Annotated in this window: 53 protein-coding genes (1 of these 53 only partly in view); 32 read left to right on the top strand and 21 right to left on the bottom strand. The window is 72.8% G+C overall.

Annotated elements, in window-relative coordinates; all coding sequences use genetic code 11:
* Nucleotides 1–183: 183 nt before the first annotated feature.
* The 8 genes from ACZ51S_RS23170 to ACZ51S_RS23135 all read left to right on the top strand — a co-directional run bounded on the left by ACZ51S_RS23170 (nt 184) and on the right by ACZ51S_RS23135 (nt 6,710).
* A complete protein-coding gene (locus ACZ51S_RS23170) occupies nt 184–684 on the top strand; it encodes an HAD-IA family hydrolase (RefSeq protein ID WP_468478469.1) in 501 nt (166 codons plus the stop codon).
* A gap of 43 nt (nt 685–727) precedes the next feature.
* On the top strand, nt 728–1,951 hold the full coding sequence (locus ACZ51S_RS23165) for an MFS transporter (protein ID WP_468961857.1): 1,224 nt from the start codon (nt 728–730) through the stop codon (nt 1,949–1,951).
* Nucleotides 1,923–3,071, top strand: a complete 1,149-nt coding sequence (locus ACZ51S_RS23160; RefSeq protein ID WP_468803860.1) for an acetoin utilization protein AcuC — start codon at nt 1,923–1,925, stop codon at nt 3,069–3,071. Before ACZ51S_RS23165 ends, ACZ51S_RS23160 begins: the two co-directional genes overlap by 29 nt.
* Before the next feature lie 91 nt (nt 3,072–3,162).
* On the top strand, nt 3,163–3,993 hold the full coding sequence (locus tag ACZ51S_RS23155; RefSeq protein WP_468803856.1) for a phosphatase: 831 nt from the start codon (nt 3,163–3,165) through the stop codon (nt 3,991–3,993).
* A 115-nt stretch (nt 3,994–4,108) separates the two neighbouring features.
* On the top strand, nt 4,109–4,318 hold the full coding sequence (locus ACZ51S_RS23150) for a helix-turn-helix domain-containing protein (protein ID WP_162688852.1): 210 nt from the start codon (nt 4,109–4,111) through the stop codon (nt 4,316–4,318).
* A gap of 143 nt (nt 4,319–4,461) precedes the next feature.
* The gene (locus tag ACZ51S_RS23145; RefSeq protein ID WP_003948845.1) at nt 4,462–4,560 is read left to right on the top strand and encodes a 30S ribosomal protein bS22; all 99 of its coding nucleotides are present in this window, start codon (nt 4,462–4,464) and stop codon (nt 4,558–4,560) included.
* Between the two features lie 96 nt (nt 4,561–4,656).
* Complete coding sequence (locus ACZ51S_RS23140; protein WP_468478472.1) at nt 4,657–5,709, top strand: NAD-dependent epimerase/dehydratase family protein; 1,053 nt, start codon at nt 4,657–4,659, stop codon at nt 5,707–5,709.
* A complete protein-coding gene (locus ACZ51S_RS23135; protein WP_468961855.1) occupies nt 5,709–6,710 on the top strand; it encodes a lysophospholipid acyltransferase family protein in 1,002 nt (333 codons plus the stop codon). The genes ACZ51S_RS23140 and ACZ51S_RS23135 overlap by 1 nt, the downstream gene beginning before the upstream one ends.
* A 75-nt stretch (nt 6,711–6,785) precedes the next feature.
* Here ACZ51S_RS23135 and ACZ51S_RS23130 read toward each other — a convergent pair whose 3' ends face one another.
* From ACZ51S_RS23130 to ACZ51S_RS23120, 3 genes are all read right to left on the bottom strand, one after another.
* Nucleotides 6,786–7,994, bottom strand: a complete 1,209-nt coding sequence (locus tag ACZ51S_RS23130; RefSeq protein ID WP_468478474.1) for a DUF5667 domain-containing protein — start codon at nt 7,992–7,994, stop codon at nt 6,786–6,788.
* Nucleotides 7,995–8,224: 230 nt separating this feature from the next.
* Entirely contained in the window at nt 8,225–9,028 is an 804-nt protein-coding gene (locus tag ACZ51S_RS23125; protein ID WP_388939539.1) for an ECF subfamily RNA polymerase sigma factor, BldN family, read from the bottom strand.
* A gap of 338 nt (nt 9,029–9,366) precedes the next feature.
* Nucleotides 9,367–10,371 carry an HAD family hydrolase gene (locus ACZ51S_RS23120; RefSeq protein WP_468961853.1) on the bottom strand — a complete coding sequence of 335 codons (1,005 nt, stop codon included), beginning with the start codon at nt 10,369–10,371 and terminating at the stop codon, nt 9,367–9,369.
* Nucleotides 10,372–10,470: 99 nt separating this feature from the next.
* Here ACZ51S_RS23120 and ACZ51S_RS23115 point away from each other — a divergent pair, with 99 nt between their 5' ends.
* From ACZ51S_RS23115 to ACZ51S_RS23075, 9 genes are all read left to right on the top strand, one after another.
* Complete coding sequence (locus ACZ51S_RS23115; protein ID WP_468961851.1) at nt 10,471–10,749, top strand: glutaredoxin family protein; 279 nt, start codon at nt 10,471–10,473, stop codon at nt 10,747–10,749.
* Nucleotides 10,750–11,022: 273 nt separating this feature from the next.
* A complete protein-coding gene (locus ACZ51S_RS23110) occupies nt 11,023–11,850 on the top strand; it encodes a redox-sensing transcriptional repressor Rex (protein WP_388939534.1) in 828 nt (275 codons plus the stop codon).
* Nucleotides 11,847–13,553: a glutamyl-tRNA reductase gene (locus ACZ51S_RS23105; RefSeq protein ID WP_468889025.1), complete on the top strand. Its 1,707-nt coding sequence runs from the start codon at nt 11,847–11,849 to the stop codon at nt 13,551–13,553. The genes ACZ51S_RS23110 and ACZ51S_RS23105 overlap by 4 nt, the downstream gene beginning before the upstream one ends.
* Nucleotides 13,550–14,518, top strand: coding sequence for a hydroxymethylbilane synthase (hemC, locus tag ACZ51S_RS23100; protein WP_468961849.1), 969 nt, complete (start codon nt 13,550–13,552; stop codon nt 14,516–14,518). Before ACZ51S_RS23105 ends, hemC begins: the two co-directional genes overlap by 4 nt.
* Nucleotides 14,515–16,200 carry a bifunctional uroporphyrinogen-III C-methyltransferase/uroporphyrinogen-III synthase gene (locus tag ACZ51S_RS23095; RefSeq protein ID WP_388939528.1) on the top strand — a complete coding sequence of 562 codons (1,686 nt, stop codon included), beginning with the start codon at nt 14,515–14,517 and terminating at the stop codon, nt 16,198–16,200. The genes hemC and ACZ51S_RS23095 overlap by 4 nt, the downstream gene beginning before the upstream one ends.
* 143 nt (nt 16,201–16,343) lie before the next feature.
* Nucleotides 16,344–16,739, top strand: a complete 396-nt coding sequence (locus ACZ51S_RS23090; protein ID WP_468478480.1) for a hypothetical protein — start codon at nt 16,344–16,346, stop codon at nt 16,737–16,739.
* Nucleotides 16,740–16,816: 77 nt separating this feature from the next.
* On the top strand, nt 16,817–17,818 hold the full coding sequence (gene hemB, locus ACZ51S_RS23085) for a porphobilinogen synthase (protein ID WP_468961847.1): 1,002 nt from the start codon (nt 16,817–16,819) through the stop codon (nt 17,816–17,818).
* Nucleotides 17,819–17,899: 81 nt separating this feature from the next.
* A complete protein-coding gene (locus tag ACZ51S_RS23080) occupies nt 17,900–18,490 on the top strand; it encodes a TetR/AcrR family transcriptional regulator (RefSeq protein WP_468478481.1) in 591 nt (196 codons plus the stop codon).
* Between the two features lie 87 nt (nt 18,491–18,577).
* Complete coding sequence (locus ACZ51S_RS23075; RefSeq protein WP_388939524.1) at nt 18,578–18,850, top strand: DUF1876 domain-containing protein; 273 nt, start codon at nt 18,578–18,580, stop codon at nt 18,848–18,850.
* 92 nt (nt 18,851–18,942) lie between these two features.
* Here the strand turns inward: ACZ51S_RS23075 and ACZ51S_RS23070 are convergent, their stop codons facing one another.
* Together ACZ51S_RS23070 and ACZ51S_RS23065 are read right to left on the bottom strand one after the other, a co-directional pair.
* Complete coding sequence (locus ACZ51S_RS23070) at nt 18,943–19,692, bottom strand: ABC transporter permease (RefSeq protein ID WP_468478482.1); 750 nt, start codon at nt 19,690–19,692, stop codon at nt 18,943–18,945.
* The gene (locus ACZ51S_RS23065) at nt 19,689–20,615 is read right to left on the bottom strand and encodes an ATP-binding cassette domain-containing protein (protein ID WP_468478483.1); all 927 of its coding nucleotides are present in this window, start codon (nt 20,613–20,615) and stop codon (nt 19,689–19,691) included. The genes ACZ51S_RS23070 and ACZ51S_RS23065 overlap by 4 nt, the downstream gene beginning before the upstream one ends.
* A 99-nt stretch (nt 20,616–20,714) precedes the next feature.
* On the opposite strand from ACZ51S_RS23065, the gene ACZ51S_RS23060 reads away from it, so the two are divergent.
* Both ACZ51S_RS23060 and ACZ51S_RS23055 read left to right on the top strand, forming a co-directional pair.
* Nucleotides 20,715–21,491 carry a TetR/AcrR family transcriptional regulator gene (locus ACZ51S_RS23060; RefSeq protein WP_468478484.1) on the top strand — a complete coding sequence of 259 codons (777 nt, stop codon included), beginning with the start codon at nt 20,715–20,717 and terminating at the stop codon, nt 21,489–21,491.
* Between the two features lie 48 nt (nt 21,492–21,539).
* Entirely contained in the window at nt 21,540–21,812 is a 273-nt protein-coding gene (locus ACZ51S_RS23055) for a DUF1876 domain-containing protein (protein ID WP_468478521.1), read from the top strand.
* A 16-nt stretch (nt 21,813–21,828) separates the two neighbouring features.
* Here the strand turns inward: ACZ51S_RS23055 and ACZ51S_RS23050 are convergent, their stop codons facing one another.
* Nucleotides 21,829–22,068, bottom strand: a complete 240-nt coding sequence (locus ACZ51S_RS23050) for a DUF397 domain-containing protein (protein ID WP_468478485.1) — start codon at nt 22,066–22,068, stop codon at nt 21,829–21,831.
* Complete coding sequence (locus ACZ51S_RS23045; protein WP_468478486.1) at nt 22,065–22,889, bottom strand: helix-turn-helix domain-containing protein; 825 nt, start codon at nt 22,887–22,889, stop codon at nt 22,065–22,067. Before ACZ51S_RS23045 ends, ACZ51S_RS23050 begins: the two co-directional genes overlap by 4 nt.
* Before the next feature lie 115 nt (nt 22,890–23,004).
* Here ACZ51S_RS23045 and ACZ51S_RS23040 point away from each other — a divergent pair, with 115 nt between their 5' ends.
* From ACZ51S_RS23040 to ACZ51S_RS23020, 5 genes are all read left to right on the top strand, one after another.
* Nucleotides 23,005–23,400, top strand: a complete 396-nt coding sequence (locus tag ACZ51S_RS23040) for an ATP-binding protein (RefSeq protein WP_468478487.1) — start codon at nt 23,005–23,007, stop codon at nt 23,398–23,400.
* Nucleotides 23,401–23,437: 37 nt separating this feature from the next.
* Nucleotides 23,438–23,815 (top strand): hypothetical protein, encoded by a 378-nt coding sequence (locus ACZ51S_RS23035; protein WP_468961843.1) that lies wholly within the window; start codon nt 23,438–23,440, stop codon nt 23,813–23,815.
* Nucleotides 23,812–26,193, top strand: a complete 2,382-nt coding sequence (locus tag ACZ51S_RS23030) for an ATP-binding protein (RefSeq protein ID WP_468961841.1) — start codon at nt 23,812–23,814, stop codon at nt 26,191–26,193. Before ACZ51S_RS23035 ends, ACZ51S_RS23030 begins: the two co-directional genes overlap by 4 nt.
* 64 nt (nt 26,194–26,257) lie before the next feature.
* On the top strand, nt 26,258–26,494 hold the full coding sequence (locus ACZ51S_RS23025) for a type II toxin-antitoxin system Phd/YefM family antitoxin (RefSeq protein ID WP_468889048.1): 237 nt from the start codon (nt 26,258–26,260) through the stop codon (nt 26,492–26,494).
* Nucleotides 26,495–26,525: 31 nt separating this feature from the next.
* A complete protein-coding gene (locus tag ACZ51S_RS23020) occupies nt 26,526–26,630 on the top strand; it encodes a type II toxin-antitoxin system YoeB family toxin (RefSeq protein ID WP_468478491.1) in 105 nt (34 codons plus the stop codon).
* An 84-nt stretch (nt 26,631–26,714) separates the two neighbouring features.
* On the opposite strand, the gene ACZ51S_RS23015 is transcribed toward ACZ51S_RS23020, so the two are convergent.
* Nucleotides 26,715–27,512 carry a VOC family protein gene (locus ACZ51S_RS23015; protein WP_468478522.1) on the bottom strand — a complete coding sequence of 266 codons (798 nt, stop codon included), beginning with the start codon at nt 27,510–27,512 and terminating at the stop codon, nt 26,715–26,717.
* Nucleotides 27,513–27,664: 152 nt separating this feature from the next.
* Here ACZ51S_RS23015 and ACZ51S_RS23010 point away from each other — a divergent pair, with 152 nt between their 5' ends.
* Entirely contained in the window at nt 27,665–27,895 is a 231-nt protein-coding gene (locus tag ACZ51S_RS23010) for a FitA-like ribbon-helix-helix domain-containing protein (protein ID WP_468478492.1), read from the top strand.
* On the top strand, nt 27,892–28,290 hold the full coding sequence (locus ACZ51S_RS23005) for a type II toxin-antitoxin system VapC family toxin (RefSeq protein ID WP_468478493.1): 399 nt from the start codon (nt 27,892–27,894) through the stop codon (nt 28,288–28,290). Before ACZ51S_RS23010 ends, ACZ51S_RS23005 begins: the two co-directional genes overlap by 4 nt.
* 163 nt (nt 28,291–28,453) lie before the next feature.
* Here the strand turns inward: ACZ51S_RS23005 and ACZ51S_RS23000 are convergent, their stop codons facing one another.
* Nucleotides 28,454–28,801 carry a DUF6247 family protein gene (locus ACZ51S_RS23000; RefSeq protein ID WP_468478494.1) on the bottom strand — a complete coding sequence of 116 codons (348 nt, stop codon included), beginning with the start codon at nt 28,799–28,801 and terminating at the stop codon, nt 28,454–28,456.
* Nucleotides 28,802–28,914: 113 nt separating this feature from the next.
* Nucleotides 28,915–30,675 carry an arginine--tRNA ligase gene (gene argS, locus ACZ51S_RS22995; RefSeq protein ID WP_468478495.1) on the bottom strand — a complete coding sequence of 587 codons (1,761 nt, stop codon included), beginning with the start codon at nt 30,673–30,675 and terminating at the stop codon, nt 28,915–28,917.
* 191 nt (nt 30,676–30,866) lie between these two features.
* Between argS and lysS the strand changes: the two genes are divergently transcribed.
* Nucleotides 30,867–32,603 carry a lysine--tRNA ligase gene (gene lysS / locus ACZ51S_RS22990; protein WP_388939504.1) on the top strand — a complete coding sequence of 579 codons (1,737 nt, stop codon included), beginning with the start codon at nt 30,867–30,869 and terminating at the stop codon, nt 32,601–32,603.
* 91 nt (nt 32,604–32,694) lie between these two features.
* On the opposite strand, the gene ACZ51S_RS22985 is transcribed toward lysS, so the two are convergent.
* The 3 genes from ACZ51S_RS22985 to ACZ51S_RS22975 all read right to left on the bottom strand — a co-directional run bounded on the left by ACZ51S_RS22985 (nt 32,695) and on the right by ACZ51S_RS22975 (nt 36,011).
* Nucleotides 32,695–34,080: a DUF2637 domain-containing protein gene (locus ACZ51S_RS22985; RefSeq protein WP_468961839.1), complete on the bottom strand. Its 1,386-nt coding sequence runs from the start codon at nt 34,078–34,080 to the stop codon at nt 32,695–32,697.
* 92 nt (nt 34,081–34,172) lie between these two features.
* Complete coding sequence (locus ACZ51S_RS22980) at nt 34,173–34,979, bottom strand: DUF3558 family protein (protein ID WP_468478498.1); 807 nt, start codon at nt 34,977–34,979, stop codon at nt 34,173–34,175.
* A 135-nt stretch (nt 34,980–35,114) separates the two neighbouring features.
* Nucleotides 35,115–36,011 (bottom strand): DUF3558 domain-containing protein, encoded by an 897-nt coding sequence (locus ACZ51S_RS22975; protein ID WP_468478523.1) that lies wholly within the window; start codon nt 36,009–36,011, stop codon nt 35,115–35,117.
* A gap of 186 nt (nt 36,012–36,197) precedes the next feature.
* Here ACZ51S_RS22975 and ACZ51S_RS22970 point away from each other — a divergent pair, with 186 nt between their 5' ends.
* Entirely contained in the window at nt 36,198–37,391 is a 1,194-nt protein-coding gene (locus ACZ51S_RS22970) for an RtcB family protein (RefSeq protein WP_468478499.1), read from the top strand.
* Between the two features lie 139 nt (nt 37,392–37,530).
* Here the strand turns inward: ACZ51S_RS22970 and ACZ51S_RS22965 are convergent, their stop codons facing one another.
* The 3 genes from ACZ51S_RS22965 to ACZ51S_RS22955 all read right to left on the bottom strand — a co-directional run bounded on the left by ACZ51S_RS22965 (nt 37,531) and on the right by ACZ51S_RS22955 (nt 39,818).
* Nucleotides 37,531–38,319: a hypothetical protein gene (locus ACZ51S_RS22965; protein ID WP_468478500.1), complete on the bottom strand. Its 789-nt coding sequence runs from the start codon at nt 38,317–38,319 to the stop codon at nt 37,531–37,533.
* 259 nt (nt 38,320–38,578) lie between these two features.
* Nucleotides 38,579–39,346 (bottom strand): SDR family NAD(P)-dependent oxidoreductase, encoded by a 768-nt coding sequence (locus tag ACZ51S_RS22960; RefSeq protein WP_468961837.1) that lies wholly within the window; start codon nt 39,344–39,346, stop codon nt 38,579–38,581.
* A 139-nt stretch (nt 39,347–39,485) separates the two neighbouring features.
* Nucleotides 39,486–39,818: a YnfA family protein gene (locus ACZ51S_RS22955; protein ID WP_467894678.1), complete on the bottom strand. Its 333-nt coding sequence runs from the start codon at nt 39,816–39,818 to the stop codon at nt 39,486–39,488.
* 152 nt (nt 39,819–39,970) lie between these two features.
* On the opposite strand from ACZ51S_RS22955, the gene ACZ51S_RS22950 reads away from it, so the two are divergent.
* Nucleotides 39,971–40,444 carry a hypothetical protein gene (locus ACZ51S_RS22950; RefSeq protein WP_468803849.1) on the top strand — a complete coding sequence of 158 codons (474 nt, stop codon included), beginning with the start codon at nt 39,971–39,973 and terminating at the stop codon, nt 40,442–40,444.
* Between the two features lie 43 nt (nt 40,445–40,487).
* Here ACZ51S_RS22950 and ACZ51S_RS22945 read toward each other — a convergent pair whose 3' ends face one another.
* Genes ACZ51S_RS22945 through ACZ51S_RS22935 form a run of 3 tightly spaced genes read right to left on the bottom strand, consistent with a single transcriptional unit; the run spans nt 40,488 to nt 43,302 of the window.
* Nucleotides 40,488–42,053 carry an FAD-dependent monooxygenase gene (locus ACZ51S_RS22945; protein WP_468803848.1) on the bottom strand — a complete coding sequence of 522 codons (1,566 nt, stop codon included), beginning with the start codon at nt 42,051–42,053 and terminating at the stop codon, nt 40,488–40,490.
* 40 nt (nt 42,054–42,093) lie between these two features.
* Entirely contained in the window at nt 42,094–42,831 is a 738-nt protein-coding gene (locus ACZ51S_RS22940; protein ID WP_388939489.1) for a Mut7-C RNAse domain-containing protein, read from the bottom strand.
* Between the two features lie 54 nt (nt 42,832–42,885).
* Complete coding sequence (locus tag ACZ51S_RS22935; protein WP_468478504.1) at nt 42,886–43,302, bottom strand: winged helix-turn-helix transcriptional regulator; 417 nt, start codon at nt 43,300–43,302, stop codon at nt 42,886–42,888.
* 232 nt (nt 43,303–43,534) lie between these two features.
* Between ACZ51S_RS22935 and ACZ51S_RS22930 the strand changes: the two genes are divergently transcribed.
* A complete protein-coding gene (locus tag ACZ51S_RS22930) occupies nt 43,535–44,434 on the top strand; it encodes an NADP-dependent oxidoreductase (protein WP_468478524.1) in 900 nt (299 codons plus the stop codon).
* A 77-nt stretch (nt 44,435–44,511) separates the two neighbouring features.
* Here ACZ51S_RS22930 and ACZ51S_RS22925 read toward each other — a convergent pair whose 3' ends face one another.
* Nucleotides 44,512–45,081: a TetR/AcrR family transcriptional regulator gene (locus ACZ51S_RS22925; protein WP_468961834.1), complete on the bottom strand. Its 570-nt coding sequence runs from the start codon at nt 45,079–45,081 to the stop codon at nt 44,512–44,514.
* A 95-nt stretch (nt 45,082–45,176) separates the two neighbouring features.
* Here ACZ51S_RS22925 and ACZ51S_RS22920 point away from each other — a divergent pair, with 95 nt between their 5' ends.
* A complete protein-coding gene (locus ACZ51S_RS22920) occupies nt 45,177–45,779 on the top strand; it encodes a DUF2867 domain-containing protein (protein ID WP_468478506.1) in 603 nt (200 codons plus the stop codon).
* Between the two features lie 106 nt (nt 45,780–45,885).
* Here ACZ51S_RS22920 and ACZ51S_RS22915 read toward each other — a convergent pair whose 3' ends face one another.
* Nucleotides 45,886–46,323: a hypothetical protein gene (locus ACZ51S_RS22915; RefSeq protein ID WP_007264729.1), complete on the bottom strand. Its 438-nt coding sequence runs from the start codon at nt 46,321–46,323 to the stop codon at nt 45,886–45,888.
* Between the two features lie 334 nt (nt 46,324–46,657).
* Between ACZ51S_RS22915 and hemL the strand changes: the two genes are divergently transcribed.
* A protein-coding gene (hemL, locus tag ACZ51S_RS22910) for a glutamate-1-semialdehyde 2,1-aminomutase (RefSeq protein WP_468478507.1) crosses the window boundary here: on the top strand, nt 46,658–46,814 show its start. Its footprint extends 1,166 nt past the window's final position; the window shows 157 of its 1,323 coding nt (coding positions 1–157); its start codon is at nt 46,658–46,660; the stop codon falls past the right edge of the window.

The following is a 46,814-nucleotide window of genomic DNA, read 5'->3' as shown; positions in this document are numbered from 1 at the left end:
AGCCTTTCAGCGCCGATGGTACTGCAGGGGGGACCCTGTGGGAGAGTAGGACGCCGCCGAACAATCATTGTGGGAAAGCCCCGCACCTTCTGGTGTGGGGCTTTTCTGCGTTCAGGGCGCGTTCAGCCGTTTACCAGCACGCGGTTCCCGTCAACCTCGGCTGACTGCTCGTATGGTGGCCTGATGGGCTACGAGCTGGTCATCTTCGACAACGACGGCGTCCTCGTGGACAGTGAGCCGCTCTCCGATACGATCCCGCCCTCGCGCGAGCTACGGCCCGTGCCCGGGGTGACCGAGGTGCTGGCGGCGCTGTCCGCGCTCGGCATGCCCTACTGCGTGACCTCCTCCTCCGGGCACGAGCAGATCCGGGCCACCCACGACGCGACCGGCATGGGCGAGTGGTTCGAAGAGGAGTGGATCTTCAGTGCGGAGGACGTCGGGCAGGACAAGCCGGCTCCGGACCTGTTCCTCCACGCCGCCGACATGATGGGCGTCGCCCCCGCGCGATGCGTGGTGGTCGAGGCCGGCGTGGCCGGGGTGCGGGCCGCCCGGGCCGCCGGGATGGACGTGTTCGGCTTCACCTCCCTGGTCCCCGCCGAGGAACTCGCCGGTGCCACGGCCTGCTTCGGGGAGATGAAGGAGTTGTCCTCCCTGCTCGGGCTGGGCGACGGATTGGGTGCGTGATCTCTCTACCCACCGGTAGTGGCGGGGCCTACGCTGTGCCGCCATGACGGTTGACGCACGGCTCCGCCGTGGGCGCGGCGCGCTCGGGTTCAGCTTCTTCGTGCAGGGGGTCGCCTTCGCCCTCCTGGTGACCCGGATCCCGGCCATCCAGGACCGGTACGGGATATCCGACGGGCTGCTGCCCGCCTTCCTCGCCGCCGTGCCCGTCCTCGCCGGGGTCTCCAGCGTCGCCACCGAGCACCTGGTGAAGCGGGTCGCGCCGAGCGCGGTGTTGCGGTGGGCGCAGCCCGTCGTCCTGCTGGCCCTGCTCGGGGTCGGGGCCGGCCGCGGCATGTGGCAGGTGGCGGTGGCCCTGGGGGTGTTCGGGCTGGCGGTGGGCGCGCTGGACGCCTCGATGAACATGCTCGGGGTCAGCCTCCAACGGGAGTACGGGCGCAGCATCATGCTGGGCTTCCACGCCTCGTACAGCCTCGGCGGGATCCTGGGGGCGTCGGCGGCGTGGGCGGGGGCGCACTGGCAGCTTCCGCTGTTCGCCGGGTATCTGCCCGCGGTGGCGGTGCTGTTGCCGGCGGCGCTGCTGGCGAGCCGGTCGTACGTCGACGCGCGGGCCGGCGTCGGAAAGACGGAGCAGGGGTGGCCGGCGGGCGGGGGGAAGCTGCTGCTGCCGCTGTGCCTGGTGATGGCGTGCGCGTACATCGGCGACTCGACGGTGGCGAACTGGAGTGCGAAGTACCTCCAGGACGTGCTGGGCGGCTCGGAGCAGCTGGCGACGGTTCCCTACAACGTGTACATGGTGACGACGCTGGCCGGGCGGGCGGTGGGGGACCTCGGGGTGCGCCGGTTCGGGGCGGTGGCCGTGGTGCGGGCCGGGACGGTGGTGGCGGCCGGCGGGTTCGCGGTGGTGGCGGTGGCGCCGGGGGCCTGGGTGGGGATGCTGGGCTTCACCCTGCTGGGGACCGGGCTGTGCGTGATCGTGCCGCAGACCTTCGCGGCGGCGGGGCGGTTGTTCCCCGGTGCTTCCGACACGGCGGTGGCGCGGCTGAACATCTTCAACTACGTGGGCTTCCTGATCGGTTCGCCGCTGGTCGGCGGGATCGGGGACGCCTGGAGCTACCGGGGCGCGATGGTGGTGCCGATGGTGCTGGTGCTGGTGACCTTGTTCTACGCCCGCTCGTTCGGCGCGGACCCGGACCGATACGGTGTCGGGCATGAGCGGCGAGCCGGTGACCGGGCTGTTGATGTGGGACGAGGCGGTAACGGGGTATGACTTCGGCCCCGGCCATCCGATGGACCCGGTGCGCCTGGCGCTGACCATGGGACTGGTGCGGGCCTTCGGGCTGGACCGGGAGATGGAGGTGCGGGCGGCCCGGGCCGCGGGGGAGTCGACGCTGCGGCTGGTCCACCGGGAGGACTACGTGGCCGCGGTGCGGGCGGTGTCGGCGGATCCCGGGACGGCGGACGGCGCGTACGGGCTGGGGACTGTCGACGATCCCGCCTTCCCCGGGATCCACGAGGCGTCCGCGCTGATCGCCGGACAGTCGGTGGCGGCGGCGGAGGCGCTGTGGCGCGGGGAGGCCCGGCACGCGGTGAACTTCGCGGGCGGGCTGCACCACGCGATGCCGGGCGGGGCGGCCGGGTTCTGCGTGTACAACGACGCGGCCCTGGCCATCGCGCGGCTGCTGGAGCTGGGCGCGGAGCGGGTCGCGTACGTGGACGTGGACGTGCACCACGGGGACGGGGTGCAGGCGGCCTTCTGGGACGACCCCCGGGTGCTGACGGTGTCGCTGCACGAGCACCCGCGGACGCTGTTCCCGCAGACGGGCTGGCCCGAGGAGACGGGCGGTCCGGGCGCCGAGGGGAGCGCGGTGAACGTGGCGCTGGCGGCGGGGACCGGGGACGAGGGGTGGCTGCGGGCCTTCCACGCGACGGTGCCGGAGCTGCTGGCGGACTTCCGGCCGCAGGTGCTGGTGACCCAGCACGGGGCGGACACGCACTTCGAGGACCCGCTCGCGCACCTGGCGGTGTCGCTGGACGCGCAGCGCGCGGTGCAGGAGGCCTGTCACGCCCTGGCGCACGAGTACGCGGGCGGGCGGTGGCTGGCGCTGGGCGGCGGCGGGTACGCGGTGGTGGACGTCGTACCGCGGTCGTGGACGCACCTGGTGGGGATCGCGGCGCACCGGCCGGTGGATCCGCGGGCGGAGGTCCCGCAGTCGTGGCGGGACGAGGCGTACGCGCGGACGCGGCAGCCGGGGCCGGCCCGGATGACGGACGGGCGGACGCCGGGATGGCGGGACTGGGACGCCGGTTACGATCCGGCGGACCGTACGGATCAGGCCGTTCTGGCGACGCGGAAGGCGGTGTTCCCGTTGCGCGGGATGCTGGTGTGACGGGGGGTCAGCCGCTGGCACGGTTACGCCAACTGTGGGGCGGTTCGGCGGAATTGATGAACCGGCAGATCCGGTGCGGCAGCATCGGAGGGTGTTGAGCACCGGCGCGTTGCGTGCGCATCTGCTGGCCGCCCGGTTGGCCGGGCCCGTCGCCACGACGCGGGAGGAGAGTCTGCGCAGGTACCGGCTGTTCGCGGCGGGGGATCCGCGGGTGTTGCTGGGGCTGGAGCCGGAGCGGCGCTGGGGCGTGGGTGAGCTGCTGGGGCTGATGGCGGCCAAGTGCGGGGTCTCGGCGGACCCGTCGCACGTCAGGGGCCCGGACGTGATCGATCCGGAGCGGACGCTGGCGGCCCTGGAGGCCTTCGCGGAGCGTTTGGCGGTGGCGGCGGGGGCCCGGTCGCCGGTGCTGCTGGGGACGGGGCACCCGCACCGGCTCCTGCCCTTCTACGCCGCTTTGGCGGGGGCGCTGTCGGCGGCGGGATGTGTTGTCCTCACTCCGGCGCAGGGGGTGCATGTCGACATGGCGACCCGGTTCGGGGTACGCCCGCACCTCCTCGATTACGTACGGGGGGTCGCTCTGGTGCGGGAGCCCGGCGCGCGGGGGGCCGGGAGTGCCACCGGCGCACACTCCCATTCGCCGCTGCCGGTTCGGCTGGCGCTGGGTGCGCTGGCGGAGGCCGGGGGGCCGCTGCCGGGGCTGGTGGTGGGTGACCACGGGTGGGTCTGCGGCGCAGGTCAGCTCGGTGTGGAGGCGATCGGGCTGGGCGATACGGATGATCCGGCGCTGTTCGTCGGGGAGGCCGAGGGGCGGGTGGCGGTGGCCGTTCCGCTTGATGACGGGGTGCGGGCGGACTACTACGGGCCGGTGATCCGGCACGTGTTGCACCGCGCCGGGCTGTCGGGGCGTCAGGAGTGGCCGTAGCTCCTCTTCCCCACTCGTATCACCCGCCCCTACTCTGGGGAGTGAGCGTGCGACGACGAGGAGTAACCGGAGGGGAAGCCGGTGCCCGTCATGCGCGGAAGGTCAGGTGGGTGTCATGGCTGCTGGCGAGAGGCCTCTCAGCGAGGTTCAGTTCCTGACCGTGGCGGAGGTCGCCTCGGTGATGCGAGTGTCGAAGATGACCGTGTACCGGCTGGTGCACAACGGTCATCTGCCCGCGATCCGGGTGGGCCGGTCCTTCCGGGTCCCCGAGAACGCGGTCCACGAGTACCTCCGGGAGTCCTTCGTGGGGGTGGAGTCGGCCTGAGATTCGGCATCCCGTCGAGGCTCGGCCACACCTGCGGAGGGCTCGGATTACAAGCTCGGACCTCGGGCGGGTAGGCTAGGCCGACGTAGGTCGTGTGGGCCCAGACGCCCCGCACCAGTGAAGAGAAGTGAGCGAGGGTAGTCGTGGGCTCTGTTATCAAGAAGCGGCGCAAGCGGATGGCTAAGAAGAAGCACCGCAAGCTGCTCAAGCGCACCCGCGTCCAGCGCCGTAACAAGAAGTAAACGGCAGCTGTACGTGTTTTCCGCAGCCCCTCCACCATCCTGGTGGGGGGGCTGCGGTGCAGTCGGGGGTACTTCTTCGAGGGAGGCGCTGAGCTCGTGGGGAAGGTCGTGCTCGTCACCGGGGCAGCCCGGCAGCTGGGGGGCCGCTTCGTGCGCCGCGTCCAGCGCGACCCCGGAGTGGAACGGGTCATCGCGGTCGACGCGGTGAGCCCGCCGCACCGGCTCGGTTCGGCCGAGTTCGTGCGGACGGACATCAGGCAGTCGGCCATCGCCCGGGTGCTCGCGGAGCACGCCGTGGACACGGTGGTCCATCTCGCGGTCACCGGCGGCGCCGCCGCGGGCCTGCCGGGCGGGCGCAGCGCCGTCAAGGAAACGAACGTCATCGGGACCATGCAGCTCCTGGGGGCCTGCCAGAAGTCCCCGACGGTACGGCGGCTCGTGGTGAAGTCGAGCACCAGCGTGTACGGGGGCACGGCGCGGGACCCGGCCGTCTTCACGGAGACGACGCAGCCGAAGACGCTGCCGGCGGGGGGCTTCGCGAAGGACGCCGCCGAGGTCGAGGGCTACGTACGGGGCTTCGCGCGCCGGCGGCCGGACGTGGCGGTGTGCGTGCTGCGCTTCGCGAACATCCTGGGGCCGTTCGCGGACTCGGCGCTCGCGGAGTACTTCTCCATGCCGGTGATGCCCACGGTCCTGGGGTACGACCCGCGGCTGCAGTTCGTCCACGAGGACGACGTGATGGACGTGCTGCGGCTGGCGGCGGGGGAGCCGGAGCGGGGGACGCTGAACAGCGGGACGTTCAACATCGCGGGCGACGGGGTGCTGCTGCTGTCGCAGTGCGCGCGGCGGCTGGGGCGGCCGACGGTGCCCTTCCTGCTGCCCGCGGTGACGTGGGTGGGGCAGGCGCTGCGGGCGGTGGGGGCGACGGACTTCTCGCCGGAGCAGATCCGGCTGCTGACGTACGGGCGGGTCGTGGAGACCACGCAGATGCGGGAGACGCTGGGCTTCCGGCCCATGTACACGACCGCCGAGGCCTTCGCGGACTTCGCGCGGAGCCGGGGCGGCGGGCTGCTGCCGCCGGAGCGGGTGGGGCGGGCCGTGGGGCGGATCGCGGAGCTGTTGGACGTTGACGAGGGAGTGGAGCGATAGTGGCCGACGCCAAGGTCATCCCGTTCGACGAGGACCGGCCGCGCCGGCGGTCCGGCGCGGCCCGGAAGGTACGGGCGGTCCCGGACCGGCCGGAGGCGGTACAGCCGGTCGTGGAGCCCCTGGACGGGCCGGGGGCCGGGGCCGCGCGGGCGGGGAGTGACGGCGGCTGGGACCGGCGGATCGCGGGCGGGCTGGCGTTCCTGCGGCGGCGGATCACGGGCGAGTACGAGGTCGACGAGTTCGGCTACGACAAGGAGCTGACGGACCAGGTCCTGATGTCCTTGATGCGGCCGCTGTTCGACAAGTACTTCCGGGTGGAGGTCAAGGGCGTCGAGAACATCCCGAAGGATGGCGGCGCGCTGATCGTCGCCAACCACTCGGGGACGCTCCCGCTGGACGGGCTGATGCTCCAGGTCGCCGTCCACGACCACCATCCGGCCGAGCGGCACCTGCGGCTGCTGGCGGCGGACCTGGTGTTCATGCTGCCGGTGGTGAACGAGCTCGCACGGAAGGCCGGTCACACGCTGGCCTGCGCGGAGGACGCGCAGCGGCTGCTGGAGGCCGGGGAGCTGGTCGGGGTGATGCCGGAGGGCTTCAAGGGGATAGGGAAGCCGTTCGGTGAGCGGTACAAGCTCCAGCGGTTCGGGCGGGGCGGGTTCGTCTCGACGGCGCTGCGGGCGGGCACGCCGATCGTGCCGTGCTCGATCGTGGGGGCGGAGGAGATCTACCCGATGATCGGGAACGCGAAGACGCTGGCGCGGCTGCTGGGGCTGCCGTACTTCCCGCTGACGCCGACGTTCCCGTGGCTCGGGCCGTTGGGGGCGGTGCCCCTGCCGACGAAGTGGACCATCCAGTTCGGGGAGCCGATCCCGACGGACAGGTACGCGCCGGAGGCCGCCGAGGACCCGATGCTGATGTTCAACCTGACGGACCAGGTGCGGGAGCAGATCCAGCACACGCTGTACAAGCTGCTGGTGCAGCGGAGGTCCGTCTTCTTCTGAGGCCCGGGCTGCTGATGCTCGCGCGGGAACGCCAGGCGGGGTTGGTGCAGCCAACCGCGCCTGGCGTTCCGCTTCTTACTCGGCGTCCTCCGCCCGGATGCCCAGGCCCGGGAGGAGGTCCGGGAGGAGCGGCGGGAGGGTGATGTCCGGCTGGGGCTGTGCCGGGGTCGCCGGGGGCGGCGCGGACTGGCCGTGTGCCGGCGGGTTCAGCAGGTTGCCCGTGCCGCCCAGGAGGCCGCTGCCGGGGGCCGGGGCGTGGCTTCCGGAGGGGCTGGGGGCGGCGGGGGACTGGGCCGACGCCGGGCCGTCCGGTGCCGGTGCGGACTGCTGCTTGCCCGGCGCCGGGGCGCTCGGCCTGCCCGGGGTCCCGCCCGGGGCGGTGCGGTGCTGCTCCGGGGGCTTGGGCAGCAGGCCCTGGAGCGGCGCCACCTCATCGTCTATGGCCTGGAAGACCGAGGTGACCTCGTTCCCCACGTCCATGAGCTGCGGCGGCAGGCTGGAACGGATCCGGCCCCACGCGTCGCGGTGGGAGTTGGAGAACGAGGACAGGGTCTGGATCGGGCCGAGCGAACCGTCCCGCTCGTAGGCGGCCTGGAGCAGCCGGTGGCCCTCCGCCGCGTCGTGCTGCATGCCTGCCAGCGCCCGCCGGATCGCGCCCAGGATCTCGTGGTCCAGGGGGCCGGAGCGGCCGCGTTCCATCAGCCGGCGCGCTTCGGACATGCGGTTGGAGGCCCGGTCGAGGTAGACCTCGCCCCGGTCCGCGCCCTCGTCGGCCATGCCCAGCTTCAGGTCTTCCATGCCCAGCTTGACCGGGTAGAGGGGATCACCGGGCAGGGCGTCGGTGCTGGCAGCGGCCACTCCGCTGAAGGCCCCTGCGGCCACACCCACGGTGAGGCCCCCCGCTGCGATGCCCTTGGACCAGCGGGAGCGGGGCCGCAATTTCCGGAGCGAGGTCGCCCGGTGGGCGCCGCGGCCGGTCCGCTGCTCGGGCACCAGAGGGTCCGCGGCGGCACCGCCCCCGGCCCTCTCCTCCATCACCATGGCCTCCATGGCGGCGACGAGCTGTGCTCGTTGCACCACTTTGACCTCGGGGTCCAGCACCGGGCGCGGCATTTCGCCGAGCACGTTCGCCAGGGCCAACAACCGTTCGTGGTCGGCGGATTCGGCAGGTGCCTCGGGCTGCTCGGCCGCCGGGTCCGGTTCTGAAAGACCGGACGCGGTCCGGTCCTCCAGGGCCTGGGCGAAGGCGTTCGCCCGCCGGTGCGGAGTCACGTTCGCGATCACTGGCGGCACCTCCTCTCGTCATGACGATCGACTCCCCCAGGTGTCCGGAAGGTTGCCTTCCTTGAGCACATCCACACTTTCGGGTGAGCGGCTTCGGGCAGGGCGTGTCCACAGGGAGCCTGCATTCCGCACAACGAGCGGCGCGGCACTTGGGTTACGGACGAAGGATGATCGGACCACAGCGTCATCGAGGGGTCACCGGGTGTGAGGTCGGGTCGTGCGGGAGAGGGTCAGCGGGCGTCGTCCGGCAGCAGGCGGGCCAGGGTGCGGACCGCCCGGTACTGGAGCGTTTTGATCGCTCCTTCGTTCTTGCCCATCACCCGGGCGGTCTCGGCGACCGAGAGGCCCTGGAGGAAGCGCAAGGTGACGCACTCCTGCTGCTGGGGGTTGAGTTTCCGTACGGCTTCGAGCAGGGCCGCGTTGGAGAGGGACTCCAGGACGGAGTCCTCGGGGCTGCGCTCCACCTCGTTGGCGTCGAGCATCTCGCCGGTGGTGACCTCCAGGCGGAAGCGGCTGGACTTGAAGTGGTCCGCCACCAGGTTCCGCGCGATGGTCACCAGCCAGGCGCCGAAGTCGCGGCCCTGCCAGGTGAAGGTGGAGATGCGGCGCAGCGCCCGCAGGAAGGTCTCACTGGTGAGGTCCTCCGCGGTCGCCTTGCCGCCGACGCGGTAGTAGATGTAGCGGTACACCGTGTCGCTGTACTGGTCGTAGAGGCGGCCGAAGGCGTCCGCCTCACCGGCCTGGGCGCGTTCGACCAGGTCCATCATGCGGGCCTGGTCGCTGTCCGCGGTGGGGCGGCGGGCGGTGGGCGTGCTGGTTCCGCCGGCGGCGGCGGCCGGGCGACCGCGTCTGCCCACGGTGGCTCCGCCGTCCGTCAGGGCGTAGCAAGGGCCGGCCGGGCCGAGGCCGGCAGGGACCGCGGCGGCGAGGGCGGGGACGGCGTACGCGGTGGGGACGAAGCCGCGCAGGTGGTCGAGGACCGTCGCGCGCAGCGTAGCCAGGCCCGAGGCGTCAACCCCGACAGGTGGGTACACGGGACTCCCAGAGGCAGAGCTTCCATCACGTGCAGTGCGGGACCGTTCACCCGTCGTGGCGACAGATGGGCGGCGGCATGCGTTTGAGGAGAATAACGCTTCGTACAGGCAGCGCTACACCCAGTTGCCTAAATCACCGGTTCCGACATTTCTGTTGCGTGTCGAGGGCATATTCAGGCCCGGTTGGTGATCGATTCCTGATCGCTTGGAGACGCGGAATGGACGCTTCCACGCTGGCTCACGACCGGGTCGGGCAGGCCGGAGTGCCGCGCCGACGGCGCGGGTAGAGGGGAGCGAATGACCGCCGGGGGCCCGCGGAAGGCCCGGGCCCGGTGCTGCTACCGGCGGCGCCGGTGCAGGGCGATGGCGGCGGCCGCGCCGCCCGCGATCGCGCCGACTCCGGCGGCGGCCGGGACGCCGACCTTCACGGCCTTGCGGCCGGTCCGATAGTCGCGCAGCCGCCAGTCGTGGGCGCGGGCATGCTTGCGCAGTTTTGTGTCGGGATTGATCGCGTACGGATGTCCGACCAGGGACAGCATCGGGATGTCGTTGTGCGAATCGCTGTACGCCGCGCAGCGTTCGAGGTCGAGGCCCTCGGCGGCGGCCAGCGCGCGCACCGCCTCCGCCTTCGCGGGGCCGTGCAGCGGCTCGCCGACCAGGCGCCCCGTGTAGATCCCGTCCACGGACTCGGCGACGGTGCCCAGGGCGCCGGTCAGGCCGAGGCGGCGGGCGATGATCGTGGCCGTCTCGACGGGGGCGGCGGTGACCAGCCAGACCTTCTGGCCGGCGTCGAGGTGCGCCTGGGCCAGGGCGCGGGTGCCCGGCCAGATCCGCTCCGCCATGTACTCGTCGTAGATCTCCTCGCCGATGGCGGTGAGTTCGGAGACCTTGTGGCCCTTGACGATGGACAGGGCGCTGTCGCGCGCGTCCTGCATGTGCTCGGGGTCCTCGACCCCGGCGAGCCGGAACCAGGCCTGCTGCCAGGCGAAGCGGGCCAGTTCGCGGCGGCGGAAGAACTCGCGCTTGTAGAGGCCGCGGCCGAAGTGGAAGATCGCGGCGCCCTGCATGACGGTGTTGTCGAGGTCGAAGAAGGCGGCGGCGAGGTCGTCGCCGTGGACCGGGAACTCCGGCTCGGCGGCTTCGCGCAGGGCTTCGGGCGCGGCCTCCGGTGCGGTTTCCGGTGGCGCTTCGGGCAGGGCCCGCGGCGCGACGGCCGGCCCGGTGGTGTGCGGGGCGCCGGCCCGCGCGGTCTTGCGGGCGGCCTCTGCCGAGGCCTCGCCGGCCAGTACGCTCCGCGCGGTCGCGGAGCGCTTACGGGGGGTGAGCCATCCGAGAGCGGCCATGACGCGAGCATAGCCATTGTGTTCGGGAGTTCCCGAACCGCCGGGAGACGGGGCGGTTAACTCTTCGGACCCCCCGGTCCGGCGCGGGACAATGGCCGCATGAGTCCTCTGCTGCGCCGTAAGGAAAAGAAGCGTCCCCAGGAGCGGATGGTGACGCTCGTGGGGAAGCCGGGGTGCCATCTGTGCGATGACGCCCAGGAGGTGATCGAGAAGGTGTGCGCCGAGACGGGCGCACAGTGGGAGAAGAAGGACATCTCGCAGGACGAGGAGCTGCACCGGCTGTACTGGGAGCAGATCCCGGTGGTGCTGGTCGACGGTGAACAGCACACCTTCTGGAGGGTGAACCCTGACCGGCTGCGGCGGGCGTTGGGAACCTGACCGTTTCGCCCGTTACCATCATGGGCGATTTATGGGGACTCGGGGGCGTATCGATGAGGAGTGTGTACCGTTTTGCCCCCCTCGGGATTTGAACGGGTTCGGCCCGTTCCCGGTCCGGGCCCCCTCCGCCCGGCCCGCGTGACCCCGGTCACTTTGCTCGGACAAAGCGGACACAATCTTTGTGCACGCGTTCACAAAGACATAGCCTGCATTCGACGGGGCGGTCCTGGGACAAAAGGCCGCCTGCAGCCCCGCTCATCCCGCAGGAGCATCGTGGCAACTGGCCGAACTCACCGACCGGCGACCCGCAGCCGAGGTATTCCCGAGGCCACTGTCGCCCGGCTTCCGCTGTACTTGCGCGCCCTCACCGCGCTCTCCGAGCGATCGGTGCCCACGGTGTCCTCCGAGGAGCTCGCGGCCGCCGCCGGAGTCAACTCCGCGAAGCTGCGCAAGGACTTCTCGTACCTCGGTTCGTACGGGACGCGCGGCGTCGGCTACGACGTCGAGTACCTCGTCTACCAGATCTCCCGCGAGCTCGGCCTGACCCAGGACTGGCCGGTCGTCATCGTCGGAATCGGCAACCTCGGCGCGGCCCTCGCCAACTACGGCGGTTTCGCGTCGCGCGGCTTCCGCGTGGCGGCGCTGATCGACGCCGACCCGGCCATGGCCGGCAAGCCGGTGGCCGGCATGCCCGTGCAGCACACCGACGACCTCGAGAGGATCATCGAGGAGAACGGCGTCTCCATCGGCGTCATCGCCACGCCCGCGGGCGCGGCCCAGCAGGTCAGCGAGCGGCTGATCGCCGCCGGTGTCACCTCCATCCTGAACTTCGCGCCGACCGTGCTGTCCGTGCCGGAGGGCGTGGACGTGCGCAAGGTCGACCTGTCCATCGAGCTCCAGATCCTGGCGTTCCACGAGCAGCGCAAGGCGGGCGAGTCCGGTACGGACGCCGAGGCCGTCGCCGTGTCCGGCGCGGACGCGGTCGCCACCGGCGCCGGTGCCGCGCCCGTCGCCGCCGTCGAGCCGCCGGCCGGGCGGGCCGCCGCGGCCGCTCGCAAGGGCGGCCCCGAGGGCGACGTGCCGGCGGTGATGCCGGCATGAGTCTGCTCGTCGTAGGCCTGAGCCACCGCAGCGCGCCGGTGAGCGTGCTGGAGCGGGCCTCGCTGTCCGCCGACGCCAAGGCCAAGCTGCTGCACGACACCCTGGCCGCCGAGCCGGCGGCCGAGGCCGCCGTCCTCGCCACCTGCAACCGCATCGAGCTGTACGCGGACGTGGACAAGTTCCACGCGGGTGTCGCCGAGCTGTCGACGCTGCTCGCGCAGCACAGCGGGGTCGCCCTGGAGGAGCTGACCCCCTATCTGTACGTGCACTACGAGGACCGGGCCGTGCACCACCTGTTCTCGGTGGCGTGCGGGCTGGACTCGATGGTCGTCGGCGAAGGCCAGATCCTCGGCCAGATCAAGGACGCGCTGGCCCTGGGGCAGGAGCTCCACACGGCCGGCCGGCTGATCAACGACCTCTTCCAGCAGGCGCTGCGCGTCGGCAAGCGGGCGCACTCGGAGACCGGGATCGACCGGGCCGGGCAGTCCCTGGTGACGTTCGGGCTGGAGCAGCTCGCGGTGAACCTGCCGGTGGGGGAGTGGGCCGCCGGCAAGCGGGCGCTGGTGATCGGCGCCGGTTCGATGTCCTCGCTCGCGGCGGCGACGCTGGCGCGGGTGGGTGTCGCCGAGGTGGTCGTGGCGAACCGGACCGCGGAGCGGGCGGAACGTCTCGCGGAGATTTTGGTTGCCTCGGGCACTGGTGTCGCGGCGCGGGCCGTTCCGATGTCCACCATCACGGACGAGCTGACCCGCGTCGACGTGGTCGTGTCGTGCACCGGGGCCACCGGGCTGGTGCTGACCGGGGACGACGTCGCCCTCGCGCTGTCCGCCTCCGGGTTCGAGTCCGGGCCCGCCGCGCCGCAGGCGCCGGACGCGGGCGGCCGCGACGCGCTCGCCGGCGGCGCGGCCGTCGACGCCGAGGTGGTGGCCCGGCTCGTGGCCGCCGCCGAGGGCGGGCGGCGGCTCGCCGACGCCGGCGCCGCGCGGACCATCACGGCGGCCGCCGCCGCCGAGGCCGACGGCTGCCCCGTCGGGGCGGACGCCGCCGCCGGCGACGGGCGCTCCGCCCTCGCCGGGGTCGACGCCGGCTCCCTCGAACTTCACGGGGCCTGGGCCGACCAGGGCGAGGCCGCCGCGCAGCGGCAGCCGCGCCGGGCGGCGCGGAGCCAGGCGGACGGGGCCGTCCCCGTACGGCTGGCCCTGCTGGACCTGGCCATGCCCCGGGACATCGACGCCGCCGCGCACCGCATCCCGGGCGTGCGGCTCGTCGACATCGAGAGCCTCGCCGAGGCCTCCGCCGACGCGCCCATGGCCGCCGACGTCGACGCCGTGCGCGGCATCGTCGCCGGCGAGGTGGCCGCCTTCGGCGCCGCGCAGCGGGCCGCGCACATCACGCCCACCGTCGTCGCCCTGCGGGCGATGGCCGCCGAGGTCGTCGCCATGGAGGTGGCACGGCTCGACGGGCGGGTACCCGATCTCGACGAGCGGCAGCGCGCGGAGGTCACCCAGACCGTGCGCCGCGTCGTCGACAAGCTCCTCCACGCGCCGACCGTGCGCGTCAAGCAGCTCGCGAGCGAGCCCGGCGGCGCCGGGTACGCGGAGGCGCTGCGCGAACTCTTCGACCTCGACCCTCAGACGGTGGCATCCGTCAGCCGGGCGGACGCGGCCGATCCGAAGAACGACGACCCAGGACGGGCATCATGAACACACGTCCCGACCAGCCCCTCCGGCTTGGCACGCGACGCAGCAAGCTGGCCATGTCCCAGTCCGGGCACGTCGCCGAGGCGGTACGGGCGATCACCGGCCGGCCCGTCGAGCTCGTGGAGATCACGACCTACGGTGACGTGTCCCGCGAGCACCTCGCGCAGATCGGCGGCACCGGCGTGTTCGTCACGGCCCTGCGCGAGGCCCTGTTCCGCGGCGAGGTCGACTTCGCCGTGCACTCGCTGAAGGACCTGCCGACCGCGCAGCCCGACGAGCTGGTCATCGCGGCCATGCCGGAGCGCGAGGACCCGCGCGACGCGCTCGTGGCCCGCGACGGCCTGACCTTCGAGCAGCTGCCGGACGGCGCCCGTGTGGGCACCGGTTCGCCGCGCCGCACGGCGCAGCTGAACGCGTACGCCCGCAGCCTGGGCAAGTCCATCGAGACCGTCGCGATCCGCGGCAACGTCGACACCCGGATCGGCTTCGTGCGCGCCGGCGAGCTCGACGCGGTCGTGCTGGCCGCGGCCGGCCTGAACCGGATCGGCCGCGCCGACGAGGCGACCGACCTGCTGGCGGTCGACAACGTGCTGCCCGCGCCCGGCCAGGGTGCCCTGGCCGTGGAGTGCCTCGCCTCCGACGCGGACCTCATCTCCGCGCTCGGCCGGCTCGACTGCCCGCACACGCGGGCCGCCGTGACCGCGGAGCGCGCGCTCCTCGCAGCCCTGGAGGCCGGGTGCAGCGCACCCGTGGGCGCGCTCGCCGACCTGCTGGCCGACGGGCGGAATGTCAATGAAATGCGCCTGCGTGGTGTCGTCGGAACCCTCGACGGTTCGACGCTGGTGCAGCTGTCCACCACCGGTCCCGTGCCCCAGTCTTACGACGAGGCCATGGCGCTCGGCCGCGAACTCGCGGACGAGATGCTGGCCAAGGGCGCGGCCGGTCTGATGGGGGAGCGATCCCTTTGAACCCCTCAAGCCCCACCACCTCCCCCTTCGCGGGCGTAGCCGCCCCCGGGCTCGTCACCTTCCTCGGTGCGGGTCCGGGCGACCCGGGTCTGCTCACGCTGCGCGCCGTGGAGGCGCTCGCCGCCGCGGACGTACTGATCGCGGAGCCCGAGGTGCTCGAGGTCGTACGGACCCACGCGCGCGCGGGTGTCGACACGCCTCAGCTGACGGTCGCCGACGAGGCGTCAGCCGCCGCCGGTGTCCCGGCGATCCGTACTCCGTCGACCGCCGCGGACGTCGCCAATCTTGTCATGGAGGCCGCGCGCTCCGGCAGGCGGGTCGTCCGTGCGGTGACCGGCGACCCCGGGCTGGAGGGGAACGCGGCCGAGGAGATGCTCGCCTGCGCCCACCAGGGCATCCCCTTCGAGGTGGTGCCCGGTGTGGCGACCGCCGTCGGTGTGCCCGCGTACGCGGGTGTGCCGCTGCGCGGTGAGCAGGGCGCGGACGTGCGCTTCGTGGACGCGCGGCACGCTTCGGCGCGCTGCTGGAGCGAGGTCGGCGCGAGCGACTGCGGCGTGGTCGTCTCGGCGACGCTGGAGACGGTCGCGAGCGCGGCCGCCGAGCTGGTGTCGGCCGGCCGCAAGCCGGAGACGCCGCTCACGGTGACCGTGGGCGGTACGACGACCCGGCAGCGGACCTGGAGCGCGACCCTGGGCACGATCGCCCAGGTGTTCAAGCAGGGCAAGGTGCTCCCCTCTCCGGAGGGTTCGCGTCCGGTCATAGCCGTGGTCGGCGAGCGGGGTGCCGCGGCGCGGCGCGAGGAGCTGGCCTGGTTCGAGTCGAAGCCGCTGTTCGGCTGGCGGGTCCTCGTACCGCGTACGAAGGAGCAGGCCGCCTCGCTCTCCGACCAGCTGCGTTCGTACGGCGCGGTGCCCCACGAGGTGCCGACCATCGCCGTGGAGCCGCCGCGCACCCCGCAGCAGATGGAGCGGGCGGTCAAGGGGCTGGTGACGGGCCGGTACGAGTGGATCGCCTTCACGTCGGTGAACGCCGTCAAGGCGGTGCGGGAGAAGTTCGAGGAGTACGGGCTCGACGCGCGTGCCTTCGCGGGCATCAAGGTCGCCGCGGTGGGCGAGCAGACCGCGGCGGCGCTGGTGGAGTTCGGCGTGAAGCCGGACCTGGTGCCGAGCGGTGAGCAGTCGGCGGCCGGGCTGCTGGAGGACTGGCCGCCGTACGACCCGGTCTTCGACCCGATCGACCGCGTCTTCCTGCCGCGCGCCGACATCGCCACGGAGACGCTGGTGGCCGGGCTGATAGAGCTGGGCTGGGAGGTCGACGACGTCACGGCCTACCGGACCGTGCGGGCCTCGCCGCCGCCGGCGGACACCCGTGAGGCGATCAAGGGCGGCGGTTTCGACGCCGTGCTCTTCACCTCGTCCTCGACGGTGCGCAACCTGGTCGGCATCGCCGGCAAGCCGCACAACGTGACCGTCATCGCCTGTATCGGGCCGGCGACGGCCAAGACGGCGGAGGAGCACGGGCTGCGCGTGGACGTGCTGTCGCCGGAGCCGAGCGTGGGCAAGCTGGCGGAGGCGCTGGCCGCGTACGGGGAGGCGCGCCGGGAGGCGGCCAAGGCGGCCGGTGAGACGGTGGCCCGCCCGAGCGAGCGCCGTCCGGGCGCGCGCCGGCGTCGCGCGACGTGAGGTTAACGGCTGGAGGGGCCCGGGTGCGGTGTGCGCCCCGGGCCCCTTCGGCGTGTGCGGGGCGGGTACCCGGGAGTGGCTGAGTAGCGGGTTGAGTAGCCGCGCGGATGCCGGCGGGGTCCGGCGGGCGGTTCAGTGGGGACATGACCGAGACCCCCGCCGCCGAAGCCCCCGCCGCCGAGACCCCCGCCGCCGCCCCCGCCGGGGACGCCCGGGACCGGCGGGCCTTCGTGGCTCCGCTGCTCTCCACGCTGCTGACCCTGCCGATGGCCTTCGTGTCGCTGGTGTACGCGATGCTCTCGCCGATGGCGTGCGGCAACTGCAACGGGGAGCCCGCCCGCGCCTTCCACCGGAGCTTCGAGACGGCCTGGACGGTGTTCTGGCCGGGGCTGGTGCTCGTGCTGGTCCTGCTGGTGGTGTGCTGGGCCCTGCCGTGGAAGGTCCGCAACTCCGCCCGGCGCGTCAAGCTCGCGCTGGCCGCGCCGGGACTGGTGCTGCTGGGCTGGCTCGTCTTCATGGCGATGGTCGACTGGCCGTAGGGGGTGGCCGGGGACGGGGAGGAGCCGGGCCTACCCTTGTCCCGACTGCTGTCGATGCTCGAAGAGGCGACTAGAAGATGAGCGCGTACGGATCCTTCCCCGGTTCGCGGCCCCGCCGGCTGCGCACCACCCCGGCGATGCGGCGGATGGTCGCGGAGTACCGGCTGCACCCCTCGGACCTGATCCTGCCGGCCTTCGTGCGGGAGGGCATCAGCGAGCCGCTCCCGATCTCTGCGATGCCGGGCGTGGTGCAGCACACCCGGGACACGCTGCGGAAGGCCGCCGTCGAGGCGGTCGAGGCGGGGGTCTCGGGGATCATGCTCTTCGGTGTGCCGGCGGACGGGAACAAGGACGCGCTGGGCACGGCGGGCACGGAGCCGGACGGCATCCTCCAGGTCGCGATCCGGGACGTGAAGGCCGAGGTCGGCGACGACCTGGTGATCATGTCGGACCTGTGCCTGGACGAGTACACCGACCACGGCCACTGCGGGGTCCTCGACGAGCACGGCCGCGTCGACAACGACGCGACGCTGGAGCGGTACGCGGAGATGGCGCAGGTCCAGGCCGACGCGGGCGTCCACGTGGTGGGCCCGAGCGGGATGATGGACGGCCAGGTCGGCGTCATCCGTGACGCGCTGGACGAGACGGGGCACGAGGACGTGGCGGTCCTCGCCTACACGGCGAAGTACTCCTCCGCCTTCTACGGGCCCTTCCGCGAGGCCGTCGCCTCCTCCCTCCAGGGCGACCGCAAGACCTACCAGCAGGACCCGGCGAACGCCCGCGAGTCGCTGCGGGAGCTGGCGCTGGACCTGGAGGAGGGCGCCGACATGGTCATGGTGAAGCCGGCCGGCCCCTACCTGGACGTCCTGCACCGGGTCGCGGAGGCCGTGGACGTGCCGGTGGCCGCGTACCAGATCAGCGGTGAGTACGCGATGGTCGAGGCGGCCGCGGAGAAGGGCTGGATCGAGCGCGACCGGGCGATCATGGAGACGCTGCTCGGCATCAAGCGCGCGGGCGCGGACACGATCCTGACGTACTGGGCGACCGAGGTCGCGCTGCGGCTGCGCGCCGAGCGCTAGGCCGAGGCGTCAACTCCCGGGTACGGGCCCGCCCGGCCCGTACCCCGGGGGCGCTGCGGGGCAGCCCTTAGGCTGGCCCGCATGGCGAAGCAACAGCGGGGTGCGGCCACCGTCGACCAGCTCCTGACGGCCGCCCTGCGCGTGTACGCCGAGTCCGGCCGGCAGGGTTTCACGGTCCAGGCGGTGACGGCGGCCAGCGGGGTCAGCCCGGGCAGCCTGTACCACCACTTCGGCAGTTTCGACGGTCTCGCCGCCGCCCTGTACATCCGCTGCTCGGGCGAGCTGTTCGACGCCATGACGGCCGCCGTGCTGCGCTGCCGCACGGCCCGGACCGGCGTACGGGCCCTGGTGCGGGCCTACTTGGAGTTCACCCGGGACAACCGGGACGCCGCGCTCTTCCTGCACGACTCCGCCTGCTCGGGCCACCTCGCCGGGCACGCGGCGCGGATCCGGGCCGCGAAGGAGGCGAGGCTGGCGCCGATGGCGGCGTGGATGGGGGCGCGGATGGCGAACGGCGAGATGCGGGCGCTGCCCGGGCCGCTGGCCGAGGTGATGGTGATGGGACCGCCGTGCGAGGCGGCCAAGCGGTGGCTGGCCAGTACGTACGAGATGGACCTCGACCAGGCGGTGAGACACCTCCCGGACCTGGTCTGGCGCGGCCTGGAGCCGTGAAGGGGCCCGGCGGCCCGGACCCGCCGCGCGGGTCCGGCGGGGCGGGCGCACCCTGGAGGGGTAGTCCGACTGTGGAGGTGATCCGGCATGGCCACGCTCGCCGGATGGCACGTGGAGCTGGAGTTCACCGAGGACGGCCACCGCACTGGTGCGGCGGCCCTGCTCAGACTCGGTGACGGCTGCGAACTGAGGGCGCGCGGCTACGCCATGCGCCATCCCTCCGATCCGGAGCAGCTGCGGGTCGGGGAGGAGATCGCGGGCGCGCGGGCGCTCATGGACCTCGCGTCCCAGCTGCTCCAGAAGGCGCACACGGAGATCGACGAGGTCTCGGGGAAGCACTCCTACCCGCTGACCCGCTGACCCGCTGACCGCCGGTCCGCTCGAAGGGCCCGCGCCGGAACTTTCGCCGTGGGCCCTTCGGCACGCCCCGTGCGCCGGGCCCGCCCGGGCGGTCAGCGGGTCCGGTGGCGGAACAGCGCAGCCGCCAGTGTCAGCGCCAGGGCGGTGATCCCCGCGCACCAGGCGAGGGCCGTCCACGGGGTGTTCCCGGCGGGCTGGTCCAGCAGCAGGGCCCGCAGCGATTCGATGACCGGGGTCAGCGGCTGGTGCCCGGCGAAGCCGTGCAGCCAGGACGGCATGGTGTCGATGGGGACGAACGCGCTGGAGGGGTAGGGCAGGAACATCATCAGGAAGGTGAACCCGCCGGCCGCCTCCGGGCTCCGGGCCAGCAGTCCGAGGGAGGCCGCGAGCCAGGAGATCGCCGTGATGTACGCGACGAGCAGCCCGGCGGCGGCGAGCAGGGCGGGCGGGCCGCCGGAGGGCCGGAAGCCGATGGCGAGGGCGACGGCCAGCACCAGGGTGGTGGAGAGCAGGTTCCGCACGACCGAGGCCGTGACGTGCCCGGCCAGGATGGGCAGGCCGCCCACGTCGAGGGAGCGGAAGCGGTCGATGATGCCGTTCTTCATGTCGTCGGCCACGCTCACGGCGGTGCTCGCCGCGCCGAAGCCCGCGCACAGCAGCATGGCCCCCGGGACCACGTACGTCACGTACTCCGTGCCGGTGTCGATGGCCCCGCCGAAGAAGTAGACGAAGATCAGCATCAGCATCACCGGCAGCATCAGGGCGGCGATCAGCGCGTCCGGGCTGCGGCGGCTGATGCGCAGGCTGCGTCCGGTCATGGTGAGGGCGGTGGCGTTGTTCATCGGGCGGCTCCCGTCAGGGCGAGGAAGACGTCGTCGAGGGTGGCGGTGCGCACGGTGAAGCGGCCGACGACGGTGCGGTCGGGGTCGAGTTCGTCGAGCAGGGCCCGTACGTGGGCGGCGGAGCCGTCGGTGGCCAGGCCGAGCGTCAGCTCGTCGGGGGCGTGGTGCACCGCGCGGGCGGCGAGGGTCTCGTAGGCCTTCCGGCTGGTCAGGGTGAGGTCGAGGCGGTGTCCGGCGACCCGGGCCTTCAGCTCGGCCGGGGTGCCCTCGGCGGCGATCCGGCCGGCCTCCAGGACGGTGACCCGGTCGGCGAGACGGTCGGCCTCCTCCAGGTACTGGGTGGTGAGCAGGACGGTGGTGCCGTCGGCGCGCATCTCCCGTACGACCTCCCACAGTTCGAGGCGGCTGCGCGGGTCGAGTCCGGTGGTGGGCTCGTCCAGGAAGAGCACCTCCGGCCTGCCGACGAGGCTCGCGGCGAGGTCCAGGCGCCGCCGCATCCCGCCCGAGTAGGTCCGGGCGAGGCGGTCGGCGGCCTCGGCCAGGCCGAAGCGGTCGAGGAGTTCGCCGGCGCGGGTGCGGGCGTCGCGGGCGGACAGTCCGTTCAGCCGGCCCGTCATCCTCAGCGTCTCGGCGCCGGTCTGGAGGTCGTCCAGGGCCGCGAACTGCCCGGTCAGGGCGATCTTCTCGCGTACGCGGGCCCGTGCCCCGGTGATGTCGTGCCCGGCCACGCGCGCGGTTCCGGAGTCCGGTGCGGTGAGGGTGGCGAGGATGCGGACGGAGGTGGTCTTGCCCGCGCCGTTGGGGCCGAGGAGGGCGAGGACGGAGCCGCGGGGGACGGCGAGGTCGAGGCCGTCGAGGACGCGGGTGCCGCCGTAGGACTTGGTCAGGCCGCGGGCGTACAGGGCGGGGTCGTTCGTGGTCACGGAGACACGGTCCCTTCTGCGTATGGGTTACGCGCTTCTGTGTAAGTAATACACAGAACTAGGATGTGGGTCAACGACTCAGGACGGGAGGGGGCGGCGATGGAGAAGGATCCGGCGGACGGAACCGGCCTCCCGGTGAGCCTGCAAATGGCCTGGGGCCTGCGCGAACGCCCCGGCAAGGGCCCGCGCCCCACCCTCACCCTGGCGAAGATCGTCGACGCGGCCGTGGCCCTGGCCGCCGGCGAGGGCATGGACGCCGTCTCCATGGGCCGCGTGGCCAAGGAACTGGGCGTCTCCACGATGTCCCTCTACCGCTACGTCACGGCGAAGGAAGAGCTGTACATCCTGATGTCGGAGGCGGGCGTCGGCACCCCGCCCCCGCTCCCGCCCGAGGCGGAGGGGTGGGGCTGGCGGGAACTGCTGACGGACTGGGCGTACGCCCAGCGCACCCTGCTCATGTCGAAGCCGTGGATCCTGCGCATCCCGCTCACGGCCCCGCCGGCCTCACCGAACCAGCTCGCCTGGATGGAACGCGGCCTCGCCTCCATGGCCGGCACGGCCCTGGAGGAGGGCGAGAAGCTCTCCGCGATCATCCTGATCGGCGGGCTCGTACGGAACGAGGCCACCATGGCCGCCGACATGATGGACGCCATCATCAAGGGCGGCGTCCCCCCGGACCAGGTCATGGGCCGGTACGTGACCACCCTGCGCCTGCTGACCGCCCCGGACAGCCACCCGGCGCTGACGCGGCTGCTGGGATCGGACGCCTTCACGGGCTCCGGCGAGCCCGACTTCCAGTTCCGCTTCGGCCTGGACCGGATCCTGGACGGCCTGGCCCGCCTGATCGCGGAGCGAGAGGCTCCGCCGAGCGTGTAGGCGGCCGCGGGTGCACCCTGGAAAGCAGCGGGCACGGAGGTGATCGCCATGAAGGATGCCGTCGGATGGCACGTCGATGTTCAGTTCCAGGAGGACGACGAACGCACCCGCGCCGCCGCCCTCGTCCGGCTCCCGGACGGGAGCGAGCTGCGCTCGCACGGCTATGCCAGCCGTCACCCCAGTGACGGCAATCAGCCCAGGGTGGGCGAGGAGCTCGCGGCGGCGCGCGCGCTCAACGATCTGAAGGAACAGTTGCTCACCAAGGCGCACGACGAGATCGACGGGGCGTCGGGACGCACGTCGTACCCGATCACGCGTTGATCCCGCCCGGGCGGTGCTACCGGCCGACCCAGCCGGTCAGCGCCGCCCAGCTCGCGGGGGCGAGGTCCAGGACGGGCCCGTCGGTGACCTTGGAGTCCCGGACGTGGACGGCGGCGGGGGAGGTGGCGACCTCGACGCAGGCGTCGCCCTCGTCGCTGCTATAGCTGGATTTGCGCCAGGCGACGGCTACTTCGAGGCAGGCGTCGCCATCGCTACCGCTGTAACTGGACTTGAACCACTTCAGTTCGGTGCTCATAGCTCTCCTAGCATGCGGTCCAACAGCCCCTGGGTCTGCTCGATGTTGAGGGCTTGCGTTCGCAGCATCGCATACCTGTGGGCCAGCATGCTGACCTCTCCTTTGTCGTAGAAGAGCTGGCTGCTGCGCTGGTTCTCGGTGTAGCCGAGGTACTGGTGGTCTGAGGTTTCCAGGATGGTGAAGGGGCCGTCGAGAGCTGCGTGGGCGGTCTGGTCCAGTGGCATCACCTGGATGGAAACACTCCGGAGTTCCGTGCAGGAGATCAGGTGTCGCAGCTGTTCCTTGTGCACTTCCGGGCCGCCGAGGCGGAAGCGAACGGCCGGCTCCCAGATGACGAAGCTCATCGTCGGCGGTGTCTTGCGATGAAGGATCTCCTTGCGTGCCAAGCGCTGCTCGGTCAGGGCATTGATCGTCTCCTCGGTGTGGGCCGGCAAACGGGTCTTGAAGAGGGCGCGGGCGTAACCCTCCGACTGGAGCAGGCCCGGCAGAAGTTGGCTGGCATACCAGGACAGGGCGTTCGCCCTGGCCTCCAGGTCAAGGTATTCCTCGGCCCACGGCGGTGTCGTGTCTACAGCGGGCAGTTCCAGCGCTGCGACGGTCAGTAGGCCCGGCAGGTTCAGGTGGAAGTCCATCAGCTCGGCGACGTTCGGCATCAGGGTGCGGCGGCCCTGTTCGATGGAGCCGATGGTCTCCTCATCCACCTTGACCAGGGCGCCGAGCTCCTTCTGGGTCAGGCCCTTGGCGCTCCTGGCGGCGGCTACCTGGCCACCCACCATCTTCATGGTCGTCGCGTTGGCGCGCGGGCGCTTCTTGGGTGGCATGGTGATCGACTCTCCCTGCCTTTGGACGTGGACTACCCCTGGCCGACCCGTACTCATCGCGGAGTACGGGGCGGCGCACTGTTACACGCTAGTCACGCTTGGCCACCATCGTCCCGTGAACCTAAATACTCAACCCGGCCTGATGCGCGAGCGGTTGTTCCCCCGGGCCTTCCAGACCGTCGCCAGCGCGCGGGCCTTCACCCGCGAGACCCTCGCCGCCTGGGACGTTGCCGACCGGCGGGACGACGTCGTGCTCTGCGTCAGCGAGCTGGCCACCAACGCCCTGCGGTACGGGGTCCCGCGCGGGCGCTCGTACCGGCTGCGGCTGCTGAACTTCGGCTGCTGCGTGCGCGTCGAGGTGCACGACAGCGGGCCCGGGCTCTCCCGGATCGCGGGCGGGCCGCCCGGGCACGGGCTGCTGCTCGTGGCCGGGGTCGCGGACGCCTGGGGGGTGCTGCCGAGGCGGCCCGGAAAGATGGTGTGGGCGGAATTCAGCCCGGGCGGCTGCTAGCTTCGGCTCAGCGGGGGATCGGACCGGAGGGGGATCAATGGCGCGTCCGTGGCGGTGGGTTGTGGTGGTCGCGGCCACCGGGACCGGGTTCCTGATCGCCTTCAGGCTCGGTCTCTGGGACCCCTTCGGCTGGTTCCCCGAGAAGGACTCCGACCGGGCCTCCGTCGCCGCCGGATTCGGCGGTGCCATGGCCGCCGTCATCGCGCTGGTCGGCGGCTGGTGGGCCGGGAGCGGCGCCGAGGGCGGCGGGAACTCCGTACGGCAGCGCGCCCGTGCCTCCGGCACCTCGCAGATCACCCAGGACGGCGGCCCCGCCGCCGCCCCCGGCCGGGTCGACCAGCAGGCCCGCGCCGACGGGGACGCCAGGGTCCAGCAGCGCGGCGGCGGTGAGGCACCCGGCGAGCCGTCCCCGTGACGGGCGGACAGTGGGCGCGGGCCGAGGGGAACGCCCGGATCACCCAGGTCGCCGGTGACCACGTCACCTACGCCCCCGGGGCAGGGCCCGCGCCGGGGGCCGGGCTCGGACTGCCCGAGGCGCCCGCCGTGCTCGTCGGGCGGGACGGGCCGGCCGGGGAGCTGACGGCCCTCCTCGCCGAGGGCGGCCCCACGGTCGCCGTAGTGGCGGGCCTGGCGGGCGTCGGCAAGAGCGCGCTCGCCGTGGCGACGGCACACCGGGCGGTGGAACTCGGCTGGTTCGGGGACCGCGTCTTCTTCCTGCGCCTGCGCGGGTACGCCCCCGGCGGCGGGGTGAGCGGGCCCGAGGCGGTACGGGAGATGCTGCGCCGGCTCGGGATCCGGGACACGGACATGCCGGAGTCCCAGGACGGCCGGGCGGCGCTGTACCAGGCGAGGCTGGCGGAGTTCGCCCGGGCGGGGCAGCGGGTGCTGATCGTCGCCGACGACGCGGGCGAGGTGGGCCAGGTACGGGACCTCGTACCGGCCGGGACCGCGCACCGGCTGCTGGTGACCTCCCGGCACCGGCTCGGCCACCGGGACTTCACCGCCCGCGTGGTCCCGCTCGACGAGCTGGCGCCGGACGCGGCCGCCGAGCTCCTGGCCGGGGCGGTGCTGCGCACCTGGCCGCAGGACCCCCGCCCGGCGGCGGAGGCGGACGCGCTGCGCGAGGTCGCGGAGCGGTGCGGGCGGCTGCCGCTGGCCCTGACGGTGGCGGGGGCGCTGCTGGCGGGCGATCCGGGGCTCTCCGTAGCGGAGCTGGCGGGGCAACTGGCCGACGCGCGGACCCGGCTGGCGAAGCTGGACTCGGAGCTGGACGACGGGGTCCGGGCGGCCTTCGACCTCTCGTACGGGCGCCTCCCGGCGGAACAGGCCCGGGTCTTCCGGCTGCTGACGGTGAACCCGGGCCCGGACTGCGCCACGGTGTACGCATCGCTGCTGACCGGTGTGCCGCCCGCCGGCCTGCGCCCGACGCTGGCCGCGCTCGTACGGGCCTCCCTGCTGGCGGAGGAGCCGGTCGGCTCGGGGCGCTGGCGGATGCACGACCTGGTACGGCTGTACGCGCGGGAGCGGGGGGAGGAGCGGGCGGCGGAGGACGGGCGGCAGGAGGCGGTCGGCGCCCTGCTGGGGTTCTTGGTCATTCAGGCCGAAGTGGCACGGCACGTCCTCGGTCTGGACACGCAGCCGGCGGCGGGGCCGCATCTGCCGTCGATGGAGGAGGTCCTGGACTGGCTCGGCGCCGAACGTGCCCTGCTGGTCGCCGCCGTGGGTTTCGCCATCGAGTCCGGGCGGCCGGAGGCGGCCCTTGAACTGGGCTCGCGCGTGATGTCGTACCTCCAGATCTACCACTACGGACAGGACGCGCTGACGGTGGCGCGTCTGCTCCTCGCGGCCACGGAGGGCAGGGGAAGCGCCGAGGACCTCGGCGGGCGGCTGTACGACCTCGGCCTCGCGCTTCTCGTGGTGGACGAGCCGACGGAGGCGGAGGGGCCGCTCAGGCAGGCACTGGCGGTGTTCCGGGAGCACTCCCTGCGGATGATGGAAGGCAAGGCTCTGCACCTCCTGGGCGGCATGTACGCGGCGACGGAGCGGTGGCCGGAGGGGGAACGGCTGATGGGGGAGGCCCTGGAGATCCTCCGGGAGGAGGGGGTCCGGCACGCGGAGGGCACCGTACTGTCGGGCCTCGCCCGGATCTACGAGCAGACGGGACGCCTGGACGACGCCATCGCCACCATGCAGCAGGCCATCTCCCTCATGAAGGCGCTCAGCGACCCCCACCGGGAGGTGTCCGGGCTGAACTCCCTCGCGGACGTGCTCTGGCGGGCCGGACGGCTGGAGGAGTCCGCGGCTGTACGGGAGCGGGCGGTCGACACCCACCGGGAGTTCGGAAACCGCAAGCAGACCCTGCGGATGCTGTCCGCCCTCGCCGGATCACTGGTGGACCTGGGGAGGGATGAGGACGCCGGGCAGCGGTACGAGGAGGCCCTCGGCATCGCCACGGACGAGGGGGACCCGTACGCCCAGGGGATCATCCTGGGCAGCCTGGGCCTGCTCCACCGCCGTGCGGGACGGCCAGCACGGGCGCTGGAGATGCTGGAGCGGGCCTGTGCCGTCTTCGCGGAGGCGGGGGACCGGCGCGGCGAGGCCGCTTCCGCCCACGGACTGGCCATGACGCTGTACGACCTGGACCGCCACGCGGAGGCCGCCGGGGTGTTCGAGCGGGCGGCCGGACTCTTCGCGGTGGTCGGCGACACCGCGCAGGAGGACGCGATGCGGGCGGCGGCCGCCGAGCTGCGGGAAGGGGAAGCCGGCCGCCGCCGCTGGTGGCGGCGCCGGTGATCCGTGGCAGCCGGAGCCCCCACCGGTACGGTAATTCCGTACGACTGTACTGGGAGGTAGGCCCGTGTCGATCTCGGCGAATGAGGCCCGGAAGCGTTTCTACCCGCTGATCCGGCAGGTCAACGAGGACCACGTGCCCATAGAGGTCACCTCCCGGGAGCACGGTGACGTCGTGATCATGTCCGCCGAGGACTTCCGGTCCTGGCAGGAGACGGTCTACCTCCTGCGCTCGCCGCGCAACGCGCAGGTCCTGATGGAGTCCATCGCGGAGACGCCGGCCAGGGACAGGCCAGGGAGCTGATCGGCGGGGACGAGGACGAAGGGTCCGCCGCGTGAAGGTCGGGTGGTGGTCCCGGCGGATCACCGACGAGCACCGGCTGGTGTACCGCGTGAGGGACGCGGCCGTCGAGGTCGCGCAGGCCCGCTACCACTACTGACGCCGCTCGCGCAGGGCCGCTGAGGCACGCGCGCCGCCCCCGCGTGAGGAGGGCGGCGCGTTGCCCACAGGCTGGGGACGGGGGTCAGGCCGGATCCTCCGGGGCCGTCGCCGTGATGATGGAGAACGCGCCGCCCTGGGGGTCGGCGAGGACGGCCATACGGCCCGCCACCATGTCGAAGGCCGGGGCGAGGACGGTGGCGCCGGCGCGGACGGCGGCGGCCTGGACGTCGTCCACGTCGTCCACGTGGAAGTACGGCTGCCAGTGCGGCGGCACGCCCGGCGGCAGCTTGCTCATGTCCATCATCCCGCCCACCGCCCGGCCGCCGACCTTGAACTCGACGTACCCGTCGGAGCCGGGCTCCCCGGACACGGCCGTGGTGACCGGCAGGATGGCGGAGTAGAAGGCGGCGGCGCCCTTGAGGTCGCTGGTGGTGAGCTCGTTCCAGATCAGCGCGCCGTGCTCGTTGACGATGCCGGCGCCGTCGAAGGTGCCCGGTTCCCACAGGCCGAAGACGGCGCCGGCGGGGTCGGCCACCACGGCCATCCGCCCGAGGTCCATGACGTCCACCGGCCCCATCATGACCGTGCCGCCGGCGTCGGTGACGGACTTGAGGGTGGAGTCGACGGAGTCCGTGGACAGGTACGTGGTCCACACCGTGGGCGGCAGCGGGTCGGGCACCGTGCCGTCCGGGTTCATCGCCTTCATGATCCCCGCGACCGGCTTGCCCTTGAGGGTGCAGACGGAGTACCCGCCCTGCTCGGCCGGGCCGACCTCGCCCTGCCAGCCGAAGAGGTCGCAGTAGAAGTCGAGGGCCGCCTGCTGGTCGGGGACCATCAGGTCGATCCAGCAGGGGGTGCCGGGCTTGTAGGGGCCGTTCATGTCGGGCACGGATGCCTCCGTCGGGGCGCTGGGGAAGGACGGGCCTTCCCCTACCCAGCCCCCGCCCGGCCGGAATCGGCCCGTACGGGTGACCCGCCGTCCCGCCCAGCCGTCTGCCAGCACAATGCTGGCAGTGCGACTACTCTTGTCGCATGGCCACTCTCTACGTGCGTGATCTGTCCGACGAGGCGCTCGCCGAGCTGAAGATACGGGCCGCCCGCAACCGCCAGTCCCTCCAGGCCTACGCCCGCACCCTGCTGGAGGAAGAGGCCGCCACCCCCTCGATCGAGGACGTCGTCACCCGGATCCGGGCGCGCGTCTCGGCACGGCTCAGCGCCGACGAGGTGCTCGCGGACCTGGACGCGGGGCGGCGGCGCGAATGATCGTGATCGACGCGAGCGCGGTCGTCATGCTGGTCGCCGACGCGGGACCGGTCGGGGAGGCGCTGCGCGAGCGGGTCCTCGGCGAACGCCTCGCGGCCCCGCACCTGCTCGACGTGGAGGTCGCTCACGCCCTGCTGGGCCGGCACAGGGGCGGCAAGCTCACGGACGGCCAGCTCGACGCCGCCTGGGACGACTTCGCGGCGCTGCCGGTCCGCAGGATGGAACACGCGCCGGTCCTCCCCCGGGTGCGCGAGCTGTACGCGAACCTCTCCGCGTACGACGCGACGTACGTCGCCCTCGCGGAGGGGCTCCAAGTCCCGCTCGTCACCTGCGACGCGCGGATCGCCCGCTCGGGCAGCCCCCGCTGCAAGATCGAGGTCTTCGGCCCGGCGTAGCGGGCGGGTTCCACGCCGTCTCCCCGGTAGGGGTGGTGGGCGGTCAGCAGTTCGAAGACGGTCTCCCGGAGGGCCTCTCGGACGTCGTCCGTGAGGCTGAGCCGGTACTTTTCGGCGTCCTGCGTGTAGTCCACGGCCCACGGCGGGCCGGTGAACCCCTCGCTCACGCGCCGGGCTCCAGCTCGCGCTGCCCGTGCCGGATGCGGGAGGCCTCGTCGAGCAGCTTGCGGGCGGTCTCGACGTCGGTGGCGGCCGCGGCGCGCGCTTCGAGGTCCGCCACGTGCCGGTCGAGTCCCGGGTCGCGGGCGAGGGCGTACTCGCCCCACCAGCGGGCCATGAACGCGGGGACGGGCCCGATGTCGTACGCGTCGGCGATCTGCTGCCGCCAAGCGGCGTCGAAGTCCGGCAGGAGCGCCGGGGCGTGAGCGGCTATGGCGGCGCGCAGGGCCTTCGGCGTGTACTCCGGCATCGGGGGCACGGACCGGCCGGGAGAGGGCGTCGCGGTCGCCATTTCCGGTTCCTCCTCGGATCGGACGCCTTCCGCCCTAGCCCTGCGGATCGGGCCCGGGCCGGGAAACGCGACGACCCCCGGTGCACCCGCGCCGGGGGTCGTCGCGTGGGACGTCAGAGCTTCTCGGGGGTGCGGATGCCGAGGAGGGACATGCCCTTCGACAGGGTCCGGGCGGTCAGGTCGCACAGGAACAGGCGGTTCTCGACCTGCTCCGGGGTGTCCGCCTTGAGCACCGGGCACTCCGCGTAGAACGTCGTGTACAGCGAGGCCAGCTGGTACAGGTACGCGGCCAGCTTGTGCGGGGCGTACTCGGCCGCGGCCTCCGCGATCAGCGTGCCGAAGCCGTCCAGGTGCAGGCCCAGCGCGCGCTCCGAGGCCGTCAGCTCCAGCTCGGGGTGGGCGGCCGGGCGGGCCTCGCCGGCCTTGCGCAGGATCGACTGGATGCGCGCGTACGCGTACTGGAGGTACACGGACGTGTCACCGGTCAGCGAGACCATCTGGTCCAGGTCGAACTTGTAGTCGCGCGCCGCGGAGGTGGAGAGGTCCGCGTACTTCACCGCGCCGATGCCCACCTGGGCGCCGCGCTCGGCGATCTCCTCCTCCGTGAGGTCCTGGGCCTTCTCCCGCACGACGGCCGCCGCCCGCTCGACGGCCTCGTCCAGCAGGTCCACCAGACGCACCGTCTCGCCCTCGCGGGTCTTGAACGGCTTGCCGTCCTTGCCGAGGACCGTGCCGAAGGCCAGCTGCACGGCCTTGACGTCGTCGCCCAGCCAGCCAGCCCGGCGGGCCGTCTCGAAGACCATCTTGAAGTGCAGCGACTGCCGCGCGTCCACCACGTAGATCAGGGTCGTCGCGGACAGGTCGGCGACGCGGTCGCGGATCGCGGAGAGGTCGGTCGCGGCGTAGCCGAAGCCGCCGTCGGACTTCTGGACGATCAGTGGGGTCGGGTTGCCGTCGGGGCCCTTGACGTCGTCGAAGAACACGCACAGCGCGCCGTTCGAGCGGACGGCGACGCCCGACTCCTCCAGCAGCTTGCAGGTCTCGACCAGCATGTCGTTGTAGCCGGACTCGCCGACGACGTCGGCGTCCTGGATGTCCATGTCCAGCTTGTCGAAGACGGAGTAGAAGTAGATCTTCGACTCGTCCACGAACCGCTGCCACAGCGCCAGGGTCTCGGGGTCGCCCGCCTGGAGGTCGACCACCCGGGCCCGGGCGCGCGTCTTGAACTCCTCGTCGGAGTCGAAGAGGGCGCGCGAGGCCTTGTACAGGCGGTTGAGGTTGGACATGGCCTCCTCGCCGGAGACCTCCTCGTCCGACTTGTGGTCCAGCTCGTGCGGGTGCTCCAGCAGGTACTGGATCAGCATGCCGAACTGGGTGCCCCAGTCGCCGATGTGGTGGCGGCGGATCACCTTCTCGCCGGTGAACTCCAGGATCTCGACCATCGCGGCGCCGATCACGGCGGACCGCAGGTGGCCGACGTGCATCTCCTTGGCCACGTTCGGCTGCGCGTAGTCGATCACCGTGGTGCCGGCGGACGCGTTGAGCGGCACGCCGAGCCGGTCGTCGGCCGCGCGGGCGGCCAGCGTCCGGATGATCGCCTCGTCGGAGACCGTGATGTTGAGGAAGCCGGGGCCGGAGACCTCGACGTCCTTGATCACGCCGCCCTTGTCCAGGCCTTCGAGGACGGTGGCGGCGAGGTCACGCGGGTTGGCCTTGGCCTTCTTCGCGAGCGCCAGGATGCCGTTGGCCTGGAAGTCGGCCCGGTCGCTTCGTCGCAGCAGCGGGTCGGCGGCACCGGCCTCCGGCAGGGCGGAGGCGAGGGCGTCCGAGACGCGCTGTTCGACGGAGGAAGCGAGGGAAGGGACCGAGGCCATGAGCTGCCGTTCCTGTGAGGTTGCGCGTGCGCGTGCGCTTGGGTGTTCCGACAAGCCCCGAGTATCCCACGTGGCGGGTGCCCGCTCCTCGGGTTATCGCCGTGCGTACCGAGGCGTGGAAGCAACCCCGGAGCGGGGTGTTCCGTCTGGGAGAATGGCCGAAGCCAGCATTCGAGATAGAAGGACGTGTCGTGGCTCAGAGCGCTCAGAGCAGCACAGAGACCGACTGGGTCTCCCGTTTCGCGGACGAGGTCATCGCCGAGGCGGAGCGCCGAGCCCCGGGCAAAGCGATCGTCGTCGCGTCCGGACTCTCCCCGTCCGGGCCGATCCACCTGGGCAACCTGCGCGAGGTCATGACCCCGCACCTGGTCGCGGACGAGATCCGCCGCCGGGGCCACGAGGTCCGTCACCTCATCTCCTGGGACGACTACGACCGCTACCGCAAGGTCCCCAAGGGCATCCCCGGTGTCAGCGAGGAGTCCCACGCCCAGCACATCGGCCGCCCGCTGACCGCCGTGCCCGCGCCCGAGGGTTCCCCGTACCCGAACTGGGCCGAGCACTTCAAGGCCGCGATGGTCGCCTCCCTGGCCGAGCTGGGCGTCGAGTACGACCCGATCAGCCAGACCGAGCAGTACACCTCCGGCGCCTACCGCGAGCAGGTGCTGTTCGCGATGAAGCACCGCGGCGACATCGACGCCGTCCTCGCCCAGTACCGCACCAAGCAGAAGCCGGGCAAGAAGCCCCAGCAGAAGCAGGTCGACGAGGCCGAGCTGGAGGCCGCCGAGGGCTCCGGCGCGGCCGCCGAGGACGACGGCAGCGCCGAGGGCGCGGAGTACTTCCCGTACAAGCCTTACTGCGGCGCGTGCAACAAGGACTTCACCAAGGTCACGGCGTACGACGACGAGACCACCGAGCTGACGTACGTCTGCACGGAGGACGAGTTCACCGAGACCGTCAAGCTGTCGGAGTTCAACCGCGGCAAGCTGGTCTGGAAGGTCGACTGGCCGATGCGCTGGGCGTACGAGGGCGTCGTCTTCGAGCCCTCCGGCGTCGACCACTCCTCGCCCGGCTCCTCCTTCCAGGTCGGCGGGCAGATCGTCGGCCTGTTCGGCGGCGAGCAGCCCATCGGCCCGATGTACGCCTTCGTCGGCATCTCCGGCATGGCGAAGATGTCGTCCAGCAAGGGCGGGGTCCCCACCCCGGCCGACGCGCTGAAGATCATGGAACCGCAGCTGCTGCGCTGGCTGTACGCGCGCCGCCGCCCGAACCAGTCCTTCAAGATCGCCTTCGACCAGGAGATCCAGCGCCTGTACGACGAGTGGGACAAGCTGGAGGCCAAGGTCGCCGACGGCAGCGTGCTGCCGGCCGACGCCGCCGCCCACTCCCGTGCCGTGCGCGTCGCCTCGCACGAGCTGCCCCGCACCCCGCGTCCGATGCCGTACCGCACCCTCGCGTCGGTCGTCGACATCACCGCCGGGCACGACGAGCAGACGCTGCGGATCCTCTCCGACCTGGACCCGTCGCAGCCGCTGACCTCCCTCGACGAGGTACGGCCGCGCCTGGACCGCGCCGAGAACTGGATCACCACCCAGGTCCCGGCCGACCAGCGCACCCTGGTCCGCGAGGACGCCGACACCGAGCTGCTGTCCTCCCTGGACGAGGCCGGGCGCGAGTCCCTGCGGCTGCTGCTGGACGGCCTCGACTCGCACTGGTCGCTGGACGGGCTCACCACCCTCGTCTACGGCGTGCCGAAGGTCATGGCCGGGCTGGAGCCGGACGCCAAGCCGACGCCGGAGCTGAAGGTCGCGCAGCGCGAGTTCTTCGCCCTGCTGTACCGGCTGCTCGTGACCCGGGAGACCGGTCCGCGCCTGCCCACGCTGCTGCTGGCGGTCGGGGCGGAGCGGGTGCGCAAGCTGCTCGCGGTCTGACGCGCGGGGCGGCACCACGCCCGTACGGGAAGGGCCCGTACCCCTGGTTCGCCGGGGGTACGGGCCCTTCGTCGTGGCCGGTCGCTCCGCTTCAGGAGATGTGCTCGTCCATGAGGTCCCGCTGGTAGCGCTCCTTGAGGGCGGGGATCAGCCGCTTGAGCGTGGCCGCGCTGGGCGGGTCGGAGATCCCGAGGCGCTCGGAGAGGTGTTCCTCCAGCTGCGCGGGGCTCGGGACCTGGGCGTACTCGTCGATGTACGCCCGGAAGACCTCGTAGGCGGCCTCCCGGAACTTCTCCTCGTCGGCGTCGGCGTCGGCGGCCGTGTCCGCGGGCCGGGGCTGCTCCTCGGGGCCGGCCGGAGCCATGACCGGGGTCGGCTCCAGGCCCTCGACGTACTGGGGGTTGTAGCCGCCCTCGTACGACGCCTGCGGCGCGAGCGGCGCCGCGAACCAGGCGCTGTCGTGCGCGGCGGGCATGGCCGTCGGCTCCACCGCGAAGGGGGCGGGCGCCGGGGCGGGCACGGGGGGCTGGGGCTGCCGGGGCTGCGGGGGCCGCGGCCGCGGGTCCTGCGGCTGCGGCACGGCGGGCTGGTCACCGACGGCAGCGGTGATCCCGGCGCCACCGGCGATCTCGGCGGTCCCGGCGTCACCGGCGGCGCCCGCCCCGACCGGTACGAGCGGCTCCGCCGACGCGGCCGGCAGGGCCGGAGCGGCCGCCGCGCCGGCCTGGACGGCGGCCGGTGCGGCGGTGGCCGTGGCTGGTGCGGGGGCCGCCGGGGGCAGCAGTACCGGTTCGATGCCCGCCGCCGCCAGCCCCTCGGGGGCCGTCTGCGACAGCGGCACGCCGATCCTGGCCAGCCGCAGCGGCATCAGCGCCTCCACGGGCGCCTTGCGCCGCCACGCCCGCCCGTACCGGGCCTGGAGCCGCGCCTGGTAGATCAGCCGGTCCTGCTCCATGGAGACGGCCTGTTCGTAGGAGCGCAGCTCCCACAGCTTCATCCGCCGCCACAGCTTGAAGGTGGGCACGGGGGAGAGGAGCCAGCGGGTGATCCGCACCCCCTCCATGTGCCGGTCCGCGGTGATGTCCGCGATCCGGCCCACGGCGTGCCGGGCCGCCTCCACGGTGACGACGAACAGCACCGGGATCACGGCGTGCATGCCGACGCCCAGCGGGTCCGGCCAGGCCGCCGCGCCGTTGAACGCGATCGTCGCCGCCGTCAGCAGCCACGCCGTCTGGCGCAGCAGGGGGAACGGGATGCGGATCCACGTCAGCAGCAGGTCCAGCGCCAGCAGCACGCAGATGCCCGCGTCGATGCCGATCGGGAACACCAGCGAGAAACTGCCGAAGCCTTTCTTCAGGGCCAGCGCGCGCACCGCGGAGTACGAGCCCGCGAAACCGATCCCCGCGATGACCACGGCTCCGGCGACCACGACACCGATGAGTATCCGGTGCGTACGAGTCAGCTGCATCGCGGCCACCCGTGATCCCCTCCCCTTGTCGAGCTACGGCAGGCACAGCGTACGGGTGACTGCGCGTCACCCGTGCCGTAGGGCCCCTCCTGTCGGCGGGGTTACTGCCCGGACGCGGCAGACGCCGAAGCGGAAGGCGAAGCGGAACCGGCCGGCGCGTCCGACGGGGCGGCGCCTCCGTCCTTGTTGGCGGACTCGATCGAGGCCACCGTCTCCTTTGCCGCGGCGATCGCGTCCTGGAGCAGCTTGCCCTGGTCGGGGGCGCCGGCGCCTTCGTAGGCGGCACCGTTGTAGTCGAGGGTGATCACGACGTTCTGGGTACGGACGATGACCGAGTTGTTGGCGAAGTCGACGTCCTTCTTGACGCCGTAGACCACGGAGGTGGCCTGGTCGCCGATCCCGCCGGCCTGCTCGGCCTTGACGTCGTGCGCGCCCTCGGTGGTCTTCGCCAGCTCGATCTGCTTGTTGTACTGGTCCTCCGCGCGCTTGTTGCCGCCGCCGAGCGAGGCGTGCGAGTCGTAGCGGACCAGGGAGACGGAGAGCCAGCGGTACTGCGAGCCCTTCGCGCCGTCCGTCTTGAGGCCGTTCCAGGAGCAGCTGGCGCGGTTGGACAGGTCGTTCGACTTGGCCGCCGTACCGTTCTTGTCCTTCGCCTCGGGGACGAGCGAGTCGATGCTCTTGCCGGTCAGCGCCTTGCAGGGGTCCGGCAGCTTCGCGTAGGCCACCTTCTCCAGCGTGGCCGAGGGCTTGGCGCTCGGCTTGGCGGACGCGGAGGAATCGGACTTCTTGCCGGAGTCCTTGCCACCCGAGGACTTGCCCGAGTCGGACGAGCAGCCGGCGACGGTGAGGATGACCGGGACGGCTGCGCAGGCGAGAACGCGGGTGAGGCGCGAGGCTGATCGGTGCATGGTTCCTTCAGACGTTGGGGTCTTCTGCGGGGCGCGTTTCGGGCGCGGGACCCGAGCAACGGTAGCCCGAGCGGGCGCCCGCCTGCTGTGCGCGCCGTCACGCGGGGGCGTGCGCGCCCCCTGGGGGCGGCGCCGTCACTCGCTGAAACGCTCGGCCAGGGCCTGCGCCAACTGGCGCGTCCGGTCCTGCGTTTCCGTACTCGGGGGTACCGATCCCGGTCCGGACGGCTGGACGCTGTACTCGACGGTGACGAGGACGTTCGAGGTGCGGAACACGATCCGTACCGTCCGCGCCTGTGCGGCGGTGGCGCCGGCCGCGCTGAGCTTGTCGTCGAGGAACGCCTCGCTGCCGAGTCCCACCAGGACGCGCGAGCCGAGCTCGGGCGGGGCGCTCGGGGAGGGCGGGGCGGACGGGGACGGCGGCGAAGCGGAACCCGGAGCGGAGGCCGCCGGGGAGGGTGCGGTGCTGCCGCCCGGGGGGTTCGCGGGGGGCGCACCGGGAGCCGTACTCGTACTCGTACCGTTACCGGCGCCCGGGGCGGGGCTGCCCGTCGGCCCCGGGAAGGGCAGCTTCGCGTCGGTCAGCCGGCGCACGTACACCTGGCGGGCCTTGTCGTCGTCGCTGGTGGTGGCGCGGTCGTACGAGACGACGCGCTCGAAGGTGACCGACAGCAGCAGGTTCCCCTCGGGGCTCTGCGCGTTCCAGCGGCAGCCCACGTGCCGGTCGCCGTCGTAGGAGGGGTCGGCGGTCCCGGCGTAGAGCCGGTCGCGCTGTTCGGTGGTGAGCGAGTCGGCGGCCGGGAGCATGGCCCGGAGCCGCTTGGGATCGGCGGCCTTGCAGGGCTGCGGCAGGCTGCGGTACTTGCCGGGCTGCGCGGGCGTGGCGGTGTTCCCGCCGCCCTTCTGGTCGCTGGTCCCGATGCCGCTGCCGTCGGTGCACCCGGTGAGCCCGGCCGCGCCGGCCACGAGCGCCGTCAGCATCGCGACGCCCGGCAGGACTCGGCGGCGTACCGGCATCCGGTGTGCCGGCATTCGGTCCACGTCCACTGGCTCCCCTGGCTCCCTCGGGAAAATCCGTTGCCGCGACTTGGGCACGGATGGACACAATGTCTATCGCACACGCACGTGCCGGCGCCGGTTCCCTGTCTGCTTTGGGGTGATGAGCGCGGCTTTTCGCGTATTCATGCTTTTCTGAGGATTTCAGGGGATCGTTGTCTTATGTCGTACGTAGAGGTATCCGGGGCGAACGTCCCGATCCGGATGTGGACGGACCCGGCCTCCGTCGAGGACAGCGCGATGCGGCAGCTCCAGAACACGGCGGGGCTGCCCTGGATCAAGGGCCTGGCCGTGATGCCGGACGTCCACTACGGCAAGGGGGCCACGGTCGGCTCGGTGATCGCGATGAAGGACGCGGTCTGCCCGGCGGCGGTCGGCGTCGACATCGGCTGCGGCATGTCGGCGGTCAAGACCTCGCTGACGGCGAACGACCTCCCGGGCGACCTGTCGAAGCTGCGCTCGCGCATCGAGCAGGCGATTCCGGTGGGCGCGGGGATGCACCGCGACCCGGTGGATCCGGAGCGGCTGTACGGGTTCCCGGGGACGGGGTACTCCGACCTGTGGGAACGCTTCGACTACCTCGCGGACGCGGTCAAATTCCGTCACGACCGCGCCATGAAACAAATAGGAACGCTCGGCTCCGGTAATCACTTCATCGAATTCTGTCTCGACGAGTCGGGTGCGGTCTGGCTGATGCTGCACTCCGGCTCCCGCGGCATCGGCAACGAGCTCGCCGCGCACCACATCGGCGTGGCCCGGGACCTCGCGCACAACCAGAACCTGGTCGACCGGGACCTCGCGGTGTTCCTCGCCGGGACCCCCGAGATGGACGCGTACCGCCGTGACCTCTTCTGGGCGCAGGAGTACGCGAAGTACAACCGCGCGGCGATGATGAGCCTCTTCAAGGAGGTCGTCCGCAAGGAGTTCCGGAAGGCGAAGGTCTCCTTCGACCGGGAGATCAGCTGCCACCACAACTACGTGGCGGAGGAGCGGTACGACGGCATGGACCTGCTGGTCACCCGGAAGGGCGCGATCCGCGCCGGCAGCGGCGACTACGGCATCATCCCGGGCTCGATGGGCACGGGGTCGTACATCGTGAAGGGGCTCGGCAACGAGAAGTCCTTCAACTCCGCCTCGCACGGTGCCGGGCGGAAGATGAGCCGGACGGCGGCGAAGAAGCGGTTCTCCGCGCGGGACCTGGCGGAGCAGACGCGGGGCGTGGAGTGCCGCAAGGACTCGGGGGTGGTGGACGAGATCCCCGGGGCCTACAAGTCGATCGAGCAGGTCATCGACCAGCAGACGGACCTGGTGCAGGTCGTGGCGAAGCTGAAGCAGGTCATCTGCGTGAAGGGCTGAGGGCGGGCGCCGGCTGCCCCCGTGCCGCGTGCCGCGTGCCGGTCCGGTGGTCCGGCGGTAGGGCGAACGCACGGTGCCGTGCCCGGATCGCTCCGGGCACGGCACGCGCGTTCGGTCCGCAGCGGGACCGGCGGGGGTGCTAGCCGGTCTTCGTGAGGCCCTTGTCGAAGTCCGGCCCGACGTGGCTCGGCTTCAGCGGGGTCTTCCGGTTGAGCGGCGGCAGCGGCGCTCCCGGCTGGGGGTTCGCCGGGGTCCAGACGACCGGAGAGGGGCAGCTGAGCGTGTCCGGCTCGCCGCGGTTCACCGCGCATTCGGTTTCGTAGACGGTTCCGGCCGTGGTGAGCACCTCGACGATGACGCGGTTGGCGGTCTCCGCGATCGTCACGCCACAGGGGTTGGCCGGGAAGGTCGGGGACCCCGCGGTGAGGTTGTACCAGGTGTAGGCGGGGCCCGTGCCGGGGACGGTCGGGTTCTCCGCGCTGAAGTCGTACACCCCGGCCCAGACGGTGCCGTTGGGGGCCAGTACGGCCTTGTACTTGACCTCTTCCTCGTCCCACGAGGTCGAGATGTCGACGCACGGTCCGGGCGGTCCGGGCGGCCCGGGTACGCCGGGCTGGCCCGGGAGGCCGTCGCGGCCGTCGCGGCCGTCACGGCCGGGAGGGCCGGGCTTCCCTTCGCACTTGTCCTTGCCGGGGCCGGCCGCGGCGCCCTTGACGTCCGAGTCGTCGTAGTCCTCGTCGTCCGCGCACTTGTCGCCGGCCTGCGCCGCGGCCACCGTCGCCGTCCGGGGCGCTTCGGTGTCCGCCTGTGCGGGGGTGGAGAGGCCGAGCATCGCGATGGCCATCGTGGCCACCGCGCCGCCGGCGAGCCACTTGCTCTGCCGGGGCAGCGGGCCCATGCGGGACGGTGTCCTTGTCTCAGGACTCATGTGTGGTGCTCCTCGTGGGAACCGGGGTGTCTGAACCTTGAGGCGTGAGCGGCCTCGACCGGCATCCTTCGGGCGCCACGCGCCGTACGACGGGAGGCGCGCGTTCTGATCATCACATCGGCGTCTCGTGTGGAGCCGATCGGCCGAACCTCCGCGTCGGGCCCGGCCGGCCCCGGGAGGCGTTCGAGGGCCGCCGGACCGGAGCCGGCGGCCCTCGTGCGTGCCGCGGAAGAAGGGCGCGGGCCCGGTTCTCCGGGGGTTACGGCTCCCGGTGCACCTTCGTGTTCGAGGCCTGGGCGCGGGGGCGGACCACCAGCAGGTCGATGTTGACGTGGCTGGGGCGCGTCACCGCCCAGGTGATCGTGTCGGCGACGTCGTCGGCGGTGAGGGGCTCCGCGACGCCCTCGTAGACCTTCTCGGCCTTGGCGGCGTCGCCGCGGAAGCGGGTCTTCGCGAACTCCTCCGTCTTGACCATGCCGGGCGCGATCTCGATGACGCGGACCGGCCGGCCGACGATCTCCAGGCGGAGGGTCTCGGCGAGTACGCGGGCACCGTTCTTGGCCGCGACGTAACCCGCGCCGCCCTCGTAGGTGGCGTGGCCGGCGGTGGAGGAGAGCACGACGACCGTGCCGTCGCCGGAGGCCACGAGGGCGGGCAGCAGCGCCTGGGTGACGTTGAGCGTGCCGATGACGTTGACCTCGTACATCGTGCGCCAGTCGGCCGGGTCGCCGGTGGCGACGGGCTCGGCGCCGATGGCGCCGCCGGCGTTGTTGACGAGCACGTCGCAGCGCTCCAGGGAGGCGGCGAAGGCGTCGACGGCGGGCCGGTCGGTGACGTCGAGGGCGTGCGCGGTGGCCTGGTGGCCGGCGTCGGTGATCTCGGCGGCGAGGGCCTCGATGCGGTCCTTGCGGCGGGCGGTGAGGACGACGTGGTAGCCGGCCGCGGCGAGCTGCCGGGCGGTGGCCGCGCCGATTCCGCTGCTCGCGCCGGTGACTACGGCGGTTCGGGTGGCCGGGCGCGTGCTCATGGGCGGGGCTCCTCGTGGGTCGCGGGGGTCGCGGGGTCGCAGGGGTCGCGCGGTTCGCGGATCGCGGGGCCGCGGGGGACGTCGCCCGCCGGTTCGGTCGTCCGTACGGGCGAACGCTCGCCAGCATAGGCCGGGTGGGTCAGCGGCGCGGCGCGTACATGATCACGGCCATCCCGGCGAGGCAGACGAGCGCGCCTGCCACGTCCCAGCGGTCGGGCCGGTAGCCGTCGGCAACCACGCCCCACAGCAGGGATCCGGCGACGAAGACCCCGCCGTAGGCGGCGAGGACGCGGGCGAAGTCGCCCTGGGGCTGGAGGGTGGCGACGAACCCGTACAGGCCGAGGGCGATGACGCCGGCGCCGATCCAGGCCCACCCCTTGTGCTCCCGGACGCCCTGCCAGACCAGCCAGGCGCCGCCGATCTCCAGGAGGGCGGCGAGGGCGAAGAGGACGGCGGAGCGGGCGATCAGCATGCCGGGAAGCCTACGCAGCGGGCCGGGGCGCGGGCGGCGGGCGCAGGGCGGGCCCGGCGGGGGCGAATGGCGGACGGCTCGCCCTCATTCGTGTGATGGTCCGATCGGCGGTTGTGCGGGGTGGCTACCGTCCGCGCGAGGAGGTGGTGGCGGTGCGCCGTGGTGCCGTACGCAGTGTGGTGGTGGCGGGCTTGCTGGTGCTGTGCGGGGCCGGGCCCGCGGACGCCCGGTCGGACCCGGACGCGGAGGCCGACGTGGCCTACCACGGGCGGGTCCGGCTGGCGCACGGGCAGCTGAAGGTGTGGATGGTGCCGCAGAACGAGGGGCCGGCCGAGGTGCCGAACGCCACCGTGCGGGTGAGGCTCTCGGCGGACCTCGCCGACGCCCAGGAGCCGGCCGGGGGCTGCGCGCGGGTGGGCCGCCGCGAGGTCGTGTGCGAGACGGGCGCGCTGCCGCGGCACGGGCGGGGGCGGCACATCGTGCTGCTGCTGGGCCTGCGGGAGCTGCCGGCGGAGGTCGCGATCCGGATCGACACCCTGTGGGACGGCGGCGCGACCGACCGCGACCGTGCCAACAACGAGCACGTGGTGCTGGCGCTCGACACGGGCGACACGTACGCGTTCTGAGCCCCCGGCCCGTGGGGCCGGGGGCGCGGTCCGCCGAGCGGCGTCACGTCTTCGGGGCGCGGCTTCCCGGGAGGATCCAGCGGGCGACGGCAGAGGCGGTCTCGGCGTCGCCGGCCCGGGGGGCGCTCCAGGCGACGTAGCCGTCGGGGCGTACGAGGACGCGGGCGGTACGCCCCTCCGTGGCCCAGTGGTGGTGCGCGAGGCCGGCTCCGGGCGGGGTGGCCGCGCCCGGCGGGGTGATGAGGACGAAGCCGCCGGCGCGCAGGGCCTCGTACAGCCGCGTCCCGTCGGCGAGGGGGACGTCGGGCGCGCGCCGGCCGGCGGGACCGGGCCGGCGGGTGCCGGGCGGGGGCGGGTAGGCGATGCCGATGCCGGTCACCAGGCCGAGTACGCGGTCCCGGGCGGGGCCGACGCGGGCGAGGAGGCCGGCGCCGAGGCGGCGGGCGGTGCGCACGGCGGGGTTGCCGGTGATGACGGCCCGGACGAGGGTGCCGCTGATCCGCAGCACGAGGCGGCCGACGGGGTGGCGTTCGCGGTGGTAGCTGTCGAGGAGCGCTTCGGGGTCGGGGGCCCGGCCGTGGAGGACGGCGGCGAGCTTCCAGGAGAGGTTGGCGGCGTCCTGGAGCCCGGTGTTCATGCCGAGGCCGCCGGCGGGGGAGTGGACGTGGGCCGCGTCGCCGGCGAGGAAGACGCGGCCGACGCGGTAGTCGGGGACCTGGCGTTCGTCGCTGTGGAAGCGGGACATCCAGCGCGGGTCGCGCATGCCGTGGTCGCTGCCGAGGGCGGCGCGGGTGAGGGCGCGCAGTTCGCCGAGGTCCACGGGGTCGGTGTCGGCGGCCCGGGCGGCGGGGCTCCAGGCGATGGCGCGGTGGTAGCCGTCGCCGAAGGGGACGAGGAAGGCGAAGGCGTCGGCCGTGCCGTTGGCGGTGAGGGCGTCGGCGGGCGGGTCGTCGAGGCGGACGTCGGCCAGGACCATGGAGCGGACGACGGCCCGGCCGGGGAAGGGGAGGCCGAGGAGGTCGCGGACGGTGGAGCGGACGCCGTCGGCGCCGACGACGTGGCGCGCGTGGACGAGGCGCGGGGTGTCGCCGGGGCGGGTGGCGTCGGCCGTTCCGTTGGCCTGGGGCGTCCCGTTGGCCCGGGCCGTCCCGGTGGTGTCGTGGACTTCGAGGGTGACGGTGTCGTGGTCCTGACGGAGGCCGACGACCTGACAGTCGTATTGGATGTCCACCCCTGTGGACAACGCGCGGCGCTCCAGCAGTTTCTCTGTCTCATATTGAGGGGTGATGAGGACGAAGGGGTAGCGGGAACGCAGCTGTTGGAGGGGGAGGGCCATGCCGCCGAAAGGACGCAGCAGGTCGATCCGTCGGCCGGTGGAGACGAGTTCGTCGGCGAGTCCGCGGGCGTCGAGCAGTTCGAGGGTGCGGGCGTGCACGGCGAAGGCGCGGGTGAGGTTGGCGGCCGTGCGGGGCCGTTTTTCGAGGAGGGTGACGGAGAGTCCGGTGGCGGCGAGGTCGCCGGCGAGCAGGAGCCCGGTGGGCCCGGCGCCGACGACGGCCACGTCGAAGAGGTCGGTGGTGGTGCCGGTGGTGTGGTCAGCGGCAGTCATGTCACGGCAGTCTGCCAGCCGGGGGCCGCCTCCGGCAGCGCTACACGGAAGCGCCGTTGCCGAATTCGGCCAGGGCGTCGCCGACGATCCGCTCCAGGCGGGAGTGGTGGGCGCCGCGCCAGTAGACGCGCTCGCAGTCGGCGCACTGCGCGAACACGTCGTACGAGCGCTGCGTGCCGTGCTCCAGCCGGTCTCCCACGCTGTCCTTGTCCGCCTCGCGGAGGGGGCCGTTGCAGGCGGTGCAGCGGGTCCAGGGTGCGAGCTCGGGAGCGAACCGGCCGAGAATGTCGCGGAGTTGGTCGTCGGGGTTGTCGCTGTAGACGTACGCGCCGGCGAAGATCTCGCGGCGGCGCAGCAGGCCGCGGTCGCGGGAGAGCAGGACGCGCCGCTCGGCGGCGGAGCGGGCGGCGAGTGCGGGGTCGCCGATGTCCTCGTTCTCGTAGGCGGCGTCGACGCCGAGCAGGCGCAGGCGGCGGGCGAGGGTGCCGAGGTGGACGTCGAGGAGGAAACGCAGCGGGGCCCCGGGGATCCGCTGGGGCCGGTCCACGCCGAACACCTCGACCGACTCGCCGGCTTGGGGCACGTACGAGACGGGGACCTCCTTGCCGTCCACGAGCAGACGGCCGACCTCGGTGAGCGGGACACCGGCGGATTCGACCACGTGGCCGATGCTGGAGGCGCCGTCGGTGGCGGTCGGTACGCGGTCCGCGCGCCGGCTGGGCGGGGCGAAGAGGCGCAGTTCGGGGGCGAGGGTGAGGTGGATACCGGGACCGTTCACGGTCCCAGCATGCCATTGGGGGATGCCGCGGCGCGGCCGAATTAGTGACGGCGGTCAGCTGGTGGCGGCGGCCTGGTCGTAGGCCTCGCGGTGGGTGCTGACCTCGTCGAAGTGGTTCTCGGCCCACTGCTTGACGGAGGAGAGGAGGCAGCCGAGGCTGCCGCCGAGTTCGGTGAGGCGGTAGTCGACGCGGACGGGGACGGTCGCGGTGACGGTGCGGGTGACGATGCCGTCGCGCTCGAGGGAGCGGAGGGTCTGGGTCAGCATCTTCTGGCTGACGCCGGGGATCTTGCGGCCGAGTTCGCTGTAGCGCATGGAGCCCTGCTCGGCCTCGCCGAGGGCGCTGACGATGAGGCCGACCCACTTGTCGCTGATGCGGGCCAGGAGCTGTGTGGTGGGGCACTCCTTGACGAAGGCGTCATAGGCGACGCGGGCCTCTTCGCGGAGGGCGGCGGCGGTGCGGGTGGCCATGGGTTGCCCACTTCCGGGTCGGGTACGCACTCCCGAGTACGTACTTACGAAAAGAGAGTACCTCTCCATAAGTTAGTGGTCATCGGAACGGCCGAACGGGCCGGAAGAGACCGACGTGACCCACGGGGAGACAGTCATGAGCGAGCAGCGGAACCTGACCCTGACCCAGACCCAGACCCAGACGCAGACGCAGACGCAGGCCCAGGCCCAGGCCGACGCCGGGGCCCAGACCATGCGGGCCGTGGTGGTCAGCGCCTTCGGCGGGCCGGAGCGGGTGGAGCTGGCCGAGGTGGCGGTGCCGCGGCCGGCGGCGGGACAGGTCCGGATCCGGGTCCGCGCCGCCGGGCTGAACCCGGTCGACGGGGCCGTCCGCGCGGGCGTCTTCGGCGGGGCCGGACAGCGGCTCGGGCTCGGCTGGGACGTGGCGGGCGAGATCGACGAGGTCGGGCCCGGCGTGGACGTCTGGGCGCGGGGGCGCCGGGTGGTCGGGCTGCACTACGGCCCGGTGAAGCCGCTCGGCACGCACGCGGAGTACGTGGTGCTCGACGCCTCGGCGGTGGCGGCGGCCCCGGAGTCGGTGGACGACGCGGCCGCGGCGGCGCTGCCGCTGAGCGGGCTGACGGCCGCCCGCGCGGTGGACCTGCTGGGGCTGGCCCCGGGCGATTCGGTCCTGGTCACCGGTGCGGCCGGGGTGGTCGGCGGCCTCGCGGTGCAGCTCGCCGCGCGGGCCGGGCTGGTGGTGACGGCGCTGGCGGGCGCGGGGGACGAGGAGTTCGTACGCGCCCTGGGCGCGGCGGAGTTCGTGGCGCGCGGGTCGGCGCCGGCCGGGCCGGTGGACGGGGTCCTGGACACGGCGGTGATGGGCGCGGAGGCGCTGGGCTTCGTCCGCGACGGCGGTGCGTACGTCGGCCTGATCCCCGGCGCGGCGCCGGCCGCGGAGCGGGGGATCCGGGTGGAGGAGCAGGAGGTCGCCCCCGACGGCGCCCTGCTGGGCCGCCTGTCCGCCCTGGTCGACGCGGGCGCGCTGACGCTCCGCGTGGCGGAGACCTACCCCCTCTCGGAAGCCGCCAGGGCCCATGCGGCCCTCGCCACCCCGGGCACCCGCGGCCGCCTGATCCTGACCACCGCCTGAGGCCCCGGCCCGCCCGCCGCGGCCCCGCCCCGGACCCGCCCGCCCCGGGCCCGCCCGACGCGGCCCCGGGCGGGCCGTCAGGCCGGGGGGCGGAGGAGCCAGCGGCGGGTCAGGTCCATCATCTCGGCGTGGCTGCGGCCGCCGTGGTCGACGGCGATGAACCGGCCGCCGATCCGCAGCGAGAACACCATCAGGCAGCGCACCTCGACGTCGTCCGGGTCGGGGCAGAACGAGCCGAACAGGGCGCGCAGGTAGTCCATCCGCCGGTTGTCGACCCGGCGCAGCCGCGCCGCGACGGCCGGGTCGCGCCGGGCCCAGTCGCGGACGGCCAGGTCGACGGCCGTGCCCCGGACCGGGCCGTCGGCCGACTCCGCGACGAAGGTGAACAGCCGGTCCAGCTTGGCCCGCGCGTCACCGCCCCCGCTCTCGATGTGCTGGATCACCGCGTCCGCGACCTCGTGCTCCCAGGTGTCGAGCATCTCCTCCAGCAGCGCGTCCCGGTTGCGGAAGTACCCGTAGAAGCCGCCCTTGCTGACTCCGAGCGCCTGCGCGAGCGCCTCGATCCGTACGGCGTCCGGGCCGCCGGCGGCGAGGGCGCGCAGGCCTTCCTCGATCCACGTGCCGCGGGGTGTGCGGGCGGTGGCCATGGTGTGTCTCCCGTCACGTGGCGTTGATCTATACGGCCCCGTATAACAGGCCTAGCCTCCATCTGTACGGCATCGTATAGATGAGGGGCACACTCATGAAACTCCCCAGGACCGCCCATGCCTCCCGCCCCTGGCGGATCCACGAGATCGCGGGCGACTTCCAGCTCGAGGACGTGTGGGCACTGCCGACACCGGGCGGCCCCGACGACCTGGCGAAGCTGGTCGCCCAGTTCGCGAGCGGCGGGAACGAGACCTCCGGCATCTCCTCCCCCGTCTACCGGGCCCTCTTCGCCATCCGCTGGAAGCTCGGGGCGCTGCTCGGCTGGGACGAGCCCGGCGACGGCGTCGGCGGGCGGGTGCGGTCGCTGCGCGAGCGGCTGCCGGCGGACCTCGCCGAGGGCCCGCGCGGGCCGGACCTGTCCACCCTCCCCTTCTCCTCCGTCTACCAGACGCACGACGAGTGGGTCGCCGAGATGGGCAACAAGACCGTGCACGGTCTGATGCACATCGGCTGGGTCCCGGACGGCCTCGGCGGCCACCGGGGTCAGATGGCCGTCCTGGTCAAGCCCAACGGCTTCTTCGGCGCCGCGTACATGGCCGCCATCAAGCCCTTCCGGTACACGGGGGTCTACCCGGCGATGATCAAGGCCATCGGCCGCAGGTGGCAGGAGGACGCCGCCGCGCGCGACGCGGCCTGACCGCCCGCGCCCCGGCCCGGCGCCGGACGCCGGGCCGTCAGGGCCGTAGCCAGGGCCGTAGCCAGGGCCGTAGTCAGGGGCTACCGGGTGCTGTGGGGGAGACCCGTCAGGGCCAGACGAGGCAGTACGCCTGGTGGCCGTTCTCGTGGAGGCGGTGGGAGAAGTCCTGCCACTCGTGCAGCAGCTGGTAGACGTTGAAGGCGTCGCGCGGGCCGCCCCGGTCGGGGACCGTCGACCAGATGAAGGCGGCCGCGCCCACCGACTCCTCGCCCACCCCGCGCAGCGGGTCCACCACCGTCATGGGCAGCTTGACCACCGCGTAGTCGGGGTGCAGGACGACCAGTTCCAGCGGGGGCACCTTGTGCAGGGGTATGCCCTCGATGCCGGTGAGGACCATCGCGGCCATCGTCTCCGGCTTGATCTTGGTGAACATGCCGCCCATGCCGAGCTCGTCGCCGCCCAGCTCCTCCGGCCGCATCGTCTGCGGCACCCGCGCGGCCGTGGCGCCGTCGGGCGCGCCGAAGTACTTGTACGTCACTCCCATGCCGCGGCCCTTGAGCAGGCCGCCGGTGTCGTCCAGGTCATCCGTGTCGTCCTCGCCGCCCGGCGCCCGGGCCGGAACCGGCCCCGGTACGGGATCGGCCTCGGCCGCACGCCGCCGGTGCTTGCCGCGTCGGCGGGCCTCACGGGCGCGCTGCGGGTCCAGGCCGTCCGTACCCTCGCCCGGTCCACCACCGCGTTGCATATCTCCACCCGACACGTATTGCCTGCCCCGGCCCCGCGGCCACCGCCACGCAGCCTGATCATCATGGCAGTGACCTCCCCCGCGGCGGCGCGGTGAAACGCCCCTCCGCAAGTCTGTCGCGGCCTCTGAGACCATGGCTGGTGTGAGCTACCCGTACCCGTATGAAGCCCCAGTTTCGCAGACGCTCTTCGAGCGCGCGTCCCTCGTGACCCCCGGCGGCGTGAACTCTCCCGTACGCGCCTTCCGTGCCGTGGGCGGTACGCCCCGGTTCATGGTGTCCGGTACCGGTC

It is taken from the genome of Streptomyces sp. NPDC034043, assembly GCF_055575675.1.
Note: the sequence above shows the minus strand (reverse complement) of the source record. Positions and strands in the feature narration are given on the sequence as shown.

Excerpts from the sequence above, each read along its gene's own strand:
- ACZ51S_RS23170 (WP_468478469.1), top strand. The coding sequence starts at position 184 with ATGGGCTACGAGCTGGTCATCTTCGACAACGACGGCGTCCTCGTGGAC.
- ACZ51S_RS23165 (WP_468961857.1), top strand. The coding sequence starts at position 728 with ATGACGGTTGACGCACGGCTCCGCCGTGGGCGCGGCGCGCTCGGGTTC.
- ACZ51S_RS23160 (WP_468803860.1), top strand. The coding sequence starts at position 1,923 with ATGTGGGACGAGGCGGTAACGGGGTATGACTTCGGCCCCGGCCATCCG.
- ACZ51S_RS23150 (WP_162688852.1), top strand. The coding sequence starts at position 4,109 with ATGGCTGCTGGCGAGAGGCCTCTCAGCGAGGTTCAGTTCCTGACCGTG.
- ACZ51S_RS23120 (WP_468961853.1), bottom strand. The coding sequence starts at position 10,371 with ATGGCCGCTCTCGGATGGCTCACCCCCCGTAAGCGCTCCGCGACCGCG.
- ACZ51S_RS23115 (WP_468961851.1), top strand. The coding sequence starts at position 10,471 with ATGAGTCCTCTGCTGCGCCGTAAGGAAAAGAAGCGTCCCCAGGAGCGG.
- ACZ51S_RS23105 (WP_468889025.1), top strand. The coding sequence starts at position 11,847 with ATGAGTCTGCTCGTCGTAGGCCTGAGCCACCGCAGCGCGCCGGTGAGC.
- hemC (WP_468961849.1), top strand. The coding sequence starts at position 13,550 with ATGAACACACGTCCCGACCAGCCCCTCCGGCTTGGCACGCGACGCAGC.
- ACZ51S_RS23090 (WP_468478480.1), top strand. The coding sequence starts at position 16,344 with ATGACCGAGACCCCCGCCGCCGAAGCCCCCGCCGCCGAGACCCCCGCC.
- hemB (WP_468961847.1), top strand. The coding sequence starts at position 16,817 with ATGAGCGCGTACGGATCCTTCCCCGGTTCGCGGCCCCGCCGGCTGCGC.
- ACZ51S_RS23080 (WP_468478481.1), top strand. The coding sequence starts at position 17,900 with ATGGCGAAGCAACAGCGGGGTGCGGCCACCGTCGACCAGCTCCTGACG.
- ACZ51S_RS23075 (WP_388939524.1), top strand. The coding sequence starts at position 18,578 with ATGGCCACGCTCGCCGGATGGCACGTGGAGCTGGAGTTCACCGAGGAC.
- ACZ51S_RS23070 (WP_468478482.1), bottom strand. The coding sequence starts at position 19,692 with ATGAACAACGCCACCGCCCTCACCATGACCGGACGCAGCCTGCGCATC.
- ACZ51S_RS23060 (WP_468478484.1), top strand. The coding sequence starts at position 20,715 with ATGGAGAAGGATCCGGCGGACGGAACCGGCCTCCCGGTGAGCCTGCAA.
- ACZ51S_RS23055 (WP_468478521.1), top strand. The coding sequence starts at position 21,540 with ATGAAGGATGCCGTCGGATGGCACGTCGATGTTCAGTTCCAGGAGGAC.
- ACZ51S_RS23050 (WP_468478485.1), bottom strand. The coding sequence starts at position 22,068 with ATGAGCACCGAACTGAAGTGGTTCAAGTCCAGTTACAGCGGTAGCGAT.
- ACZ51S_RS23045 (WP_468478486.1), bottom strand. The coding sequence starts at position 22,889 with ATGCCACCCAAGAAGCGCCCGCGCGCCAACGCGACGACCATGAAGATG.
- ACZ51S_RS23035 (WP_468961843.1), top strand. The coding sequence starts at position 23,438 with ATGGCGCGTCCGTGGCGGTGGGTTGTGGTGGTCGCGGCCACCGGGACC.
- ACZ51S_RS23015 (WP_468478522.1), bottom strand. The coding sequence starts at position 27,512 with ATGAACGGCCCCTACAAGCCCGGCACCCCCTGCTGGATCGACCTGATG.
- ACZ51S_RS23010 (WP_468478492.1), top strand. The coding sequence starts at position 27,665 with ATGGCCACTCTCTACGTGCGTGATCTGTCCGACGAGGCGCTCGCCGAG.
- ACZ51S_RS23005 (WP_468478493.1), top strand. The coding sequence starts at position 27,892 with ATGATCGTGATCGACGCGAGCGCGGTCGTCATGCTGGTCGCCGACGCG.
- ACZ51S_RS23000 (WP_468478494.1), bottom strand. The coding sequence starts at position 28,801 with ATGGCGACCGCGACGCCCTCTCCCGGCCGGTCCGTGCCCCCGATGCCG.
- argS (WP_468478495.1), bottom strand. The coding sequence starts at position 30,675 with ATGGCCTCGGTCCCTTCCCTCGCTTCCTCCGTCGAACAGCGCGTCTCG.
- ACZ51S_RS22980 (WP_468478498.1), bottom strand. The coding sequence starts at position 34,979 with ATGCACCGATCAGCCTCGCGCCTCACCCGCGTTCTCGCCTGCGCAGCC.
- ACZ51S_RS22975 (WP_468478523.1), bottom strand. The coding sequence starts at position 36,011 with ATGCCGGCACACCGGATGCCGGTACGCCGCCGAGTCCTGCCGGGCGTC.
- ACZ51S_RS22970 (WP_468478499.1), top strand. The coding sequence starts at position 36,198 with ATGTCGTACGTAGAGGTATCCGGGGCGAACGTCCCGATCCGGATGTGG.
- ACZ51S_RS22965 (WP_468478500.1), bottom strand. The coding sequence starts at position 38,319 with ATGAGTCCTGAGACAAGGACACCGTCCCGCATGGGCCCGCTGCCCCGG.
- ACZ51S_RS22960 (WP_468961837.1), bottom strand. The coding sequence starts at position 39,346 with ATGAGCACGCGCCCGGCCACCCGAACCGCCGTAGTCACCGGCGCGAGC.
- ACZ51S_RS22955 (WP_467894678.1), bottom strand. The coding sequence starts at position 39,818 with ATGCTGATCGCCCGCTCCGCCGTCCTCTTCGCCCTCGCCGCCCTCCTG.
- ACZ51S_RS22945 (WP_468803848.1), bottom strand. The coding sequence starts at position 42,053 with ATGACTGCCGCTGACCACACCACCGGCACCACCACCGACCTCTTCGAC.
- ACZ51S_RS22935 (WP_468478504.1), bottom strand. The coding sequence starts at position 43,302 with ATGGCCACCCGCACCGCCGCCGCCCTCCGCGAAGAGGCCCGCGTCGCC.
- ACZ51S_RS22930 (WP_468478524.1), top strand. The coding sequence starts at position 43,535 with ATGCGGGCCGTGGTGGTCAGCGCCTTCGGCGGGCCGGAGCGGGTGGAG.
- ACZ51S_RS22925 (WP_468961834.1), bottom strand. The coding sequence starts at position 45,081 with ATGGCCACCGCCCGCACACCCCGCGGCACGTGGATCGAGGAAGGCCTG.
- ACZ51S_RS22920 (WP_468478506.1), top strand. The coding sequence starts at position 45,177 with ATGAAACTCCCCAGGACCGCCCATGCCTCCCGCCCCTGGCGGATCCAC.
- ACZ51S_RS22915 (WP_007264729.1), bottom strand. The coding sequence starts at position 46,323 with ATGGGAGTGACGTACAAGTACTTCGGCGCGCCCGACGGCGCCACGGCC.